The following is a 57,671-nucleotide window of genomic DNA, read 5'->3' on the forward strand; positions in this document are numbered from 1 at the left end:
ATGTGTGCAAATAATCACCGTAATCTTTCGGATATTGTTCTAAGTTAGGTGCGGGCAGACCTTCAAACGAATCGGCAACCCATACAGTACGATCTGTAATATTGTTTGCTTGTAAAAAACCATTCATAAAAATGCATGATCCTCCGCGCCATACACCAGTTTCAATAAAATCGCCTTCTATATTTTCCCTGAATACAGTTTCCATCGCCTCTTGTAATTGATTCATACGTTTTCGACCAACCATACTGTGTGCAGCTCTTGGCCAATCCTTGCCACCTTGACGCTCATTGTTTGAAACGTTAGGATTAACGATTTTTAAATTGTGATTTTCTATATACTGCTTAAGAAATAAAGGAAGTGGAACCGTAACTGGTTCATATGATAGTTCTTTAGATATATGTAACGAAGCAGGTAAGTATGGTTCGTATTCTAACCATATTTCAAATAAAATTGTTTTCTTTAATAACTCAAGATAAAGCCGGACAGCCGATTTATTTTCCATATAAGTGCCTCCTGAAGAATGTCATACAACATTATGACTATGTAGAAAAAAAGGATTTAATGATTGAATTTACCAATGAAAAAGCAGTAAAACCAATATCAGTTTTACTGCTAAGTAAAAGATTAAGCGATTTTCTCAATAATAATAGATGCACTTGTACCAAGAGCTAATGATAGCCCAAGCCCTGTAACGATTACTTCAACTAATGATGGAGTTGTCGTAATTTGCGTAATTGCTTGAACAACGATAGGTGCTCCAACTGAGATTAAAGTAGCCCCAGTACCTGGTACAGATACCCCATTTACTTGGATTGTAAGCCCACCTAATACACTTAGTGCTGCAGTATATACGATAACAGTGATTTTATAGAATCCAGTTTCACTAATTACGAAAGTATCAGGATCTAATTGAGAAATTGCTGTACCAAACTGAGATCCAACAGTATTAAATGGTACAGGAGCATTAAGTCCAAGATCCAAAGAAATTCCAGCGGAGTTAAATGCATACAATCCTGCTGGAAGTCCTAGCCCTGATGGTCCAGTAGGTCCAGTAGGTCCAGTTGGCCCAGTAGGTCCAGTAGGTCCAGTTGGCCCAGTAGGTCCAGTAGGTCCAGTAGCACCAGTGTCACCAGTTGGCCCAGTAGGTCCAGTAGCACCAGTGTCTCCAGTAGGTCCAGTAGGTCCAGTAGGTCCAGTAGCACCAGTGTCACCAGTAGGCCCAGTAGGTCCAGTTGTACCAGTTGTACCAGTTGGCCCAGTAGGTCCAGTAGGTCCAGTCGGCCCGGTTGGTCCAGTCGGCCCGGTTGGTCCAGTCGGCCCAGTTGGTACAGTAGGTCCAGTAGGTCCAGTAGGTCCAGTCGGCCCAGTAGGTCCGGTAGGAAGGGTAAATGGTGGTATTGGTGGTAATGTTGGTCCTACAAGATTAGGGTCAAATGCACTAGCTGATAAAGACTCATCGGGATTCAATCCATCTGAATAATTATTATTTGACATAAATTCACCTCCATAAAGCGTTCATTATATAGTAGATGCAAAACCGGAAGAAAATGACACGGACATTTGAATTATTGAAAAGAAATCTTAAACTGCTTGTGCAAGTTAAAAAAGTGGAAAGTTTATTGTATGTATAACATATGATTGATTTGGAAGAGGGTGATTATGTTGAACAAGCAAGGAATTACAATTAGTTTATGTATGATTGTTCGAGATGAGGAAGATACAATAGATCGATGTTTAGATGCAGTCGGAAAAATTGTTGATGAAATTATTATAGTTGATACAGGTTCCATTGATCGAACGAAAGAAATTGTAGCTCAATATACCTCTAATATATATGACTTTCCATGGATTAATGATTTTGCGGCAGCGAGAAATTTCTCTTTTTCAAAAGCAACGCAAGAGTATATATTGTGGCTAGATGCAGATGACGTATTATTAGAAGATGCTCAAGAAGCATTGAAACTCTTAAAAAGAGAATTAGATCCTAAAATTGATGCTGTTTCGATGCCTTATCATCTTGCATTGGATTCTAGCGGGAAACCTTTATATTGTACAAAAAGAAATCGACTTGTAAAGCGTGAAAAACAATTTCAATGGTTTGGAAAGGTTCATGAGTATTTAGCTATTTCTGGTGAAACTTTTAGTAGTAATGTTGCTATTACACATAAAAAAGAAAAAAAGGTAACAAATCGTAATTTGAAAATTTTTCAAAATGCTGTAGCTGCAGGAGAAGAATTGAGTCCGAGAGATTTATTTTATTACGCAAATGAATCTATGGATAACCAAAAATATGATGATGCAGTTATGCTATATGAAACATTTCTTAATCAAGACGAAGGATGGTATGAAGAAAAAATTTATGCATGTGGTAAGTTAGGAGATTGCTATGCAAAGCTTGGATCATGGGAAAAGGCAATTGAATCTTGCGTGAAGTCGTTTCGATATGATGTTCCTAGAGGAGAGAATTGTACAAGAATAGGATATATATATATGGAACAACAAAAATATAACGAAGCGATATTTTGGTTTAAACTTGCAACGGAAGTACCAATGGCGACGGAGAGTCCATTTCATAGTCCAGCGAGCTACACATGGCTTCCCTATTTACAAATGTGTATTTGTTATAGCAAGTTAGGAGAGCAAGACAAAGCTTATTATTACAACGAATTAGCGGCTGCTTATGTTCCAAATAATGCTGCAATCGAATATAACCGCAAATATTTTCGGAGTGTTTTTGATAAACAATATAAATCGTTATAGGCAGCTTTTTTTAGAAATGGCTCATCGCGATTCTAACTCTAATAGATTGGCTATATAGTAAAGTATCGGCAATGTAACTAGTACTGGTTACATCTATAGATTTTAGATGAGATTTATATTTCAAATTCAATTTGCATAAGGAGTGTGTAAAATGAATTCCCCAAAAAATTCTTTATACGAAGAAAAGTCTGGGCATTATTATAATGCAGTGAATCCGAATTTATTAAAGCATATAAAAAAGGAATGGAAAGAAGTTCTTGATATCGGTTGCTCGAGTGGTGCATTGGGAGCTGCCATAAAAGAAAATGGCACACGTGTATCAGGAATTGAGGCATTTCCAGAGGCGGCAGAACAAGCAAAGGAAAAACTAGATCATGTTGTTTTAGGCGATATAGAAACAATGGATATGCCGTACGAGGAGGAACAATTTGATTGCGTTATATTTGGTGACGTATTAGAGCATTTATTTGATCCTTGGGCTGTAATAGAAAAAGTAAAGCCATATATAAAAGAAAATGGTGTGATTTTAGCAAGTATACCAAACGTTGCTCACATTTCAGTATTAGCGCCGTTACTTGCTGGAAATTGGACGTATACAGAATATGGTTTATTAGATAAAACACATATTCGTTTCTTTACATTTAATGAAATGCTCCGAATGTTTTTAAAAGCAGGATATTCGATTAGTAAAGTAGATCGTGTATATATTGATCATAAAGTGTACGAACCACTTATTGAGGAATTATATGGAATTTGTAAGAAATATCGTCTTGGAAGTGGCTTCATGGCTGAGACGGTCGTATTTCAGTATATTATTGAAGCAGAAAAATCACAGTTATGAGTGCTGCTGAAAAAACAATATTATTTGTTACGTGTATAAATGATCGGAAAATGTATGCACAGTGCGTGCGGCATATATTGAGATTGGCAGTGCCCCCAGGATATATTGTACAATTTATGCCAATTCGGAATGCGAAAAGTATGACGAGCGGATATAATCAAGCGATTTCGCATCCAGCGAAATATAAAGTATATATACACCAAGATGTTTTCATTATGAATGTGGCATTTTTATACGGATTACTTCAATTATTTAACGAACATGAACATCTTGGAATGATTGGAATGATTGGAGCCCAATATGTTCCTCCAAACGGGATATGGAATGAAGGCAAGGGGGTTGTTGGGAAAGTCATTGGTTATATGAATGATTTATTTTATATGGCAACTCAAGAACAGCCGTACCATGAGTCAAAAACATTTATGCCGGTGGAATGTATTGATGGTTTATTGATGGCCACACAATATGATATCCCGTGGCGAGAAGACTTATTTGACGGATTTGACTTTTATGATGTATCTCAATCATTTGAATTTAAAAAAGCAGGATATACAGTCGGTGTACCTGTACAGCGCGATGCTTGGTGTATTCATTATCATTTCGATGTGAATATGACAAACTATGAAAAATATAGAAAAGTATTTGTAGAGAACTATATGTCAGATGTGAATAAGGAAGAATAGAGGGGCTACAAAATGAAAGATCACACAATATTAGTCGTTGTTTGTGTAAATAATGAAAAGCTTTTCGAGCAATGCGAGAGGCAAATAAGAAACATTTTTGTTCCCCCTGGCTATGCTGTGCAAATTTTCCCGATACGAGATGCAAAAAGTATGGCAAGTGCATATAACCGTGCTCTTTCATTTCCAGCAAAGTATAAAGTATATATACATCAAGACACGTACCTTATTAATCGTGATATGTTTTATAATCTTATTTCTCTTTTTAAAGAAAATGAAAAACTTGGTTTAATTGGAGTTGCTGGTGCTCAGTTTTTACCGAGTAACGGGATATGGTGGGAAGGGAAAAATTTAGTGGGGAAAGTGATTGAGTATAGAAGACGGAATTATCAATTATTAAATTTAGATCAAGGGTTTTATGGAAATCAATCTTTTATGTCAGTGCAGGCAATCGATGGTTTACTCATGGCAACACAGTATGATATTCCGTGGCGAGAAGATTTATTTCAAGGATTCCACTTTTATGACGTTTCACAGTCTTTAGAGTTTCAAAAGGCTGGCTATCTAATTGGTATCCCTAATCAAGCAAATTTATGGTGTATTCATTATAACGGAGATGAGTTTGATGCCGATACATACGAGAAGTATCGGAAAGTGTTTGTAGAACAGTATAAAGATATACTATCTCCATCATAAGGGAGAGATGTAGGATGAAAGGGATTATTTTAGCGGGCGGAACTGGATCGAGACTATATCCAATTACGAAAGTCACGAATAAACATTTGCTTCCTGTTGGACGGTATCCAATGATTTATCATGCAGTATATAAGCTAAAACAATGCGGGATTACAGATATTATGATAATTACAGGTAAAGAGCATATGGGAGATGTTGTTAGCTTTTTAGGAAGTGGCCACGAATTTGGCGTGTCTTTTACGTATCGGGTGCAAGATAAAGCGGGCGGGATTGCACAAGCTTTAGGTCTTTGTGAAGATTTCGTCGGAAATGATCGTATGGTAGTTATATTAGGAGATAATATTTTTTCAGATGATATTCATCCGTATGTTGAAGAGTTTACAAAGCAAAAAGAAGGTGCGAAAGTGCTATTGCAATCTGTAGAAGATCCTGAAAGGTTTGGTGTAGCGCATATTCAAAACCGCAAAATAATTGAAATTGAAGAAAAGCCGAAAGAGCCGAAAAGTTCCTATGCAGTTACAGGAATTTATTTGTATGATTCGAAAGTCTTTTCTTATATAAAAGAATTAAAACCTTCCGCAAGGGGAGAGCTTGAAATTACAGATATCAATAATTGGTATTTAAAACGAGGGGTACTTACTTATAATGAAATGAGCGGTTGGTGGACTGATGCAGGAACTCATGCTTCTCTTCAAAGGGCGAATACGTTAGCACGGGATATAAACTTTGGTAAACAGTTTAACGGAGAATAGGTGAGAATATGAAAGTTATAGAAACAAACTTTACCGATGCAAAATTGTTAGAACCGAGGTTATTTGGAGATGAGCGTGGTTTTTTTACAGAGAGTTATAATAAGAAGGTACTAGAAACATTAGGAATTACGTATTCATTTGTACAAGATAACGTATCTTATTCAGCACAGGCAGGAACAATTCGAGGATTGCACTTTCAAAAAAAACCGAAAGCACAAACAAAACTCATTCAAGTTATGCAAGGGGCAATTTACGACGTTATCGTTGATTTGCGAAAAGGTTCTCCAACATTTAGACAGTGGAGAGGATATATTTTAAGTGCGGATAATCATCGGCAATTATTGGTACCAAAAGGATTTGCTCACGGTTTTTGTACGCTTGTCCCGCATACCCTTGTTATGTATAAAGTAGATGAGTATTATAGCGCAGAGCATGACTCTGGATTACTTTGGGAAGATAAAGAATTAGCAATTCCATGGCCGGTAGCAAATCCTATCTTGTCAGATAAGGATCGAATATTACCATTGCTTCAGGAATATGACGATAGCTTTTAAGTAGGAGAGTTGTTTATGAATATATTAGTAACAGGTGGAGCTGGATTTATTGGAAGTAACTTTGTCCATTACATGTTACAAAGCTATGAAACATATAAAATTATAAATTTCGATGCATTAACATATAGCGGAAATTTAAATAACGTAAAGTCTATTCAAGATCATCCGAATTACTTTTTTGTAAAAGGGGAAATTCAAAATGGAGAGCTGCTGGAACATGTTATTAAGGAACGTGACGTGCAAGTAGTTGTAAATTTCGCAGCTGAATCACATGTAGATCGTAGCATTGAAGATCCGATCCCTTTTTATGATACAAACGTAATCGGGACAGTCACTTTATTAGAATTAGTGAAAAAGTATCCGCATATTAAGCTCGTACAAGTATCAACAGATGAAGTATATGGTTCTTTAGGGAAAACAGGAAAGTTTACTGAGGAAACCCCATTAGCTCCAAATAGTCCGTATTCTTCAAGTAAGGCGAGCGCGGACATGATAGCTTTATCTTATTATAAAACATATAAATTACCAGTTATAGTGACGCGTTGTTCCAATAACTATGGGCCGTATCAATATCCCGAAAAATTAATTCCATTAATGGTTACGAATGCGCTGGAAGGAAAAAAACTACCGTTATATGGTGATGGATTAAATGTAAGAGATTGGTTACATGTAAAGGATCATTGCAGTGCAATTGACATCGTTTTGCATAAGGGGCGTTTAGGAGAAGTATATAATATAGGGGGAAATAATGAAAAAACAAATGTAGATGTTGTGGAACAAATTATTACTCTCTTAGGTAAAACAGAAAAAGATATTGAATTTGTTACAGATCGTTTAGGTCATGATCGTCGTTATGCAATTGATGCACACAAAATGAAGAATGAGTTTGATTGGGAACCGCAGTATACGTTTGAACAAGGGCTAAAAGAAACAGTGGAATGGTATGAAAATCATATAGAATGGTGGAAACCACTAAAAGAAAAGTAAGGGGCATGAAAATGAAAGAGCGGGTTATCATAACAGGAGCAAATGGTCAGTTAGGAAAGCAACTACAAGAAGAGTTAAGTCCTGAAGAATATGACATATATCCTTTTGATAGAAAGTTACTAGATGTAACAAACATATCCCGAGTTCAACAAGTGGTACAAGAGATAAGACCACATATAATCATTCATTGTGCAGCTTATACGAAGGTGGACCGTGCTGAGAAAGAACAAGATCTTGCTTATTTAATAAATGCAATAGGAGCTCGAAATGTAGCGGTTGCTTCACAATTAGTAGGGGCTAAGTTAGTTTACATTAGTACCGATTATGTATTTCAGGGCGCCAGACCGGATGGGTACGGTGAATTTCATAATCCAGCGCCGATAAATATATACGGGGCCTCTAAGTATGCGGGGGAGCAGTTCGTCAAAGAGTTACATAATAAATATTTTATCGTTCGTACATCGTGGCTGTATGGTAAATACGGAAGTAATTTTGTAAAAACGATGATGCGATTAGGTAAAGAAAAAGATGAAATAACCGTTGTAGCGGATCAAATTGGCTCTCCTACGTACGTGGCAGATTTAAATATGATGGTTAATAAGCTCATTCACACTTCTTTATACGGTACATATCACGTATCCAATAGAGGATCATGTTCTTGGTTTGAATTTGCACAAAAAATATTTTCTTATGCAAATATGAATGTGAATGTATTACCTGTTTCAACGGAAGAATTTGGATCGGAGGCTGCGAGGCCGAAATATTCTATCTTTCAACATAATATGCTACGATTAAATGGTTTTTTACAAATGCCTTCTTGGGAAGAAGGATTAGAACGTTTTTTTATAGAAAGAAAAAGTCATTAACAAATTTATGTTAATGACTTTTTTGTTTGCCTTTAAGCCGTTTTATGGTACTATAATTATAGTATCAGGTACTAATAACAAGTATAAGTATTTCTGGGAGGATATATCATGGAACTATTACAAGGGAAAACATTTGTTGTTATGGGCGTTGCGAACCAAAGAAGTATTGCATGGGGAATTGCTCGCTCTTTGCATAATGCAGGTGCAAAATTAATATTCACATATGCAGGAGAACGTTTAGAAAGAAATGTTCGTGAATTAGCGGACACATTAGAAGGACAAGAATCACTTGTATTACCTTGTGATGTAACGAATGATGAAGAACTTACAGCTTGCTTTGAAACGATTAAGCAAGAAGTTGGTACAATTCACGGTGTAGCACATTGTATTGCTTTTGCAAATCGTGACGATTTAAAAGGTGAATTTGTAGATACTTCTCGCGATGGGTTTTTACTTGCACAAAATATTAGTGCATTCTCTTTAACAGCTGTAGCAAGAGAAGCGAAGAAAGTAATGACAGAAGGCGGAAATATTTTAACGTTAACATACCTTGGCGGTGAGCGCGTTGTGAAAAATTATAACGTTATGGGTGTTGCGAAAGCTTCATTAGAAGCGAGCGTAAAATATTTAGCAAACGATTTAGGCCAACATGGCATTCGTGTGAATGCTATTTCTGCAGGACCAATTCGTACGTTATCTGCGAAAGGTGTAGGCGATTTCAACTCAATTTTAAGAGAAATCGAGGAGCGCGCACCACTTCGTCGTACTACAACGCCAGAAGAGGTTGGAGATACAGCAGTATTCCTATTCAGTGATTTAGCACGCGGTGTAACAGGAGAAAATATTCACGTTGATTCAGGATATCATATTTTAGGATAAATATTAATTATAGTTTTTAAAGGGCAGTCTCTAAACGTTGAGGCTGTCCTTTTTTATTGTTCTCAGAAAGAACGATTTTTAACGAAAGTTCTTGCCACGTTATGAATATAACTATAATAGTACACGATTTATTTAGCAACGTATGGAAGTGGGAGGGACGAGTGTGAAGAATAAAAATAAAAGTTCAACAGTTGGAAAACCGTTGTTATATATTGCGCAAGTAAATTTAGAACTTGCTGCACCGAAAATAAAACGAATTATATTAACGAATTTTGAAGATGAGGACCGAGAAGTGAAAAGTAATAGAAACGAAAATGTTGTAAGTAGTGCTGTGGAAGAGGTGATAGAACAAGAAGAGCAGCAAATAGAAGAAAAAATAGAAGAAGAGGAACAAGAAGAGCAAGAAGAACAACAGCAAGTGAGAGCCGTCCCGTACAATAAATCATTTAAAGATATGAATAATGAAGAAAAAATTCATTTTTTATTAAATCGTCCTCATTACATTCCGAAAGTAAGATGTAGGATAAGAACGACTACCGTCTCATATATAGGATCGATTATATCGTATCGTAATGGCATTGTATCCATTATGCCACCAAATAGTATGAGAGATGTTCGGTTATCTATAGAAGACATCAAATCGATTGATATGGCCGGCTTTTAAATATGTAAAGGTGGTAGAAAGCTTCTACCACCCCAATAGTTTTTTAGTTTACTTAACTTATTAGATAGTAACGTCGCGTAGGCATTGAATCGCACAGAAGCAGCTTAAATCAACAGTAATGCAAGTAGATGTCGAGATTAATCTTGCATTTGGTACAGCTAAAAACGTACAAATTGGATCGTCACCAGGCGGTACAGGAGAACCGTCACCTAATACTACAGTTAACACACGCAGTACAGCACAGCTATCATCATCTACGCTTTCCACACGGAAAATTGGAGAGCGGCAGCTAGTAAGGCTTGAAGATGGTGCAAATGCTTCAAAAGGTTCACCAGTTTTTGTGTATAAAATAAAAGGGCGTGTATTTGCTACTGATGCAGTATTGTGTGCTCCTAAAAATGGGATTTCACAACCAGATCCACACGTAGTAGTAGAGCAATCTTGTAATTCATTGATGAATTTTACAACGTCAACTACACAATGAGAAGAGCTATGGTGTTTATTTTCGTTACAACTCATTAATGTCACTCCTTATCTTCTTGTTTGTATTTACATTAATAAGATATTGGAGTCGGAGAGATTTGGTCACAATCTCAAGACCTTTTTTTTTAAATAGGCGAAAGAAGATAAGGGAAGGTGGATTCATGCTATTTACAAGCTGGCTTTTATTTTTTATTTTCGCGTTAGCTGCTTTTAGGCTCACTCGTTTAATTGTTTATGATAAAATTACAGCCTTTTTGCGAAGACCGTTTATTGATGAATTAGAGATTACGGAACCGGATGGAAGCGTATCGACTTTTACAAAAGTAAAAGGTAAAGGATTAAGAAAATGGATTGGCGAATTATTAAGTTGTTATTGGTGTACAGGTGTATGGGTCAGTGCTTTTTTATTAGTTTTATATAATTGGATCCCAATCGTTGCGGAGCCATTACTTGCATTATTAGCTATCGCAGGTGCAGCAGCAATTATTGAAACAATTACAGGATATTTTATGGGAGAATAATATATTTTAATAACATCAAGAAAAAGCGGAGTTTAAAAGAATGAGGGAACGGAAATAAGGAGTTGTTCATATAGTGAATAGACAGAATTGACAGTAGAGGAGATGTTTGCTGTGAGCAGTAATCAAAGGCAAAATTCATATGACCTGCAGCAGTGGTATCACATACAGCAACAACACCAAGCGCAACAACAGGCATATCAGGAACAATTGCAACAACAAGGCTTTGTGAAGAAAAAGGGATGTAATTGCGGGAAAAAGAAGAACAAAATAAAACAATATGAAGAATGAAACACTCATGTTACTGTGAGTGTTTTTTATTATAAATATAAAAAAGCGGTATTCCTGTTTTAGAAATACCGCTTTTTACTAGCTAATTTGTGCAACTGTTAATGCTGCCGCACGGACGTCTACAGTTCCAATCAATTCAACTGGTACAATTTGAATTAAGTCACCAGGGTTTAAGTTAATAAGAATAACACCACTAGATACGTCTACTTCACCAGTACCAATAACGTTAGAACGAACCGCTGTACCTGATCCAGGAATAATGTTAGCCGGCGTACCTAATGATAAGAAGAAACGACCAGCTTCTGGTGCCGTAGGAACGTTATCAAGACTAATTGTTAATGTATAACTAATTTGATAAATACCAGCTCGTAGAATTCGAATACCATCTCCGACACTTACTGTATCATTTATTACAGGAACAGTAATATTTGGGTTTGGACTTACGCTAGGTAATAGTAATGGTGTAAATAGTGAAGCGAACTGAGGTGCAGAAGCGTTGAAAGCAAAACCGAAGGCAGGTAGTGTACTAGCTGGTTTCGCTTCGCAATCAATCTTAGTAAATTCGCAATCAGAAGAGAACATGTTTTTCACTCCTTTATCTGTTTCTACTTTCAGTTAATGAAAAGGACAGGTTCTATGTTCTAGACAAGTTCCCAATTTTATAAAAAATACATAATAATACCTTTTAAGCATGGATTGGGTGGCAGAATTTTCTGCCACCCAATCCATGCTTAAATCGTTATTTAGTTTTAAATCGTAACATCACGTAAGCATTGAATAGCACAGAAGCAACTTAAATCAACCGTAAGACAAGCAGGGGTTGATACTAGCCTTGCATTTGGTACATTTAAAAACGTACAAATTGGATCGTCACCAGGTGGTACAGAGGAGCCATCACCTAATACTACAGCTAATGCACGTAACACAGCACAATCATCATCATCGATGCTTTCAACGCGGAAAATTGGAGTTCTACAGCTAACAAGGCTTCCTGATGGTGCAAATGCTTCAAAAGGTTCTCCAGCCTTTGTGTATAAAATAAAAGGACGTGTATTCGCTACTGATGCAGTGTTATGTGCTCCTAAAAATGGAACTTCGCAACCAGATCCACATGTAGTGGTTGCGCATTCTTGTAATTCATGTATAAAACGAACAACATTAGATACACAGTTGAAATCAAAATCATGGTGATGATTATCTTCGTTGCAATTGCAGCTCATTATGTTCACTCCTTATCGTGAGTTCTGACATACACTATTACAATATGAACGGGATATGGTTGATATTACGTTAATTCTTATGATAAAAGCAGGTAATTTGAATAGGAGGGGGAGTACGAGAAAAGACATCCTTATTTAGTGGATGTCTTTTCTTGTAGTATATAAAAAACGAGATATGTCTAATTTCTTTCCTCTGAAAAATTGCGGAGAAGAAATGTAAAGTTCTTCTTTCGCACGTGTAATTGCGACATAGAGTAATCGTCGTTCTTCCTCTAGTGCTTCAGAAGTTTCCGTTACACGGTCATTTGCGTCTTTTAAAGAAGAAGTATGCGGCAAAATACCATCGCTCGCTCCAAGTAAAAAGACGCATGGAAACTCAAGGCCTTTTGCATTATGAATGGACATAAGCGAAACGGCATCTTTTTGAGGCATTGTTTTTAATGCTTCCATTTCTTTTTGACCTTGAATCGCCTCTTCAATAAATTGTAAGTAAGCTGGAATATCGGTGAAACGAGTTGCAGACTCCATTAATTCTTCTAACATTTCTTCTTGGATGTCTTTATGCATCGTAAAGGAAGAACGATCGTTACTTTGTAAGTACTCTAAATATTTTCCTTTACCATGAATAATTTCTTTTAATGCTTTTTTCGGTTCTAATTCTTTTATAAATTTAATAAAATCAATGCGCTCATTTACCTTTTTTACTTGAAAAGGTTTCAAACTCGGATTTAATAATAAGAAATGAAGAAGAGAAGGGAAACGACCTTCACCATATTTCCATTGCTCACGTTCAATAAAGGAAATGCACTCATCTCGGCCGATATACATAGTTGGTAATATGTTAGAAAGAGATTCTAGGCGAAACGGTTCAATCACGAGTCGTAAATGATCTAATACAGGTCTAATTAAAGAGTGCTCGTAAAAGGATTGACTCGCACCGTGTTTAATAAACGGGATTTTATGAATTGTAAGCTGATCAAGTAACGAACGGCTTACAGAATGTGTGCGATAAAGTAAACAAAAATCTTTATAGTTTCGTTCGCCACTATCTACTTTTTCTTGAATGAGCTGTAAAATTTGATTTGCTTCATCAAGAGTTGTAGCTGGTCGTGCGTAAAATGGTTGTACACCTTCTTCACGAACAGAATATAGCTCTTTATCAAAACGCTCTTGATTTAGTTTGATAACTTCATTTCCAAGTCCAACGATAAATGGATTGGATCGATAATTCGTATTAAGCGCGATAATCGTTGTATTATCAAATTCCTTTGGGAAAGATAAAATAATTTGATGACTTGCTCCTCGCCAGCCATAGATCGCTTGATCATCATCACCTGCGATAAATAAATTATTTCTTGGCGTGGCTAACAATTTTACAATTTCATATTGTGCATAAGATGTATCTTGGAACTCATCTACTTCAATATAGTGAAAACGTTGCTGTAATTGAGTAAGTAAGGGAGCGTTATTTTCTAACATATAATATGTTTCTAATAAGATGTCATCGAAATCGATATAATTATATCGTTGTTTTACCTCTTCAAAACGTTCGTATACTTCTTTAAACTCTTGTTCAACTGGTGTTTTCGCTTTTACATCTTTCGGACGATTTAAGTTGTTTTTTTCAAGGGAAATCATAGCGAGCATCGTTTCCGCATCATAACCGTCTTTTAAACGTAATTCTTTTAAAATTTTCTTTATCATAATTTGTTTATGTTTTTCATTTGCTAAAATTTGCTGATTATATCCTTGGCTACGAAGCAATTTTAAAAAGACAGAGTGGAATGTACCAGCAACAACATAGCTACTTGCGGCACGATTCATACCTGGTAAATTTGCTACACGACTTCGGATTTCTTCAGCCGCTTTTTGTGTAAATGTAAGCAATAAAATATTCCGTGGATGAACTTGTTTTACATTTACTAAATAACCAACGCGGGTTGTTAAAACAGATGTTTTTCCGCTTCCGGCACCAGCCAATGTAAGAACAGGACCTTCTGTCGTTCGCACAGCTTCTAATTGTTTTTCGTTTAGAAAAACATTTTGCTGTTCGAGAGCGCGGAAATACGCCGCATCTGCATCTTCTTCCATAATTAAATGGGTAGATGTTTTCGGAATATGATATGTGGCACGCGGAATATCAGCGTGTGTTAACGATTTTTGTGAAAATTTTTCTTGTGTCATATATTCACCTTCAAAACTATAGCATCAACATTTAACTTTAGCGGAAGAAAAAGAAAATAGCAATGTAAAAAACAGGAGGGGCTACCTCCTGTTTTCAAATTACAATTCTTTTATCATAACGATGTGAGGAATATTTGCTTCCATAAATACATCAGAACTCGTTACGTATCCAAGTTTTTTATAGAAATCTTCAGCATGTGTTTGGGCATGAAGTTTCAATTTTGGTAGCGAGTTTTTTTTTGCATATGCTTCAAGTGCATCCATTACAATTTTTCCAATGCCTTTTTTACGATGGGAAGCTAGTACGCAAATGCGTTCCATTTTTCCTATTCCATCAATGGTGCGAAAACGACCAGCACCAACTGGAACATCATTATCATATATAACAACGTGTGTTGATGTTTCTTCAAACTCATCATACTCTTCTTCAGCAGAAACGCGTTGTTCATTCACGAATACTTGCTTACGTACAGAGAATGCATCTCTTAGTTGTTCGTCTGTTTGTACGATCTGTGCGTGCAAATTAGTTGTTCCCCTTTCCAAGGTGGAATGTTTCGTGTACAGTCCATGTTCCGTTTTCTAATTGATATAGAAGATGGAAGCGATCAATTGGTTGTTCATAATAGAAATCTTTCATACGTAATCGACCTAATACATCAGCATGCTCTGCATCTGATAAACCTTGTCCGATTGTTAAATGAGGTACGAAAGCGTATTCGCGTTCTTGCGTGAATAATCCGCTATGCATTTCTTCATTTAAGAAAGTAAGTTCAGGTGTTTTTTCTACTTTAAAATAAAGAACATTATTAACAGGTGCGAATGAACCAACTTTTCCGACATGAAGGGTGAAAGGGTTCGTTTTATTTGCGATTGTATGTAGCTCGTTTACAATCGATTCTAATTGTTCATCTTGCGTCTCAAAGGGTGTTTTCAATGTAATATGTGGCGGAACTAATGCGTAGTGCGGATCATAACGCTTACGCAATCCGTTCGCTTTATCTTGAATCATTTTAGATGGAAAAATTACAATGCCTAATTTCATGTTCCAATTCCTCCCTTTGTAAGTCTAGTTAGATTTTGAGAAAAATAAATCTCTTTATCTATTATATCAAATTATTCTGAACACTGCTCTCTATTATTTCATTGATAGAATATGAGAGAAGGCTTTCGGTAAGTCAGCCTGCCAATACTTCCACGTGTGATTACCTTCAAACTCTTCGTAATGCGTGATGAAATTTCTATCTGTAAGAAGAGTATTAAGCTCACGGTTCGGTTCTACGAAATCAGATACTTGTCCATCAGTGCGCTTTACAGCTGTTTCTTCTGTACCAATGACGTGATAAAGTTCTAAAGCCTGTGGATCTTTGAATTCTTTTGCTAAGTTCATTACTGTTTCGTCAACAAATGGTGATTGCATAACGACTTTACCGAATGTATGCGGATACATAAGTGCAGTCATAAAGGAAACTGTACCGCCAAGAGAATCTCCAATTAAAACGCGACCTTTACCCATTTGATACGTTGGATAATTTTCATCGATATATGGAGCAAGCTCGTGAGCAAGGAAACGAATATAAGCAGCATTCTTTACATCGCTTGGGAAATATTTTTCCTTACGATCGTGTACGTTTTTATATGGAATACCGACAATAATTGTGCGGTCAATTTCTTCAGTTTCACGAAGGCTTTCAATTACACGGTGTGCTTTACCGAGCTGAAAATAATCTCTACCATCTTGTGCAATTACAACTGTATGTTTGTGCAGTGGCGTGTAATTTACTGGTAAGTAAACTAAAAGCGTAACATCTTCTTGAAGTGATGCGCTATAAAATGAAATTTCCTCAATTCTCCCTATTGTTTGATTCATGTAGATCCCCCTAAATAAAAGTTTACTGTAATGATTGTAAGGGCGACGCTTATAGTGAAAATGAAAGAACGATTCACTAATAGGTGCCTTAATTTCTATTTTACCATAATGGTACGAAGAATCTAAAAAATTAGTATTTAAGTTAGGAAAGAAAACGGATATAATGAAGTGGGATTTTTGACAGGTGAGAGGGGAGACAGAATTTGAAACAAGAAAGATCAATTGCACTACCGTTAGCCATTTCCATTATAGCTATTTCATTCGCAGCAGTTTTTGTAAAGATGTCCTCAGCACCATCTTCCATCTTAAGTATGTATCGTTTATGGATTATTGTACTTATTATGCTGCCTATCGTTTGGAAGAAGCGGGAAGAGTTCCAGAAGATTCAAATAAAAGATTGGGGATTTTTAATTGGATCTGGATTCTTTTTAGCGCTACATTTTCTTTTATGGTTTGAGTCTTTAAAGCATACAACAGTTGCTAGCTCGACAATTATTTTAGCACTTCAACCGATCGTGTCTTTAGTTGGAGGTTTTTTTCTATTTAAAGAAAGAACAACCTACTCAGCCATTGCAACGATGGGTATCGCTATATTAGGTGTAATGTGTATTGGTTGGGGAGATTTAGGTTTAAGTAAACAAGCAATTTATGGAGATATATTATCCTTTTTAAGTGTAATAGCGGTTGTCGGTTATTTATTTATCGGGCAAACGACAGTAAAGAAAGTCTCACACTGGATTTATAGCTTTACAGTTTTTGCATTCGCAGGTATTTTTATGGGGATTTATAATATCGTGCTGCAAGTACCTTTTACAGGTTATACGAAGTGGGACTGGACTATTTTTCTTTTACTTGCGATTGTACCGACAGTGTCACATGTCATTAATAATTGGTTATTAAACTACGTAAATGCAACAACAATTTCAATGAGTATTTTAGGAGAACCAGTTGGGGCGTCTATACTAGCGTTCTTCTTACTTGGAGAAAAATTAAACGCAATGCAAATTATCGGCAGCATGCTCGTATTGTTTGGTGTATCTGTTTTCTTACTGCAGCAACAAAAAAGAACAGCAAAAAATGTGGTGAACGAGCCAGTGTATACACAGGAATTATAATGTTAGCGGAGAAAAGAGAAGTTAGGATACTTCTCTTTTTGTTTTGTAGAAATTTAGGTGAAGAAGGGGGGAGTGTAGTGGAATTTCCATCAAAAAAAGACGCATGGTTATATTCAATTTTTTTCATTATTTTAGGCGCCTGTTTTGCTCCGATATTTGCAGGGAGAGAATATTTTCTTTTGTTTTTTACAATTCCATTGGCAATAGTATTTATTTGGAGTTGGTTTTCAACAAAATATATCGTCGGGGAAGAAACAATTACTATTAGATCAGGTCTCGTAAAAAATGTATATTTATACGAGATATAAAACAAATTTTAAATACGAAAAACCCAATAGCAGCTCACGCATTATCATTCGATCGACTTGAAATTGTTTACGGCGTACATAAAACAGAGATTATTTTTCTTAAAGATAAAGAACAATTCATCAATCTCGTAAAAAGTAAAAATCCCCACATTGTAATAAAGTAAAAGAGTGGCTTCGTAGCCACTCTTTTACTTTGGGTTTGTCATATAAGGTTGTACATGAATGACGCATAGGTCACGAAATTTTCCTTCAGCAGTTGTAACAATTACGACTGCTCTTCCTGCACTTTTTCCAGTAATCGTTACCGTATCTCCTTTTGGATATATGGTAATGATGTCAGAATTCATATTTGTCCAAATAAGTTCTTTATTTGCTGCTTGCATTGGCAAAACGGAAGCTGATAAATCCGCACTTTGTCCAGTTTTTATTTTCAACTTATTTTTTTGCATATGAATACCGATAACGGAAATAACAGAAGGAGCGATTGAAATTTTGGGTGGATTAGGTTGAATGTTTAAACGAGAAGCAGAAGTATTTGTAATAGGTGAAAATTTTCTTATATGTTGTTGCTGGAAAGCTGCTAACATGTTGGAGTCCCCTTTCTGTATAAGTGCTAATACTAATACTATAAAGGAGTAGTGTTATGTTAAATTTAACGAAACATAAAGAATTTGTTAAATTTGAGAAGAAGATTGTCGAACTGTAAAAAAATCTCTGCTGTTACGATAACAGCAGAGATTTCTTTTTTATAGACTATCACTATGTTGTTTTTCGAAATTCTCAAATTGCTCTTCAACTTCTTTTGAAGGTTGTGTTAGTAAACTAACGATTACGATTGCTAGTAAACTAATTGTGAAACCAGGAATCATTTCATATAAGAAGTTTGTTAAGAATTTAAATTGAGTCCATATTATAACAGTAGCGGCACCAGAAATCATACCAGCAAGTGCGCCCCATTTCGTCATGCGTTTCCAATATAGACTTAATAAAATAGCTGGTCCAAATGAAGAACCAAATCCAGCCCAAGCGTATCCAACAAGAGCTAAAATCGTATCATTTTGTTTAAACGCTAATGCGCACCCAACTAATGCGATACCAAGAACAGCCATACGACCGACAAATACAAGCTCTTTATCAGAAGCAGAGCGTTTAAAGAAGGTACGATATAAGTCTTCTGTTACAGCACTTGAAGTAACGAGAAGTTGAGATGAAATTGTACTCATAATTGCAGCTAAAATCGCAGCTAATAAAAATCCAGTAATAAGTGGATGGAATAAAATTTTTCCAAGCTCAAGGAAAATTGTCTCTGGGTTAGATAATGTCAACTCTTGTTGTGAATAGTAGGCAATACCGATAAGACCAGTAAACATAGCTCCGACAACAGAGAAAATCATCCAGCTCATACCAATTCTTCGTGCGCTTTTCAGTTCTTTTACAGAAGAAATTGCCATAAAGCGTACGATAATATGAGGTTGTCCAACATAACCAAGGCCCCATGCGAATAAAGAAATCATTCCTAAAGTGGAGGCACCTTTAAAAATATCTAAACGTGTTGGATCTACAGAGCGAATTGTATCAAATGCAGGTCCAAGTCCGTTTGCATTCATAATTGTTACGATAGGAACAAGAATAAGAGCAACTACCATAATGATTCCTTGCACGAAGTCTGTCCAACTTACTGCTAAGAAACCACCAAATAATGTGTAAGCTACAACGACGCTTGCTACAATGAATAATCCAATATGATAGTTCATACCAAATGAATTTTCAAATAATACAGCGCCTGAAACTAACCCTGAAGCTACATAGAAAGTAAAGAAAATCATAATAACAAGTCCGGATACTAAGCGTAGCATGTGAGATTTGTCGTGGAAACGGTGTTCCAAAAATTCTGGGATAGTAATAGAGTTGTTTGCAATTTCAGAGTAGGTACGTAAGCGAGGAGCGACATATAGCCAGTTTGCGTATGCGCCTAGTGTTAGGCCAATTGCAATCCAACTACTACTTAATCCAACGCTAAACATTGCACCGGGTAATCCCATTAAAAGCCAGCCACTCATATCGGATGCTCCAGCACTTAATGCTGTTACTGCGGGGCCTAGTGTACGACCGCCAAGCATATAATCTGTTAAGTTGGATGTTCGTTTGTAGGCGAAATAGCCGATTACTAACATCCCGAGCATGTAAATAGAGATAGAAGTTAAAGTTAACATCTGCGTACTCATGTAGTTCCCCTTCCTTTTGTCATGTCTTTTGATGCATTTTGCATATTTATCCCGCATTAACGGGCGGTAAAACTCCCACAAGTTAAAATTGACTGGGCAAGGAAGTTAGGTGGGAGATCAACTGCCCGTAAATGCCCGATTGGTGAAGGCTAATAATCAATCGGGGATGAACAAAACCCCCACTGATTAAAGTTTCACTTTATAATCTATCATGATTATTCAGAAAAATCCATGCGCAAATACGAATTTTCTGAAATTTAAGCGTTTTTTGACAGCTCTTTACTTTTGGGATATATGACTTTCTAGCAAAAAACCTTAATTTTAATAGAGTATTTATTATATTTACATAAAAACACGTTGTTTTGTCAATATAATATTGAAAGAAGGGAAAAATATTTTTTTCGAAAAAAGTATTGACTTGTGAAAAAAATTAAGTCTATAATGAGTGCAACTTAAAAAAATGCAAGCGTTGATGAAGAAGAGTACACATGATGAACATGTCAGAGAGCTGATGGTTGGTGCGAATCAGTATGGGATTGATGTGGAATGGGCTTCGGAGCTTCCAAACCGAAACGAAAGAAGTAGGCTTTGGCGACATGATCTCATCGATACAAGAGACACGTATTGTTTTTGATACGGTAAAGTGCGTTACATTCGTAACGAATTAAGGTGGCACCACGGGAGTACCCGTCCTTTCTATAGGATGAGTACTCCTTTTTTGTGTACAAAAAATTAAATATGTTAAATCGTTTAAGTAAGAAGAGTACGTATATTGGAGACGTTTTAGAGAGTCGGGGACAGGTGGGAGCCCGGTACGGTGCCATATACGGAATGGGCTTACGAGAGGTATGCTGAACAATTTTATTCAGTAGGCAACCCGGGTTCCGCCGTTACAAGGATAAGGTATGTATTTTTGTACCTGAATAAAGCGGGATGCTTTTGCGTCCAACATGAGGTGGTACCACGGTAAATTTATCGTCCTCTACATATTTCGATATGTAGGGGACTTTTTTATTTTTCAGAGTGAGGTGAAAGGCATGATGACAAAAGAGGAATTTATGAAGCAAAAAGAACAAGGAAAAACATTTTTAGTAATCGCTGAAGAAGAAGGAGATAGCATTACGCCAATTTCTTTATATAGACGTATGACAGGGAAGAAGAAGTTTTTATTAGAGAGCTCACAGCTTCATCAAGATAAAGGGCGCTATTCTTACTTAGGTTGTAATCCGTATGGAGAAGTGAAAAGCATTGGTATGGAAGTCGAACGAACGACACATGGGCAAACAGAAAAGTTGCAAGGTAACGTACTGCAAGTGTTAGAAGGGGTAATTGCATCATCGCAAGTAGAGAGCCCATTCCCATTTTGCGGAGGAGCAGTTGGTTATATAGGGTATGACGTCATTCGGCAGTATGAAAACATTGGAGCAGATTTACACGATCCATTAAATATTCCAGAAGTACACCTTTTACTATATCGTGAGTTTATCGTTTACGATCATTTACGCCAAAAGTTGTCGTTTGTATATGTATGCGGGCAAGATGATTCAGCAGATTATGAAGAAGTATACGAAAGGTTGCAAGTATACAAAGAAGAAGTGCTAAAAGGAGAAGAAGCGGAAGTAAAGGAAATACAATCAACATTATCATTCACTTCTTCTATAACGGAAAAAGAGTTTTGCATGATGGTAGAAACGGCGAAAGAGCATATACGAGCAGGGGACATATTCCAAGTCGTACTATCTCAGCGTTTGCAAAGCGAGTGTAAAGGTGATCCTTTCGCTTTATACCGCAAGCTTCGCATTGCGAATCCATCACCATATATGTTTTATATCGATTTTCAAGATTATGTTGTACTCGGTTCTTCACCAGAAAGCTTGTTATCAGTTAGAGACGATAAAGTGATGACAAATCCAATTGCGGGTACGAGACCGAGAGGGAAAACAAAGCAGGAAGATGCGGAAATTGAAAAAGAACTGTTAGAAAACGAGAAAGAACGAGCAGAGCATATGATGCTTGTGGATCTTGGACGAAACGATATTGGCAGAGTGAGTGAAATTGGATCTGTGACGATAGATAAATATATGAAAGTAGAAAAATATTCTCACGTCATGCACATTGTATCTGAAGTTTACGGAACATTGCGAAAACGAATGAGCGGATTTGACGCATTAGCGTATTGTTTACCAGCGGGGACGGTTTCGGGAGCTCCGAAAATTAGAGCGATGGAAATTATCAATACGTTAGAGCATGAAAAAAGAAATGTATATGCCGGAGCTGTTGGATATATTTCATTCTCAGGAAATCTTGATATGGCGCTCGCCATTCGAACGATGGTTGTAAAAGATGAAAAAGCATATGTTCAGGCAGGAGCAGGTATCGTCTACGATTCAGATCCGGTAGCTGAATATGAAGAAACGTTAAATAAAGCGAGGGCGCTTTTGGAGGTAATGAAATGATTGTACTCATCGATAATTACGATTCGTTCACATATAACTTGTACCAACTATTAGGCGAATACGAAGAAGAAATTGTAGTCGTAAGAAATGATCAAATAACGATAGAACAGTTAGAAGAGATGAATCCAAAAGGAATTGTGCTTTCACCAGGACCAGGAAAACCAGAAGATGCTGGTATTTGTATCGAAGTTATTCGTCATTTCTATAAGAACGTTCCCATATTAGGGATTTGTCTCGGCCATCAGGCAATTATATCGGCATTTGGAGGAGAAATTGTAAGAGCGGAGCACATTAAACACGGAAAAACATCGCGTGTGAAACATAACGGAACGTCAATCTTTTCGTACGTGACGCAGCCACTAACAGCGATGCGCTACCATTCACTTGTTGCAGAGCAAACGAGTTTACCACAATGTTTTGATGTGTTAGCAACTGCTATGGATGATGGAGAAATAATGGCGGTTCGTCATAATTATTATCCGCTTTTCGGGTTACAGTTTCATCCAGAATCAATCGCAACAGAAGAAGGCGGAAAGTTAATACGTGCTTTTTTAGGAGAAGTAAAAGAGGAGGAGAGAGTATGAATACCTATCTTCGTAAATTAGTGGAGGGACAACATTTAACAGAAGAAGAAATGTATGAAGCGGGACTTCTTTTATTAAGTGACAACATATTGGAAAGTGAAGTAGCAGCTTTCTTAGTATTACTGAAAGCGAAAGGTGAAACAGCAGAAGAAATATATGGCCTCGTTCGTGCTCTTCGTGAAAAAGCATTGCCGTTTTCAAACCATATAGAAGGCGCGATGGACAATTGCGGAACAGGTGGTGACGGTGCCCAAACGTTCAATGTAAGTACAACATCGGCATTCGTACTAGCAGGAGCAGGTGTAAAGGTGGCAAAGCATGGTAATCGTGCTGTTTCTAGTAAAACAGGAAGTGCGGATTTATTAGAAGAACTCGGTGTAAATATTAGCAGTACGCCAAGCGAAATTGATTATTTACTAGAGCGTGTCGGTATCGCTTTCTTATTCGCACCAGCGATGCACCCAGCATTAAGACGCATTATGAAAATAAGAAAAGAGTTAAACGTGCCGACGATCTTTAATTTAATTGGTCCTTTAACAAATCCAGTGAATTTAGAAACACAATTTGTCGGTATTTATAAACGAGATATGTTATTACCAGTTGCACAAGTATTACAAAAGTTAGGCCGGAAACAAGCGCTTGTCGTAAATGGAAGTGGTTTTTTAGATGAAGCGTCATTACAAGGGGAAAATCATGTAGTCCTTTTAAAAGATAATGAAATAGTAGAAATGAGTATCGATCCAGAAAAGTATGGTTTTTCAAGAGTGAAAAATGAAGAAATTAGAGGCGGGAATTCAAAAGAAAATGCAAAGATTACGCTCGGCGTATTAAATGGAGAAAAGAGTGTTTACCGCGATACCGTTTTATTAAATGCGGGGCTCGCTCTTTTCGCAAACGGAAAAGCGGAAACGATTGAAGAGGGAATTAAACTAGCGACACATAGCATTGACTCTGGAAAAGCATTAGCCAAACTAAACTTATTAATTACAGCAAGCAACGAAAAATTAGAAAGGGTGAATTAAGGTGGGGACGATTTTAGACAAAATTGTAGAGCAGAAGAAAAAAGAAGTTGCGGAGCTATATGAAACATATACACCAGGTAATGCAAAAAGAAAAACATACTCACTCGTAAAAGCTTTAGAGCAATTTACTGTCATTGCAGAAGTAAAGCGAGCATCACCATCAAAAGGAGATATTAATGTACACGTTGATGTACGAAAACAAGTGAAAACTTATGAAGAATGCGGTGCAGGAGCAGTTTCGGTTTTAACAGACAGTCAATTTTTTAAAGGATCGTTTCCCGATTTACAAACTGCAAGAGCAGAAAGTAACATTCCGCTTTTATGCAAAGATTTTATAATCGATAAAATCCAAATTGATAGGGCGTATGAAGCTGGTGCAGATCTTATTTTATTAATCGTAGCGGCGTTAACGAAAGAAAAGTTAAAAGAGCTTTATAGCTACGTACTAGAAAAAGGATTAGAAGCGATCGTTGAGGTTCATGATGAACAGGAATTAGAAATTGCAATCCAATTAAATCCGCACGTTATCGGTATTAACAACCGTAATTTAAAAACATTCGAAGTCGATTTAAGCCAAACAGAAAAACTTGGAAAACGATTAAACGAGGAGAAATTACTTTGGATTAGTGAAAGCGGGATTCATTCAAAAGAAGATATTATTCGTGTCAAACGAGCTGGAGCGAAAGGTGTATTAGTTGGAGAAGCACTCATGACATCATCTTCTATTCGTACCTTTTTTGAAGATTGTAAGGTGAACATATGAAAGTGAAAATTTGCGGCATCACTGATGTTGAAACGGCAAAACGTGCTTGTGAATACGGAGCTGATGCACTCGGATTTGTTTTTGCAGAAAGTAAGCGGAAAATCACTCCAAGGCTAGCGAAAGAAATCATTCAGGAGATTCCAGCAAACGTATTAAAAATCGGTGTTTTCGTAAATGAATCAGTAGAAGAGATCCAGAAAATTGCAGATGAATGCGGGTTAACGCATGTGCAACTACATGGGGATGAAGATAATCATCAAATTAGAAGATTGAATATTCCGTCTATAAAAGCGCTAGGAGTAACTTCAGAGGCTGATATGGAAAACGCTCAAACATATGAAACGGATTATATATTGTTTGATAGCCCGAAAGAAAAGTTTCACGGAGGAAATGGAAAGAAATTTTCATGGGCACTACTTGAGCATATGCCAAAAGAGTTGCGAGAGAAAACGATATTAGCTGGTGGATTAAACGCTCTTAATATAGAAGAAGCGATTGGAACTATTCAGCCGTATATGGTCGATGTAAGTAGCGGAGTGGAGACAGAAGGAAAGAAAGATTTAAAGAAAATAAAACAATTTATTAAAAAAGCGAAGGAGTGTTCCAAATGAACTACGCATATCCAGATGAAAAAGGCCACTACGGTATATACGGAGGACGATACGTTCCAGAAACGTTAATGCAATCTGTATTAGAACTAGAAGAAGCATATAAAGTAGCGATGCAAGATGAAGTGTTTCAAAAGGAATTAAATCATTATTTAACAACGTACGTCGGAAGAGAAACACCGCTTTATTTCGCTGAAAATATGACGAAGTATTGCGGCGGTGCAAAGATTTATTTAAAACGTGAAGATTTGAACCATACAGGAGCTCATAAAATTAACAATACAATCGGTCAGGCACTTCTTGCAGTACGAATGGGCAAGAAAAAAGTTGTCGCTGAAACAGGGGCTGGACAACACGGAGTTGCAACAGCTACTGTATGTGCCCTACTTGGATTAGAATGTGTCATCTTTATGGGGGAAGAAGATGTGAGACGTCAAAAATTAAATGTGTTTCGAATGGAATTACTCGGAGCGAAAGTAGAAAGTGTAGCGGCAGGTAGCGGAACATTAAAAGATGCGGTGAATGAGGCGCTTCGTTACTGGGTTTCACATGTGCATGATACGCACTACATTATGGGATCTGTTCTCGGGCCACATCCATTCCCGCAAATTGTCCGTGATTTCCAAAGTGTAATTGGGAAAGAAACGAAAAAACAATATGAGGCGTTAGAAGGAAAGTTACCAGAAGCAGTCGTTGCTTGTATTGGCGGTGGTAGTAATGCGATGGGCATGTTTTATCCGTTCGTACACGATGAAGAAGTCGCTCTTTACGGCGTAGAAGCAGCAGGGAAAGGCGTTCATACAGAACAGCACGCAGCGACTTTAACGAAAGGAAGCGTTGGTGTTTTACACGGATCGATGATGTACCTTCTGCAAAATGAAGAAGGACAAATTCAAGAAGCACACTCTATTTCAGCAGGACTTGATTACCCAGGTGTTGGGCCAGAACATAGTTTACTAAAAGATATTGGACGCGTTTCGTACCATTCCATTACAGACGATGAAGCGTTAGAAGCATTTCAATTATTAACGAAAAAAGAAGGGATTATCCCAGCGTTAGAAAGTTCACATGCTGTCGCGTACGCTTTAAAACTAGCTCCGAAAATGAAGCAAGACGAAGGACTTGTCATTTGTTTATCTGGCCGCGGCGATAAAGATGTAGAGAGTATAAAACGTTATATGGAAGAGGTGTAAAAAATGGGAGTAGAAAAAATTAAAGCAGTATTTGAAAATGGTAAGAAAGCATTTATTCCGTACGTAATGGGCGGAGATGGTGGACTTGAAAAGTTAAAAGAAAGAATTCGTTTTCTAGACGAAGCAGGAGCAAGCATCGTTGAAATTGGTATTCCGTTTTCAGATCCAGTCGCAGATGGTCCAACGATTCAAAGAGCAGGGAAACGAGCGCTAGATAGCGGCGTAACAGTAAAAGGCATTTTTCAAGCGTTAGCAGAAGTAAGGAAAGAAGTGCAAATTCCATTTGTACTCATGACATATGTAAATCCAGTACTCGCATTCGGAAAAGAACAATTCATTGAGAGAAGCTTAGAGGCAGGTGTGGACGGTATTATCGTTCCAGACTTACCGTATGAAGAACAAAATATTATTGCCCCGTTACTTCGAGAGGCAAACATTGCGCTCATTCCACTCGTTACCGTAACGAGTCCTATTGAAAGAATTGAAAAAATTACGAGTGAATCAGAAGGATTCGTTTACGCAGTTACAGTAGCAGGTGTAACGGGAGTGCGTCAAAACTTTAAAGAGGAAATTCATAGTTACTTAGAAAAAGTAAAATCACATACTCATTTACCGGTAGTGGCAGGGTTCGGTATTTCAACAAAGGGACATGTAGAAGAAATGATTACAATATGTGACGGAGTTGTCGTTGGAAGTAAAGTTATTGAGCTGTTAGAAAATGAAAAACGAGAAGAAATATGTGAATTAATACAGGCAACAAAACAAAAAGAAGAGGCGTAAGTCTCTTCTTTTTGTTTTGCGTAATAAATGTTAAAATATACAGAAAATACATATAATTTAGAGGGTGAGAAAGCATGCTAAGACGTAAACTACTATATCTTCTTTTAACTGTACCACTGTACGCTTGGCTTATTAGCATGACGAAAATAGAGTTGATGGCTCTATTTGTAGGGTATGTATTCATCTTTTCCAACTTAAATCGGATTCAAGAGCAATCTATTTTAGAAGTATGTACATTTTCAATTAGTATAGAACTATTTAGTATCGTTTCGATTGTATTATTAAATGAATTATTTCAATGGATTTATTCATTTTCATTAATGAAACTTGGGAATATTGTACTGCAAGCGATATGTGCTTACATTGTGTTTGTTGTGTTAGGAAAAATAATTGGACAGCAGACGGTTTTTGAGGATAATAGAAAATGGGAGTGAATCAAAAAGGAGCCAAACGGCTTCTTTTTGATTCTGTTGTAAAAACAATTGAAAAATATCACATCTGTTATATAATAGTTAAAAATTGTATTTTTAACGAAATGAGATGATAACATGGCCATGTTGTTGGCACTTATCCCAATTATGATGATTTTCATTTGTTTATTTTTATTTAAACAAACGTCATTAAGGTCCTCATTAATTTCTTATGCGGTGTCTGTTGGAATCGTTTTATTCTCTCCAACGTTTCAATTAAGGATAAGTGAAACTGTGCATGCAACGATTAAAGGTTGGTTAATTTGTTTTATTGTCGGGTACGTTTTATTTTTCGGTATTTTTTTATTTCACCTCATGAACAAAATGGGGTACATCGATCAAGTAGCTCGTTTTCTAGAAGAAGTTACTCATGATCGCTTATTACAAATGCTTCTTATGTGCTTTGGTATTTGTCCACTAATTGAATCAGTAAGTGGATTCGGTATTGGTTTTATGGTTGCAGCTCCTATTTTTCTTTCTCTCGGTTATAAACCGTTTCAAGCTGTGCTACTTTCGTTTATCGGTCTACTTGCAAGTTCATGGGGCGCAATGGCAACTGGTACGATTATCGGTTCGCAGCTTATTAATATGCCACTCACAACTCTTGGTACAAATACAGCATTATTAAGCATACCGATTTTCGCATACTTTATCATCCTTTCTTTATACGTTGTCGGTGGCTTTCAGGCAGTTATAGAAAAGTGGAAGGAAGGGATAGGATTCTTTCTATTATTTTCTCTCGGAATCTATCTTTCTAACGCATACGTAAGTGTTGAACTAGCAGGTATATTAAGTTCTATCGTTACCATTGCATTTGGCTTTCTTATCATTAAACTAAAAGGGAAAAATGAGCAAACCTTTATAACAGAACATGCTGCGGCAACGGAGAGAGAAGTATCCATTATAAAAATTATTAGCCCTTATATCTTCTTAACAGTTTGTATTTTACTTTCTCGCCTCGTTCCACCATTACATGATTTGTTCAGATCTTATGCAGTCCTTGATTTAAAATCATATTCTTACAAATTAGAAATGCTATATTCACCAGGTTTTTGGCTCGGCATGACTTGTTTATTTACAATTATTTTCTTCCGCATTCCATCTCATATTATGAAACAATCACTCTTGCAAACGATAAAACAATGGATTCCTTTTGCGATTACGACGACGATGTTTATCGCCATTTCAGAACTAATGGGTGCATCTGGTATGCATTCATTACTCGCAAAAACAGCTGGTGAAACATTTGGCACCTTTTTCGTTTTCGTTGCTCCGTTCATCGGTGGTATCGGTGGTTTCTTAACAGGTAGTAACGCAGGATCAAATGCGATGTTTATAAAACTACAAATGCAAACAGCACAAAACGTAGCACTCCCGTGGCAATACGTCACAACACTTCAAAACACCGCATCGTCAGTGGCGACAATCGCTTGTCCATCACGCATTACACTAGGTGCTTATTTATGTAATATCCCGTATCGTGAAAATGAACTATTAAAGAAGACGACGTTAATGATTTTTGGTGCGGTGTTGCTTGTAGTAGTGGAAGTTTTCTTTTTGTATATATTGAGAAATTAAAAATCCGCCTAATATAGGAGGGTTTTCTGTATAGTTGGATAATATTTTAAATAGGAAAAGCTTCTACTAAATGAATAGGAGATGAAATGTATGCCCCTAAAAAACTACGGTGTGTTAAAAGGTACAGTTATACAATCAAAGATTGGAAAAGGGAAAACACCTCATTATCAAGTTCATTTACAAGGCGAAGCAGGAGTAGATTATCGTATTGCAATTAACGTGAAATCGCAAAGTTATCCGTCGGAAGTTTTATATTTTGCGAGTAACAATATTAGGTCAGAGGCGATTCATATTTTACCGACATTACCATTCGGTTTTACAGAAATAAAAAACAATGAACCGAAAGTAGCTTTAGATTATGTAAGAGGAAATCTATTTGACTCAAATCAAATGATCCCTTTACCACCTGAAAAAGCAGGAGCTGATAATGATTTAAATGAAAAAATTGAGCGGTATATAAAGCGAGCGATAGAAGAAAGTGCGATTATTTACGCGTTCGGTGAAAGATGGGGGCCAGAAGAAAATACACCCGATTCTTACTTTCATTTTGAACCAGGAAACGGTATACATGATATTCATATGAATCAAGGAAATGTAGAAAAATGGCAAGGTGATGATGGTATATGGCAAGACGGAGGAATACTCATTCATTTTGAAAAGGAAGAAGAATGGATCGGTATCTTTCTTGCATTCCAGTCGCAGTCATGGTGTACGGATGAAGAAGGGCATGCTCGTGTTCCGGTTGAGAATTGTAATTATAAGAAAAATAATTGATGAAAAGAGCTCGTTCGACATGAACGAGCTCTTTTCGTTTCGAAAAAGAAGTAAATGGACAAATCACACGTTACTTCTATGACGGTGACAGCATTAATCCGTTATACGAGACAGATGGTAGTGGAAACGTACTTCGTCAATATGTATACTCAATGGCCGGCGTTCGTCTAGCAATGAAAGCACAAGGACAAACGTTATTCTATCACTACAACCCAAGTGGTGACGTAGTAGCGATGACAGACCCAAATGGACAAGTTGTCGTAAACTATGAATATGATGCATGGGGGAACGTATTAAAGAGTGACGCAAAAGGTATCGCAGCAGAGAATCCATTTGGATACGCGGGATACATGTATGATAAAGAAATTGTTATGTATGGTGATCGCTATTGAAGGCATAGAAACTGTTCATGAATTATTAATAGTGGTATTTTTCATAATGATTGAAAATGATAACTTATAAAAGGTTTTTGATAGGATCAGAATTCATGGTCACTATACTCTTTATAAGTCCTTTCTAATCCTTTGTCACATGTATGATTTATTAAGTGATTTTTACACATTGTGTAGTATTTGCATATGGTTACTTTTAATATAAGGGATATAGGGGTAGTCTGTAAATGATTTACGAGGAATTGTAGGAATATTTTCGTAATTACAAATGAAAGTGTTTCTACAAGTAAAATCTATCTTGTTTTTTTTATTCTTATCCTTTAATTTATGTAAGGGGATTGAACGGATGTTCTGTTTTTAATGGATAATAAAAAAGAATGGTAAGATAGTTTTGGAGTTTACTATATTATTCTAGACTTGTCTGTTTTCCACCCTGAAAGTCACAATTTTATGGATGCAGGAGGCTACATATATATGGGTACGAGGCAGAAAATTTTGATGCAAGCGATGATGCTTGTAGTCATGGTTATGATGAGTGTGGTGTTTAGTAAAGAAGTTGGTGCAGAATCAGAAAACAAGAGTGATTGGATCGATAGTGTTCATGTAACGCCAAGTGAGGTTTCTTTTGGTAATGAAATGAAAGTGAAAGTTACCGTCAAGGTTAATAATCCAAATGGCATAGGTTCTGATATAAGCATCAAGTATATCCTTCCTTATTTAGATGAAGAGGAAGAAGAAGTTTATGAGTATGTCAATTTAAAATATAATTCGGAAACAGATTTGTATGAAGGTGTATTAAATACTTATTTTGATTTTGAGCAGGTTGGAACTTGGGAGATTGATATGATCCATTCAGGAGTTTTGGGCTTAATAGCATATAACTCTAACGTTCATGAGCCACGAGATAGCTCAGAGAGAGAAAGCATGGAAGAACTGAGCAGCGGTAACATTACGTTATTGGAGCCAGTAGTTGGTTGGAATTATTTCAAGGAATATGGAGAAACACAAGGACACTGGTATTATTTTGATGAGAAAAAATTGGAATTTGTGACAGGTTGGTTTAAGGAAAATGGAAAACAATACTACTTGAATGACAACGGAATGATGGTAACAGGTTGGGTACTAGTAGATGGCAAGTGGTATTACTTGAAAGAAAACGGATCTATGGTGACAGGTTGGACGTTAGTAAATGGTGAGTGGTATTACTTAAGTGCAGATGGAGCAATGAAAACAGGTTGGACGCTAGTAGATGGCAAGTGGTATTACCTGAAAGAAAGTGGCTCCATGATGAAAGGATGGGCGTTAGTAAACGGTCATTGGTATTACTTAAATGCAGAAGGCTCCATGGCGACAGATTGGATATTAGTAAATAATACATGGTACTATCTAAACGCTAGTGGTTCTATGGTGACCGGTTGGTTACAAAAAGATCGAAATTGGTATTACTTACACTCTAATGGTGCAATGGCAGTAGGAAAACATTTCATTGATGGTAAATGGTATGGTTTTAAAGAAAACGGTGAAATGATGTCTGACTGGAAGAATGGAAAAACAGGATGGAGAATAGAAAACGGTAAACTGTATTATTTAAACCAGAAAGGTGTAAAAGTAACTGGGTGGCTACAAGATAGTGGAAAATGGTACTACTTTAATACAAAAGGTGAAGCGGTAATAGGTTCGGTGTTCAATAATGGTAAGGGCTATTATTTGCAAAATGATGCTTCGATGGCAATAGGGTGGATTTCTCTTGAGGGTGAAAAGTATTATTTTGATGAAAATGGAGTAAGGGCAGCAGGTTGGAAAGAGATAGATGGTAAGTGGTATTCTTTCTTCCCACCTACTGGAAAAATGAGCAAAAATACGTGGGTTGATAGCAAATACTGGGTAGATGCAAACGGTGTATGGACAAAGACAAGATAACTGAATAGTAGATAAAAAATACAAACCTCATTAAAAAGGTTTGTATTTTTTATGAGGAATTTTATAAATTCCCCCTAAAAACTCAATATCAATTATTTGAATATTATACTATTAAATACCTACAATGTTATAGTTGTTTTTTTCCTCTTCCTTGTTACAATAGTAGTTAGATAACTATTAAACTAAAAAATTAATAAAAGGAGTACTAGGAAGAAATGTTTAAAAAAGCTGCAGCAATTGTCTTAACATCTAGTATAATTTCTATTCCTATAACAGGTTTAGCTGAAACTGTAACAACTTCTAATACAGCAACTGTAAATGTAAATGCTGTAAAACAATCTGGATGGGTCCAACAAAATGGGAAATGGTATTACTTCAATCCAGATGGCACTATAAAAAAAGGCTGGCTTCTTGATAATAATAAATGGTATTACTTAAATTCAAGCGGCATTATGCAAACTGGCTGGCTGTTTGATCAAGGGGTTTGGTATTATTTAAACGCTAGTGGAGCAATGCAAACTGGCTGGCTATTAGATCAAGGAGTTTGGTATTATTTAAACGCTAGCGGAGCAATGCAAACGGGTTGGCTATTAAATCAAGGAGTTTGGTATTATTTAAATTCTAATGGTTCTATGCAAACTGGCTGGCTTCTTGATAATAATAAGTGGTATTACTTAAATTCAAGTGGCGGAATGAAAATTGGTTGGCTACAAGATGGAAACAACCGTTATTACCTCCAAAATGATGGATCAATGAAAATCGGATGGCTGCAAGTGAATAATACGTGGTATTATTTAAACGCTAGTGGAGCAATGCAAACGGGTTGGCTTTCAAATGGCGGCGCTTGGTACTATTTGAATGCTAACGGTACGATGAAAACGGGTTGGTCATTTATGGATGGAAGTTGGTACTATTTACAAAATAATGGTGCAATGAAGACGGACTGGCTACAAGATGGCGATACATGGTATTATTTGCAATCCAACGGTATGATGCAAACTGGAACTGCTTCAATCAATGGAACGACGTACCATTTCGACAAGAGCGGTGCTTGGATTCCTGAAAATAACATCACTGCTACCACATATTTAGATCTTGATTTAACGTACGCTTCAAATGTGACTGGTGCAGAAATTGATGCTAATATTAAAAAATATCATCCAGACAGCCCATTAATTGGACATGGGAATGACTTTGTTGAAGCTCAAGCTAAACATGGTGTCAATGCTCTTTATTTAGCTGCACACGCTATTTTAGAATCGGGATATGGTAAATCTGAAATTGCATATCGTAAACATAACCTATTCGGGTTACGTGCTTACGATGCTGATCCATTTAAGTATGCGAAATATTTACCAACTTTCGGTGATAGTATTTCTTATAACGCAAACTACGTAAGAGAAAAGTACTTAGAAAAAAACGGATCATACTTTAACGGACCAACATTAAAAGGCATGAATGTCATGTATTCAACAGATCAAGAGTGGTCTGCTAAAATCGTAAAAATAATGGAACGTATTAAACCTTTCCAGAAAAAAGATTATGTATATGCGAAAAAATTACCTAAAAATCCAAACTCTTTAAATGTCGACGCCCTATCAAGTGATATTCCATATAAAACATACTCACAAGGAACGACAAAAACTGTTAAACTAGCTACTTCCTATTACGTTGTACCATATCCATTTGATGGTACAATTAAAAGTCAGTCAGTTACGAAAAATGATCAAGGCACACTAGCAACGGGTACACCTGTATTTATTTATCGTGAAGATCCAAACGGATGGATTGAATTCTCACTCACAATGAATGGAAATAAATATTGGGTATTAAAAGCTGGATTAAATATGTAAATAAAACACCCCTTTTAGAAAAAGCTAAAAGGGGTGTTTTATATGTTTTAAATTATTAATAGGTTTGATGAGGTTAAAGTTGCTGTGCGCAAATATATGCACTTGTATAACTATCAAAGATTTCAAAAAAAATTAAATAACCTGAGTCCATATAAATATAGAACTCAGGTTGCTTAGTTGCGCTTTTTTAATACGGGGGCATTTCACAATGAACGCCCTCCTCTTATTTTATAAAACCCAAAACTAACAAGTGTAGAAATACAAGAGAACAGCAGTGCCACACTAGAAAATGCAATGAGATACATATTATATTTCATTACTTTCCCAATGAGTTGGTTACTGTCGTACTGAAAAAGTTCTGCTATTATATTAAATAAAAACAATACGATAAACATGACGATGACACCGTCAATGGATCCTTTAATGTCTGGTTTACTTAAAGCGATATGTGCAGAAATACAAATAGCGATAAATAAAAATAACCAAAAGGAAGGGTTCAATAAATTGTTTATTGTAAATAAGCTTTTCAATAATACGAACGTCGACAAGAGCATGTTTTGAACCATTTCTAAAGTAATAGAAGTAGATGCAATCGTCTTTTCGAGAGTTGTATTAAATAAAAAATATGACTCTGGTACGAAATAGCGCATGAAAAGGATTAATGCAGTAATACCAGAAATAATAGGGCCAATTCCAATGAAGAAATTCCCAATTCGTTGATATACACTTTTTTGATTGTATTGATGTTGTACGTAACCTAACGCACCTTGGCTCGTATCTGTTGGGAAGAACTGCGTTGCTACAATTTTATGACGAAATAGTACGCACATAATGGCATGTCCAAGTTCATGAATAGGAACACCAATCCACGCAGTCAAAAGAAATCCTTTTCTTCCGAAAGCCCTCGACCAATACATTCGTGTGAGAGATTCTAAATAACCTAATAGAAATCCGATTACAATGATGACTCCAATTAAAGAAAATAACTGGATCACGCTTGTAAGGAGTATTTGAAAAATTGAGTTTACAAATTCCATTGCCTTTCATCCAATCTGTTTAAAGTTTCACTTTAGTTGCTCTGTTTCATAATAGCATTATTTTTCTAGATTACTAGTCTATATATTTTCTTTCAAAAGCAGGATTTCATAATCTGTTTCTTGTAGTCATGTTTTATGTCCAAAGTCATATATTGAATTTGTAACATCCTATAAGATATATGCTTAAGGAGGGATGAGAGCGTGAAATGTCCAGCATGTCATACAGAAAATGCAGTAGAAGCAAAGTTTTGCGGGAATTGTGGACATTCGTTAACCGAAGAAGTAGTAGCAAGTGGTGTCCAAGAAGAAAATCAGCAATCATCGCATGCAGAGCAAGCGAAGGAAACTCGTCCAAATGAAACGGTAGAGCAAGCAAAGCGGTTTACGAGTGGCTATTTTCGGTTTTTTAAACAGGCATTTCAAGCACCGACAGCGATTATGCAAAGTGGCAATGTCGAAGTGCGAAATGGAATTGTCAGTCTTGTTCTTATTTGTTTTTTAGGAGCATGTATTTTTTATAGAATGATGAGTGCTGGTGCAGCTGTTACGAGAACGCTAGTGCCAGAAGTATATACTCCTACATTTTTTGGAGAATCTGTAACGGTATTTTTCTTTTTATTAATTTTAACTTTGTTTGTTGGATTCATTATTTTTATAAGTGGTAAGATGATGAAATCCTCTTTTTCGTTTCTTGAAGTATTCGGCATATGGGGAACGATAGCAACGCCGGTTATTGCTATATTAGTTCTTACTTTTCTTTTTAGTTTCTTATTAATCTTTTTCTTACCGATATTATTATCGTTAGCTACAACTTATATAGGGATTAGTATAATTGTAGCCATATTAAAATTAGATAATGGCGGATTAGATCTTGTTTACACACTTCTTATCGCAAATGTTTTCATTGGAATCGTAACATTTATTGTACTTTGGTCTTACATTAGCACTGTAATTCAAGCCTTTACACAGGGATTAACTGGCTTCTAATGCAAAGGTGGTTGAACGGATGAATGTATGTACAAAGTGTGGAACGCAGTTTGTAGATGGTGTGCAATTTTGTCAAAACTGCGGTACAAAGAGAGAAATTCCAGTGGTGAAGAAGAAAATGGGGAGCGGTACAAAAATTGGCATTACACTTTTAGCACTACTTGTTATAGCGATTGTTGGATTGTATTTGTATGGATCATCGTATTATGCGCAGGTGGCACAAGTAGACCGGATGATTACGATTTTACAAGAGAGAGACGGAGAAAAATTAGCTGAGATTATTACGACAGATGACCCATCGGTTATTGTAACGAGAGAGAGTTTCAAGCCTCTATTTTCATATATAAAAGAAAATCCGTCTTACGTGAATGAATTGAAACAATATTTAAAGCAAGGTGAAAAGCAAGGGGACGGAATTGAAAGAGCGGATTTTTCTTTAACGAAAGACGGGAAACATTACTTTATATTTGATCGGTATAAATTGAAGGCAAGGACGTATTATGCGACTTTGCTTTCAAATGAAAAAGGTGCATCTTTAAAAATGAACGGAAAAGAAATCGATAAGACAGAAGACAAAAATTTTCAGAAGCAATATGGACCGTTTCTTCCAGGAGCTCAAGTGTTTCAAGTGGAATATAAAAATGACTATGTAAAACTATCACGCGAGGAAAAAGTTGTACTTATGAAACAAAGTCAAAATAATGTAACGATAGATTTAACGTTGCAAGGGCAATATATTACAGTTCAAACGAACGCGCCTGGTGCGACATTATATGTGAATCAAAAGCCAGTTACCGCATTGACCGGAGAAGAAATTACGTGGGGTCCCGTAGCAACTGATGGAAGTGCGACGATTTATTTAGAACGCAATGGAGACAGCGGAAGGGAAACGACAAAAGTAGAAACGGTAACAGCACTTTCGGCTTATAACCTTCCATTCGAAAAGAAAAGCGTAGAAAAAACAGTCGTTTACAATGTTACTCCGCCACCTACGACTGGGTATGTATATAATGGTTTTATCTTCCCTGATAGTGATATTCGAAAATTAACGAATGCAGATTTAACGTATGTAACGAAAGAACAGTTGAAAATTGCTAGAAACGAAATATACGCAAGACATGGAAATATATTTCAAACGAAAGATATGCAAGCGTATTTTTCAAAACAGTCTTGGTACAGAGAAAATCCGTATTTTACAGGAAAGCTAACGGATATTGAAGCTTATAATGTTGAATTGATTAAATCAAGAGAATAGCGTTCGTGAAAAAGGTACAGTGTGTATTACTGTACCTTTTCTATGATTATTTAGCTGGACCAGGATCTCTTGAGAAAAAGATGTGAAAGAGAAATGTGACTTTACTTGCTTTTCCTGATGTACTAGCCTGTACGGCGGATAAAGAACTAGGTGATAAAGCTACTTCAGAATAGGGTGCTACGACTGTTTTGAGATTATGATCTGAATCTCCTGATGTAGTAACCGTTATTGTATCTGCAGATAAGTTAATAACTTTAATAGTACCACTTGGAAATATGGATTTACCAGCATGTGATGCTGAAGCGAAGCGAGTGCCTTTCCAAATATCTTGTGCGTAGGTATCGTTGTCAGATAACCAAGCACGAGCGCTGTATATGGTTGCGTTAATGGAAAATTCTTGGTCAAGTGGCGTGGCGGCTTTCGGTTCTTGCGGTTCATCTGGAGTTTGAGCGAGAAGGCCAGGGCACATGTATGTTTCACCTACTTTCAATAGTTACTGTTATAGCATATTAACCATGTTGGTTATAAGACACGACAGTTACCTATTCAGGCATAGGTTTGTGCACTAAATTTGTAGATGAAATATTATTTCTTTACAATGGGAATAGGTGTTATTTCTATAAAATATGGAAATTGTAAAGAGTAGGTAAAAAAGAAGGAGTGGTAAAGTGAACTATGTCATTATTGGCGGAGATGCAGCTGGGATGAGTGCAGCTATGCAAATTGTAAGAAACGATGAAACTGCAAACGTTGTGACGTTAGAAAAAGGTGAAATCTATTCATACGCTCAGTGCGGATTACCGTATGTTATTAGTGGTGCTATTGCTTCGACGGAAAAATTAATTGCGCGTAACGTGAAGACGTTTCGTGATAAGTACGGAATTGATGCGAAAGTGCGACATGAAGTAGCGAAAGTAGATACGGAAAAGAAAATTGTGTACGCAAAGCATACGGAGACGAAAGATGTTTTTGAATTTACGTATGACCGTTTATTAATTGCGACGGGAGTGCGTCCTGTTATGCCAGAATGGGAAGGACGAGAGTTACAAGGCATTCATCTTTTAAAAACAATTCCAGATGCTGAGCGTATATTAAAAACGTTAGAAACGAACAAAGTTGAAGACGTAACAATTATTGGCGGCGGTGCGATTGGACTGGAGATGGCAGAAACATTCGTTGAACTCGGTAAAAAAGTGAGGATGATTGAGCGAAATGATCATATCGGTACGATTTATGATGCAGATATGGCGGAATATATACATAAAGAAGCGGATAAACATCATATTGAAATTGTAACGAATGAAAATGTAAAAGCGTTTAGAGGAAAAGAGCGAGTAGAGGAGATTGAAACGGATAAAGGTACGTATAAAGCAGATCTTGTTTTAGTATCTGTCGGAGTAAAGCCAAATACTGATTTTCTTGAAGGAACCAATATACGTACAAATCATAAAGGGGCAATTGAAGTAAATGCATATATGCAAACGAATGTGCAAGACGTATATGCTGCTGGTGATTGCGCGACACATTATCACGTTATAAAAGAAATTCATGATCATATTCCAATTGGAACGACTGCCAATAAACAAGGACGACTTGCTGGACTCAATATGGTTGATAAACGAAGATCATTTAAAGGTACGTTAGGTACAGGCATTATTAAATTTATGGATTTGACACTCGCGAGAACAGGCTTAAATGAAAAAGAAGCGAAAGGGCTCAATATCCCGTATAAAACAGTTAAAGTAGATTCAACAAATATGGCGGGCTATTATCCAAATGCGAAACCACTTTACTTAAAATTGCTATATCGCTCCGATACGAAGCAATTGTTGGGTGGACAAGTAATTGGGGAAGAAGGTGTAGATAAGCGTATTGATGTGATTGCAATGGCGCTTTTCAATAAAATGAGCATTCACGATTTAGAAGACGTCGACTTAAGTTACGCACCACCATATAACAGCGTTTGGGATCCAATTCAGCAAGCAGCAAGGAGAGCGGAGTAGCACTTTTAAAGTGCTACTTTTTTTGTAAAGGGAAGTAATCTTTTTTATTGAATAATAAAGAGGGGGAAATAGTTACATATAGAAAAGGGGATTTTTAAAAATGGTTGTAGCACTTCAAAGAATTCAAGAATCAGAAAAAGAAATATTACGTAATTTGTACGCATTATACCTTCACGACCTTTCTAAGTTCACTATGAATATAACTATCGGAGCGGATGGGTTTTTTGAATACGAAGATTTGCACATGTTTTGGAAAAATGACGGAATCACTCCGTATTTTATAAAGGTTGATCATAGTATTGTAGGATTTTTATTACTATTAGAACGTCCATTTTTGAAGAAAGAAAACGATTTTTGTATGAATGACATTTTCATATTGAATCAATATAGGGGAAAAGGAATCGGTAAACAAGTTATTGAAAATTTACTAGAAGAGAAACGAGGACAGTATTTCGTTATCGAACTTCTAAAAAATGTACCGGCAGTTTCGTTTTGGAAGAAAGTATATAGAGAGTTAAACATTGAATTTGATGAACGAAAACAAATAATTGATGATGAAGAATGCCTCGTTCAAACGTTTAAAATATAATGAAATAAGTGTTCCTCGTATATTACTTTGAAATTTAGCTTTATCCCGCTATTTGTGGGAGTCGGGTTGCTCGTAAACGCCCGATTGGTGAGGGCTGATAATCAGTGGGGGATGAACAGCCCTCCTACTGATTAAAGTTTCACTTTATTTTGAATATAAGGTTCACCCTTGAAAACAAAGTACGTATCGCTTATATTGTCATATAGTATTTGTTTTTTAACAAAGCAATGAACGAACCAGGGGGCGCAGTATGGCAATTAACATGAAAACAATCGAGGAATGGATTGCGGAATCAAACGCAAGACAGGAAGAAGATTTTGGACACGTTGTTGAAGAGATGAAAGAAGTATGTGTCGGACTTGATAATGCGACATTAATTTATACGAAAAATGTATTTTGCTTCGGTAAGAAAGTAGAAGTATTGTTCTTCTTCCAAGACCATGTCGTTATCGGTGAAGAGAAAGAAGAATATATTGAAGTTGAAAAATTAAAGTATAGTGATATTACAAATAGTAACTTAAAAACAAATGATAGAAATACAACGTTAGAGTTACAGTTTTCTAATGGGAAATCTATCAATTTAGATAGTTTAAATGATAACTATGGTACGAAAAATTGGTTATTTGCAAGACAAATTAAGAGTATCTTTAAAGTAATCTAGTAAAAAGCACGCCGGTGGACGGCGTGCTTTTAATTATGCAAAGACCCTTTTAACCAATTCCGCGCTCGATACGCCCCAACAGGAATTTGAATAAGTGATGTTTCATTTCCACCATCAATCCCGTACAATTGATCACAAGAATTTGTATCAAAACTTAGTAACGGATGACCACCCATCCCCATAGCAGTCGCAGCGAAAACGAGTTTATGAACGAGTATACCAGCTTCCATTTGGTGAATGCGATATCCTCTATAGCCTAATGCACGTGTGTAGTAATCTTTCTTTCCAACTACATGTAAGCAAAGTGGTACTTGAAAAAGGTTTACGTTATCCATCGTCATACTAGACTGAAGGGGGTAACGAAGGTCTCCATACCGAATTGGGTGTATGGAATGTGTTTTACTGTTATAAGCATAAGCTCCGTTTTCAATAGTTTTTACGTTATAAAAACATCCATATAAGGAGACGCGTGCATTTTCATTTATATACTTGCCATCAAGGTCGTTGTAATAGGGGAAGGAGAGACTCGCTTCTTGTAGTAAAGTAGCGAGCTCAGCTGCATCCCATTTCGTTAAAGTAAAGTCATCGTTAGGGGAGTACCGTTCTTTACAAAGTTGTAAGAAATCATACGATAAACGCTCTACTTTCGGTAGCTGTACAGTGTGCGCATGATGTTGATAGTACTCTTCATGAGCTAGTGTTTGGAAGTGTTCTGTCGATTCAATCATAGATGCTTCATTTATTTTTGTTATCATCGGATATCCTTCCACATGTTTGGAACGAACGAAATGCTCATGTGCTAAAGGTGGAATTTGCTGCAATAAGTCATGAGAAGTAACGGTTTTATTTTTACGATAATCATCGTGGAACCAATCTATATTCGGTTCTGTACTTAAAGGAATAACAGCATACACACTTTCTTCTCCTTCGGTCAGTCCGAGTAAATGATTGATTGCACGGTCTAGAAATTGAAAGTATATGCCATTTGTGTAACCGAATTGTTTCGCACATTCGAGTAATTGACCGATGAGAACGCCGCTATCTAATCCTTGCAGACGATACGAAAAGTTATTGTATTTAAAAAAGTTTTTCCAAAACATAGTGGATACAAATGCAGCACCAAAGCAAGACTGTATGTTACAGCGATTGCCGAGTGCGTCTGTAAGATAAGAATCGAAATTTCCTTCGCGAAGTAAGATAAGTCGGTGATGCGCAACGTCATAATGGTAAATGCCGTCTGGATAATGATCCAATTTTAAATATATATACAATTCATTCGGGTATAAAGCACCACCTGAAGGGATAGACCTCCGGAATAAATTTCTTTCGCTATTGAGCTGACATAATTGGGTTATACCAAATGAATACAAAAGGTAAGCACCAATCTCATCCAAAGTAGGTGTAGTAGAAGAGTTCGGCAAAGATATTGGGATTTCTGAAGAGAGAGGGATGACAGGTACATTTCGATATAACTTATAAGGAAGCGGTGCGTCTTCCCAGTTCACCTCATGATTCGGCATAATTTCATCAATAGTGAAATGGAGATGATGTAAAAAAGTATCTAGCTGCATGAAATCCCCCCTTTACTATGGAAATGGATGAGGATGTGGATTTAATTGTTCGTTTGTTAAAGGCTCAGCCCTATATCCAAGTGTCATCGGTACAGTGTACACTCTATCCAGTCCGGTAACACGAGTGAGATGGTGACCGAACGTCATCGGTAGCATGCCTGGGATCATGACTTTTACACAATGTAATCCGTTCTGCTCTATAAGGGGGACGGTTTGATCTACAACGATTACTTCGAGCCCAGATTGATGCAAACGATTTAAAAGTTGATGAAGATCAGATGTCAAATCCATATCAAACGATTGTAATGCATTCATTTCTTGGAACGATTGCACCGGAGCATCGTCACGTAAAAGGAAATGAAGACGTTCTTCCGTTTCTTTTAATCCGTACAGCATACTATGGTCTTCCATTTTATTAACGAGATAAGGATCTTGTAAGCATTTTTCGTAGTACTCTCTTTTTTGCTCGAGCTCATCATCTGCTATTAGTAACATGCCTGCTATTTCGTGAATTGCACTTTTTATAGCTCGAATAGGATCTAAATGAGAGCCCCCTGCACAAACAACGTTCATTCCATTTGCACGCGTATTTTTCGCAATTACCCATAAACTCGGGATGCCGTGTTCCATCGTCGCGTTAAAAACGTGTAATTCATACCCGGTAATCGTGCGTAACCGCTGAATCATTAATTGTAATTCCGTATCGTTTGCTGAGCTAAGATCAAGGCGGGACAGAGGTAATTCAGCATACCAAGTGAGCAAGAAGGCATCACGCTCTACAATTTCTAAAATGCCGTGAAAAATTGCTTCTTCTAAACTACCACCAATTGCACAACCATTGGATGTTTCATATACGAAAGCATCCCGATGACCGAGGCTATAATAAGCGATTGATTCTGGAACTAAAAGTGGCTTGTTTTGTGATAAAGAATAGCCCCATACCCAGTTTTGTTCATAGTCAGGATCAAACGGCTTAAACGGAAAACTATCACGATTATAATGTTCATTTGCATGTACACCGAGTGTGAGGGGATTCAGTGCATGATCCTCTAAATCATGAAAACTACCATGCACATTTGTCTTTTTTCCTCGAGGTGACATACCACAATATCGTTCTAAACCTTCTAAAATAGCAGTTGCTTCACTCAGTGCAAATGAATGGGTTCGACCTGCAACACCTTCATTCCCAAACATTAACGGCATGTTTATAATGACGTCAGCGAATGGTAATAAAGAATGCTGCATTTTTCCATTCAACATACCAACCCGGTAATCTAAATAGTCTCTCGTTAAAAATGTATTTAGTTCATGAATAGAACGACAGCGATACGTTTCAGCACTTGTTTTTAAGCTCGGTTGTAAAGAAATCTGTGCCGCATCCGCAGTATCAGCAGGTAAATTACTACATATAGGACAGAGAGGATCTGGAAGAAAAGAATGCCGCGTACATTGCAGTGTTTGTAAGTTTAGTAAAATGAGTTCATTTTCTAAAGAAGAATGTCCGTGAGCTAATATTTTCTCCGTTTCAGCATGAATGAGCTGGCACATTTGCAGAATGCCATTTTGGGTGGCGCGTACATCACGCCTCGTTACGTGCTCTGATTTCAATGCATATTTCCGCTGTAATTCCCACATTTCTTGTTGATCAAATCCGGCGATAAAGCGTCGTCCATCGGCACAATGGGTGCATCCCGTTGCAAGAGGATGAATATAAGGTCCGATAACACCTTCACCAAATGAAGTAAACGCACGTAGCCACGGAATATGATTGGAACGAAAAACAAGCTCAGCATCATGATGAATAGTAGAAGGAGAGCCGTCATGTAATACGAGAGCGAGGTTGATATTTTCAGGGAGTTCATCTGTAATTGTATGCTGGCGAATGATGGAATATTGTTTGCGTAATTGATCATGTACATAGTCTGCAAGTAGGCCATCTCCTATAAGCAATATATGTTGAGTCATAGACCGTCCTCCTTTGCAATTAATACCCCGTACACTCCATCTAAATTTTCTTTCAAAAATGATTCAATCGCTAAATCAAACACGAATGGATAAAAATTATGTTCTCCTAAATGCTGCAAGGCAAGCTGTAAAGATTGCACATCTGGAATCTCTTCGTCCGCTTGTATTTCTATTCGAAAAGAATCAGTGTCATATAAAATAATAGATGATTCAGACAAAACAGTAGCTCTGTATGGAGTTTCTTCATTTTGAATGTGAAGAAGAGATAGTTGTAGTGCGTTACGTAACGCTAACGTCATATTAATACTGGATGCGCCATACCATCTATCATTTACACCGACCCAAACGACTGGAAAACTAAGGATCTCTTCACTCATTGCTATTTTAGGTGCTTCATGAATTGTAGAGAGAGCATCGTAATAAAACTTACAATGTGTATCATGAATTTCAGCTAGGTCGATCGTTGTAATTTCTTCTAGCATATGTGATTGCCGCTCATATAGTTTATTGTTTAAATGTTGTTGTAGTGCCCGGTATACACCTTCTGTCATCGTTTCCCCAGCACCAATACCGATATCGTTATGTTCAGGAATAAGGCGATGAATGATTTCAGCTACATATGTTTCAATTCCTGTTAAACCAGCTTCACGGCGAGCTTCATTATGAGTCAAACCAGCGCAAGTCATAAGAGGCAGGAGGGAAGCGGGACCATCGGATAGTGGTGTAGCTACTTGAATATTGCATTGTGATAGCGGTAGTTGATATGAATTTTGTTCATCCCACACATGGAATATACCAGCTTCTTTAGAAGTTAATGAGTCGAAAAAACGGAACAATTCAGTTGAAGTATGTTGGTTGGACCGCTGCGCAAGTTTTTCGGTAAGATTTTCTATTGTATCAATTGTAAAACTTTCATCAGTTGCGAGAGGATGTTTTATAAAAGGATGCCATGTCCCTTCGAGTGTTTCACAGTTTAATAAAAAGAATTGTGGCTCTTTTTCTCGATATGAATCATCAGCGACGTGTTTAAATAATTCAAAAACAATTATATTTGCTAACATTGCGCCAGTAATTGGTGAAAAAGGAGCTGATGCATTTTCATTTTGCAAAGTAGTTTCATGTAGCCGATGCCAAGCTGATTCCCAGCATTCTTCACGATCAGCTGTTACGACAGGACCAGCCAAACCGAATGTTGATAAACAAATGGCGGGTATGAAGTTCTTTCCTACTTCCTTGCAAATCGTGTGAACTGTTCTTAAGCCTTCAATGTCTCCATTTTGAGAAACGTATAAAATCCAGTCAAAGGGTTCGAACACTTCATGCAAGGGGCGGTCAATTGTAGTATCTATTTCTTGAACAAGTACATTGTCATCAACTTCATATGCACGTTCTACTAGTTCATGAATTCGGTCGTAATTTGTTTCCATATAATCTGTGACAAGGTAATGAAATGTGGGTAATCCGGATTCTAGTAAAGAAGAAACTAAGGAAGTAAGCATATCCCCAGAACCAAGTATAAGGACATTTGTTGCGCGGTACGTCTCAAATTTTAAAGCACCTGAATGAGAATCAGCTTCTAGAAATTCAATTTGCGAAGCATACCTATCGAGTAATGCACTGTTTAATTCATGAGGTGCATCTTGACTTACATCACGAACAAAACCATTTTCATATAAAATCTCTCCAATTTCAAATACACGATGTTGATAGGGGAGAGGGAGACCATCGGTTATTTCTGCTAAAGAATGATCACCATTAAACATAGGCATTAATTTTTCAATCCAGTTATAAATTCCATCACCGTCCATGCGGAATGAACTGGCGTTATTTCGAAAATAGACACCCCCGTTTGAGTCGGGGAGGAAGAAAGTATCCTTATTTGCTTTAAGCTTTGCATGAGCTGGAAGGTTATTCATTTTAATCCTCCTTACGTTTTAAGCATACATTATTAGCTTATGTCATGAAATTTGTCCCGTATGAACGCAATAAAAAAAGGCTGTAGAATGATTTATTCTACAGCCTCTAATAGACTATTAGTCTATCAACCTTCTAATAATAATGATTTTGGATCTTCAAGCATATCTTTAACAGCAACAAGGAAGCTAACTGCTTCTTTACCATCAACAATACGGTGATCGTAAGATAGTGCAAGGTACATCATTGGACGGTTTTCCATACGTTCTGCATCAATTGCAACTGGTCTTACTTGGATTTTGTGCATTCCTAAAATACCTACTTGTGGGCTGTTTAGGATTGGTGTTGACATTAGAGAACCGAATACACCACCGTTTGTAATTGTAAATGTACCACCTTGTAGCTCTTTTAATGAAAGTTTATTATCACGTGCTTTCATACCTAAATTACGAATTTCGCTTTCGATTTCAGCGAAGTTTAATTGGTTAGCATCGCGTACAACTGGAACAACTAATCCATCTGGAGCTGCTACTGCAATACCGATATCATAGAATTTTTTAATGATAAGCTCGTCGCCTTGAATTTCAGCATTTAATAATGGGAATTGTTTTAATGCTGCAACAACTGCTTTTGTGAAGAATGACATAAAGCCAAGACGTACATCATGTTTTTTCTCGAAAGCATCTTTACGCTCTTTACGTAATTCCATGATTGCACTCATATCAACTTCGTTAAATGTTGTTAACATTGCAGATGTTTGTTGTACTTCTACAAGACGTTTTGCAATTGTTTGACGGCGGCGGGACATTTTCACACGCTCAACTGGTTTTTCAAATTCCGTTTTTGCAACTGGAGCAGGAGCTGGACTTTTTGGAGCAGCTGGTGCTTCTTTTGGTGCAGCAGCATGAGCTTGTACATCATGTGGTCTCACACGTCCAAGTGGATCTGTGCTACGTACGTCGTTTAAGTCGATTCCTAATTCACGAGCCATTTTTCTAGCAGCTGGTGATGCGATAGGACGGTTCGTATTTGGTAAACCTTGTAGAGCCGTAGCTTGTTCAGCAGTTGGAGCAGCAGCTTTCGGTGCTTCAGCTGTTTCTTGTTTTGGTTGCTCAGCCACTGGTGCAGGTGTGCTTACTGCCACTGGTGCGCCATTTGCATCTAAAATTGCGATAGTTGCGCCAACTTCAACTGTATCCCCAGGCTCGCCTAGTAACTTTGATACAATACCTGAATCTTCTGCAATGATTTCTACATTGACTTTATCAGTTTCAAGCTCAACAACGCTGCCACCTTTCTCAACTTTGTCACCTACGTTGATAAGCCATTGTGAAATAGTTCCTTCTGTAATAGATTCTGCAAGCTCAGGTACTTTAATTTCGATCATTTTAAATGTCCTCCCCTTATTTGCCTAACGGTGTGTTTTGTCTTCTTTAATCTTCGGTAATCTCCATTTGTTAGCTCGACTTGGGCAGAATATCTGCCCAAGTCGAGCTGGGAAAAATTCATTGTTACTTTTAGTTGCTATAAACTTCAATTTCTTGTTTATCTTGACGGAAGTTATACTTCACATCTAAAGCGTGCGCCACAATTAGTTCTTGCTCAGCTTTGTGAGCGAACGGATCGCCACCAGATGGGCTAGAACGATCTGGGCGTCCAATGTAACCTGTTTTCACTGTATCTCCAGCTAGTTCGAACAGAATTGGAGCCATGTAATGCCATGCACCCATATTACGAGGTTCTTCTTGAACCCAAATAATTTCTTCTAAGTTTTTAAAGCGTTTCATAATAGATTGAACTTTTTCAGCAGGGAATGGATACAACTGTTCAATGCGAACGACATGAACTTCATCTAAGTTGTATTCATGTTTACCAGACTCGATTTCCGCTGCTAAGTCAATCGCCATTTTACCTGTACTTAAAACAAGACGTTTAACTTTATTTGGTTTCATGCCAAGGTTTTCTTGTTCTAAAGCAGGTTGGAAACGTCCTTCGCTTAACTGACTAGCAGTTGAAAGCGTAAGTGGGTGACGTAATAAACTCTTCGGCGTCATAAGTACTAAAGGTCGAACAGCTTCTGTTCCTAAAATAGATGCTTGACGACGCAAGATATGGAAGTACTGTGCTGCGCTCGTTAAGTTTGCAACTGTCCAGTTGTTTTCAGCAGCTAACTGTAAGAAACGCTCTGGACGTGCACTAGAATGCTCTGGTCCTTGACCTTCATAACCGTGTGGTAATAGAAGAACTAAACCAGATTTTTGACCCCATTTTGCTCTTCCAGCTGAAACGTATTGATCAAATAATGCTTGCGCAGTATTTGAGAAGTCACCATATTGCGCTTCCCACATAACAAGAGTTTCTGGAGCAAATACGTTATAACCATACTCGTAACCAACAACAGCAGCTTCTGATAACGGACTGTTATGAACAGAGAATGAAGCGTTAATGTTTGGTAAGCGATGTAATGGTGAATATGTTTCATTTGTATCAGTATCGTGTAATACGATGTGACGATGCGCGAATGTACCACGCTGTGAATCTTGACCAGTTAAACGAATTGGCGTACCTTCTTGTAAAATAGAAGCGAATGCTAATGACTCAGCAAGTGCCCATTCAATTTTACCGTTCTCTTCAAGAGCATCTTTACGGCGTTCAAGAATTTTCTTCACCTTCGGATATACGTTAAAGCCTTCTGGCCAAGATAATAGACCTTCATTCATTGCACGAAGTGAGTCAAGTTCAACACCAGTATCAATTGGCTGAATGCCTTTTGCAACAACATCTGGTACTTTAACGTGAATTGTTGCATCGCTCGTATCAGCTGGTGGTACTTGTGCATAATCAGATTTTAATTGTTCTTGTATAAATTGAGTAATTGTTTCAACCTCATCTGCATTTAGAACACCAGCAGCTTGTAATTGATCTGCATAAATTGCTCTTACAGTTGGGTGATTTTTAATTTTTTTGTACACTTGTGGTTGCGTAACTGCTGGGTCATCCATTTCGTTATGACCGTAGCGACGGTAACCAATTAAATCGATTAAGAAGTCTTTTTTGAACAACGTACGATATTGAATCGCCAGGTTAGCAGCAGCAAGACAAGCTTCTGGATCATCAGCGTTCACGTGAACAATCGGAATATCAAAACCTTTTGCAAGGTCGCTTGAATATTTCGTAGAACGAGAATCATAGCTATCAGTCGTAAAACCAACTGCATTGTTTGCGATAACATGAATTGTTCCGCCCGTTTGATACGCGTTCAATCTGCTTAAGTTTAGTGTCTCAGATACAATACCTTGACCAGGGAATGCAGCGTCACCATGAACTAAAACTACGAATGATTTAGAAGTATCTTGTTCTGGAAGACCAGACTTTTTACGATTTTCTTGAGCCGCACGTGCGAAACCTTCCACAACAGGATTAACGAACTCAAGGTGACTCGGGTTATTTGCTAATGTAACGCGAGTGCTAACTTCTTCATTCCCAACGACTTGTTCTCTACCTAAATGGTATTTCACGTCGCCAGTCCAGCCAGCATTTGCCACTGCGCCTTCTATTTTTGCATGTTTGAATTCAGCAAACATGTGAGTATATGGTTTTTCTAATACGTGAGCAAGTACGCTTAGACGACCGCGGTGAGCCATACCAATCATGACATCTTCAACGCCGCCCTTAGCACCTTCTAGCACAATTTCATCTAGAACTGGTACAAGCATATCAACGCCCTCGATAGAGAAACGCTTTTGCCCAACGAATGTTTTATGCAAGAATTGCTCGAAACCTTCAACAGCTGTTAAACGTTTTAAAAGAGCAGTTCGTTTTTTATTTGATAATGGTTGACGCAATGAATTTGATTCCACCATTTGATGCAACCACGCGCGTTCTTCACTATCTTGTATATGTGAGAATTCATAAGCTAAAGATTTTGTATAAACGTCTTTTAATCTATGAATTACATCAAGTGCAGTGTGAATACCCTCTGGTGCATCTTGCCATACTGTTTTAGCTGGAATCGCTTTCAAGTCAGTATCGCTCAATTCGTTCATTGCTTTCTCAAGAAGAGATTGTCCGTTTGCAGCAGCTTCCATCGGGTTGATGTGAGCCAACGTATGCCCGAAAGAACGAATCTGTTCAACAAGTTGAACGACTTTAAGAATTTTTTCAATGTTACCTGTGTTTTGAGGAGAAAAATGTGTTGCTGTGTTGTCCCCTGTTACGACATCATCTTGAAACGAAGGAGCTCCAAAAATTTCAAAAAGCTCTTGTAATTCCGGATCAACAGAACCTGCTCCAGTTACGTAAAGATCATACTGTTCAATAACATAACCAAGGTTCGGACCATGGAACTTGGCCCAAGGGTTTGTCGTTGTATTCTTCCTCGTCATTTGTTTAAACCTCCCAATGCATATAATCCTTTTCCTATACAAAAGGTGCATTTTGCTCTTTTTCAATAATTGATAAACTAATAATTAATGTAAATGTTGTCTTTACTCTTATGTTATTACAATAATTTACATAATACCAAACACTATTACTTATCTGTTTTGTAAAAAAACATTCACAATAACTTATCACCCAAGTTAATCTTTCATGTTATAAAGTAATTTTACAGAAAAATGGAGTGGATATATTTGGTATACCTACACTAACAACTATAATTGTTGCATTTACATATAGGTATAATAGTTAGAATGTTTCGATAAAATAAAGTTCGAATTATGTATATTGAAATAATAAGCGCTTTCATTGATATTATACAACAATATAACGGAATATAGTATAAAAAATAAAAAATTATGAATTTAGAGTAAACTTTATTTCGGTAGTGTTAAATATTGAAAGGAAAACGAAGGATTTCTACAAAAAAAGTGGCTAAACATAAAAAATGCTTCATAAACCGTTAGTTTCTATTAATATGCCGAAAAATACCGTAAAACAAATAACGCATTTCATCCAATAAAGCGGCAAATGAAATATTTTAAAAGGATAAAACAAATATGGAGATATTAAATTTTTATAAAAATGGAGAAGGGATATAGTAACGGATATATACATTGTTCCATGTTGCATTACAAAATAGACGTGCTGAAATTGAAAAAGTTTCTTCTATAATAAAATGAAATTTTAATCAGTGTAGGGTTTGTCCATCCACCACTGATTATTAGCCTTCACCAATTGGGCAGTTATTTCCCACCTAAATTCCTCGCATTCACTGAATTTTGAGGTGGGAGTCTTACTGCCTGCTAATGCGGGATAAATAGCGTGAAACAAACTGAAATATATGTAAAGGAAACTTGACGTAAAGTTTGCTTTACATATATACTCGGTATAAGGGAGGAGGGAGAAATTTCCTTGGAAAATAAAATGGTCGAATACCGAAAAAAATTTGGACTATCTCAAGAAAAATTGGCTGAGAAACTTGGCGTTTCCAGACAAACCATCATTTCAATTGAAAAAGGAAAATACGATCCATCACTTCCGTTAGCATTTGAAATAGCGAAAACATTTCAGACAACGATAGAACATGTATTTATTTATGAAGGAAAAGAAGGGGAGGAGTAAAGATGAACTATTCACAAAAGTACTTTTTAATCATGGGAATTATTTTTTTTATTATGAGTGGAACTATGGTATTAGCGGGTATAATGACGCATTCAGCACCACCGACTCCAACTTATACAGTTCTCGCAATGATGATTATGTGTTTCTGCCTAAGCTACTTACATCCACAATTTAAAGAAAAAGACGAGCGGATGAAATTAATTCGTTATAAAGGCATGTTCTTCAGCTTTTTTGCGTTAACAGCATATTACCTTCTTTTCTCTATCGGCTTAAACTTAAACGTTATTACACTATCTGCAGTTGAACTACTGAACATACTTATGGCACTCACAATGAGTACCGTCTTTATCTCGTTTGTTGTTTTGGCAAAAAGATATTAAGATGGAAGAGAGAAAGGAAGATTAACATATGCAAATGATGTATGCTTTTGGTATGGGGATCGTTTTATTTTTAGCGGTGTTCCTATTCATTCGTAAAGACGTTCAAGGCGGGACGTTAACGAAACGAGGATTTTATAAAATGATTGGCTGTTTAGTTGTTATGTTTATAGCGATCATCGTAATGATTGTATTAATTACTCAATCATTATAAATTTTAAAAATGAAACCTTACTTTTTGTAAGGTTTTTCTTTTTGTATAAAAACCTAAAAATTACCACAAAAACCATTTACTACATGGAAGCTATATTGTATAATCCAATAAAATAATAGAAAAGGAGAATAGTATATGAATAAAAAAGCTATCTTCTTTTTATTAACAAGTCTACTACTTGTAGCTAGTATTACTTATATAATATGTAACAAACGAGAACAAGTACCACCTATATTAGTATGGGAGGACCAAGAATACTACGTTACGGATGAACCTGCTCAAGCAGAAGAAGTCGGGCAAAGGCTCGGAGAAGTGAAAAAGAAAATTGAAGCAAGTAAAGCACCTACTAAAAATAGTGAATCTAATACATTACAAGAAAAAACAGAAGTATTCACAATGATTGAAGAAAAAAAAGATGATCAATCGCCTTTAATCATAAAGGAACCTTATGGTGATGAATATAGAATAGTAAGGCCGATGTTAAAGCAAGTACTATAATAGAAAAGGAGACTCATATGCAGACAATAGCTTCATATCCGTGGTCGTTAAGAAAAATATTTGTCTTTTTTCTTTGCTTTATTCTGCCTCCTATCGGTTTCATTTATATTTTGATGAATAGAGAAGCACTACAAAAGAGAGATTTCATTTTATATGTATTATTTGCTGCTATTAATATATCGCTTTGGTTATCATTGATGATTTTTGATAGGAGTATGTGGATGGTAGCGGGGCATGATGTACTTAGCGTAATTGTTATTATTGTTTCGAATATGAATAAGGGATAACCCAGCAATTTTAAAGTTGCTGGGTTTTATTTTGATATTTATAATGAAGTAAAAAATCTTTAATAGAGAGTAGTGGCGTTATGAGATGGAAAGCAGGAACGTTTGAAAAAATAGAAACAAACCATGTATCTATTGAACAAATTATAAATACATATAAGAAACAAAACTTAAATGGTGGAGCGGTTATAAGCTGTTTTAAAGTACATAACGAAAACTTTTTCAAAGAAATACCACATGGAGAAGATGGACACGAGCACTTTTTCAGAAGAATCTTCAACTCTTTAGATATAATCAATAACTTAGAAGAATTAAAAATACATACATCAGATAAATATAAGTTTCGTTTTAAAGAGCATCAGGCAGTCATGCTTGATGGTAGCATTGCCGCTCAAATTTTGTGGGGCGGAGCGTATGAAGCATTTCAAGAACGGCCGGTTGCTGCGAAACAATTAGCGATTAATGTATGCCAATATATGTTCCAAGATCGATACGAAGATATTAAAGTGTTTGAAAGTGACCACCCTTGGACAGATTGGTTTTACGATGTTGCATGGGATGCTACTTGGATGGTATTAGATAGTAAGGAGCATAAAATGTGGTTAATTTGTGCTACGGATACGGATTAAAAGATGAAGAGTCTTGTAGAAATGCTACAAGGCTCTTTATCTTTTGGGAAAGAATACAAAATAAATCGTATAAATGTTATGCTAAAAAATGTTTGTAATGTAAGTTTTATACTGTTGTATAGTGATGGCTTACTAGAAAAGAAAAGGTAAGGTAAGAGGAGAATGAACGTGAAAAAGGTAAAGAAATTATTGCTACTAATGATGGTAATAGGGTTAACAGTTGGTGTTCTAGCAGGATGTGCAAACCCGAAAGATACTGCTGAAGAATTTTTAACAGCAATACAAAAAGGGGATGTAGAGAAGGCTCGTACATTCGTTGAAAGTGACAAGGAATTTAATAAACTAAATGAAAAAACAGATGATGCTGAAGCAAAAGAAATGCTAAGCGCAATCACGAAAAACTTTAAATTTGAAAAACTAGAAGAAGTATCAAAAACAGATGATAAAGCAGAAGTGAAAGTGAAAATTACATCTGCCGATCTATCTGTTGCCGTAACGAAAGCAATGGGAGAAGTTATGCCAATGGCCTTCGCTAGTGCCTTTAGCGAAGATAAAGAGCAATCTGAAAAAGCAATCGAAAAAACAATGACATCAGCTATCATTAAACACTTATCAGATAAAGATGCAATAATGGCAACACGTGAAGTGACACTAAACTTAAAGAAAAATAAAGATGGTGACTACAAAGTCGTTGCTGACGATAACTTGAAAGAAGTATTGTTTGCGAATGCTAAGGCTTTGGAGAAGATGTTTGGTGGGAAGTGATTGACTTACATAAAAAAAGAGACACCATATCACGTAGTAGGGTGATATGGTGTCTCTTTTTTTATGAACCTGGAGAGGTTTGAACTCACGATATCCATTCTAAAAATTTTTATAAATATATAACATAAAGCTAGTTGTAACAGGGGAGATACTGTATTCTATGTTTTCTTAGGCAGATCCTGTAATGTAGAAAAGTAAAATTTTTGGACCAGATTTTAATTAGTTTTCTTTCAGTTTTAATGAGGAAGTGTACGAAGATGTTGTGACTATGCCTGCTGAATTGTGAAGTTAAATAAGACAACAATTTATTAGAGGAAGATTAGTTAGTTTAATTATAATATTTAGGTGTTTAACAGGGTTACTAATTAATTTCAGTTCTCCCATGAAAAATTAAAGAAAAAGTATTGATGAACAAATTCGTGTTTTCAGTGAATGTGAGGACTTCTCTAAATAAAGGTGGTCAACACTATGTAAATAATTAGGAGTGCTAAAATATGCAAAATTGCATATTAATTATTTTAAATCTTATGCTAACCTTATAATGCGAAATATAACATTTGTTGGTAATGATTCATTTTTGAAGCATAAAAAATGAGATATTACAGTGAATTGTGTGCCATCGTCCTATATTATAAACGATAATAACGAAAGCTATTTGAAGTCCTTTGAGGGAAATAAGTTATTAAAGAAGATACCATATAGAAGATTTGTCGGAATTTCAGATGTTACAAATGTCATCTTATTTTTAATGTCTGATAAAAGTGATGCCATTAGAGGGCAAAATATTGTGGTTGACTATGGATATACAATTGTATAAATAAATCATCTTGGGAATTAAGGTTGTGGAGAATGAGTTTACTAATTAAAGATTTAACAAAGAAATTTGACGAGCATGTTGCAGTGAATAATTTGAATATCGAGATACCGAAAGGTGAAATATTTGGATTCTTGGGCGGGAATGGAGCAGGTAAAACGACTACATTTCGAATGATACTTGGACTTTTATCGAAATCAAGCGGAACCATTTCATGGAATGGTAAACCTATAAATTATGATGTTACAGATAAGATTGGGTATTTACCAGAAGAACGTGGTCTTTATGCGAAAATGACTGTCAAAGAACAAGTTAACTTTTTTGCAAAATTAAAGAATATGAAAAGTAAAGATGCAGAAAAAGAACTGCACTATTGGCTGGAGCGTTTTAATATAACTGAGTATCTGAACAAAAAGGTAGGAGAACTTTCAAAAGGGAATCAGCAAAAAATTCAGCTGATAACAGCGATTATACATAAGCCTGAACTCTTAATTTTAGATGAACCATTTAGTGGTTTAGATCCAGTAAATGTTGAAATGTTAAAAGAAGCTGTTCTTGATATGCAAAAACAAGGGTCTTCGATTCTTTTTAGTTCACATCGTATGGAACATGTGGAAGAATTATGCCAACACATTTGTATCATGCACAAAGGAGTACCTGTTGTTCAAGGAGACATTGCCAAAATTAAAAGTGACTTTGGTAAAAAGAATGTTGTAATCGTTGGCGATCATGACTTTGACCATTTGAAAGAAATAAAAGGTGTAGAAAGTATGAAGAAACGTAAGAATGCAGTTACTCTTAAAATTTCATATGAAGAAGTTTCGCATGTTTTATTTAAAGAGATAACGAAATTAGGGTATGTTAAAAAGTTCGCAGTAGAAGAACCTACATTAAATGACATCTTTATTGAGAAAGTAGGTGCACAGCATGAATAGTTTCTGGACGATTTTTTTACAAAACTATAAATCTAAGGTAAAAGCTAAATCATATATTGCTATTACAATCATAATTTCTATGTTAATTATAGGAATGATGAATTTTGACAAGATTTATGACTATTTTGCAGGTAACGAGGAAGAGCAAGTTGTCATTGTTACAGAAAAAGAAGAATTATATACAACTATTCATCAAGTGTTTAAAAACGTAGATAGTAAATTACATGTTAAATATAGTATGGATAAACAAAAAGCAGAATCGGGCGTTAAACATGGTGATTATACATATGCAATTGTTGTAGAGGAATTGGGTAATAAACAACTAAAGGCTACGTATATAACTGAGACAGATGTAAATCAGCAAGATGTTAGCAAGGTCCAAACGATTTTATCTCAAATACAATCTTCTAATTTCGCTCAGCAATTGAATCTATCGCAAGATGAATTAAAGGTGTTAACGACGCCAGTAGAAATTCATACCAAAACTGTTTCAGATAAGGTTAAAGATGGAGAACATACAGAGGGTGTAGGAATTTTAATTAATACCTTTATCATGCTAAATTATTTAATGATATTATTGTATGCTGCACAATTAGCTACCGATGTTGCAACAGAAAAATCTTCTCGTGTAATGGAGTTAGTTGTTTCAAGTATTTCGCCTACAAAACATTTATATGCGAAGCTATTCTCAACATTATTGGCAGGTATTACACAAATGATAATTTGGGGCTTGGTCGCAACTGTTGGGTATAAAATAGCAATTAATGAATCGAAAAATGATATTTTAAATAGTATTGATTTAAATTCTGTTGCTCCTACTCTAGTGGTGTATGGGATTCTATTCTTCACATTAGGATTCTTATTATATGGCTCATTATCTTGTCTACTCGGCTCTATTATTAGTCGTATAGAGGAATCTTCTCAAGCTGTTATGCCACTGATGTTTATGTTAATTGCTGCTTTGTATATCGCACTTTATGGAATGTCAAATCCAAGCAGCACGGTTGTTACCATTACTAGTTATATACCTTTCTTTACTCCTATTGTTATGCTCGTACGAATTGGATTCCTCAATATCCCAGTATGGGAGATTGCTCTTACATTAGCGATTCTATTAGCAACAATATGTATGATGATTGGTTTAACGAGCCGTGTTTACCGAGGTGGTGTATTATTATATGGTAAAGGTGCATTTAGTAATATAAAAAAGGCAATTAAGTTAGGGAAGAAATAAGATTAGCCCATTCATTTTTGGGACTTATATTTACAAAGAACTACATGGTTAATCTATGTAGTTCTTTATTGTTGTAAAATGTATATAAATAAAT

At 36.5% G+C, this 57,671-nt stretch carries 59 protein-coding genes, 2 pseudogenes and 2 other annotated features (1 of these 63 only partly in view); of the genes and pseudogenes, 43 read left to right on the forward strand and 18 right to left on the reverse strand.

All coding sequences use genetic code 11. From position 1 onward, the window contains the following. Together JDS81_RS14705 and JDS81_RS14710 are read right to left on the reverse strand one after the other, a co-directional pair. Positions 1–502, reverse strand: partial view of a TylF/MycF family methyltransferase gene (locus JDS81_RS14705; RefSeq protein WP_097953221.1) — the 5' portion only. 344 nt of this gene lie to the left of the window's left edge; the window shows 502 of its 846 coding nt (coding positions 1–502); the start codon lies at positions 500–502; its stop codon lies off the left edge, out of view. A gap of 122 nt (positions 503–624) precedes the next feature. After that, positions 625–1,494 carry a BclA C-terminal domain-containing protein gene (locus JDS81_RS14710; RefSeq protein ID WP_199688518.1) on the reverse strand — a complete coding sequence of 290 codons (870 nt, stop codon included), beginning with the start codon at positions 1,492–1,494 and terminating at the stop codon, positions 625–627. Positions 1,495–1,659: 165 nt separating this feature from the next. On the opposite strand from JDS81_RS14710, the gene JDS81_RS14715 reads away from it, so the two are divergent. From JDS81_RS14715 to JDS81_RS14760, 10 genes are all read left to right on the forward strand, one after another. After that, positions 1,660–2,760 carry a glycosyltransferase gene (locus tag JDS81_RS14715; protein ID WP_097953222.1) on the forward strand — a complete coding sequence of 367 codons (1,101 nt, stop codon included), beginning with the start codon at positions 1,660–1,662 and terminating at the stop codon, positions 2,758–2,760. A 151-nt stretch (positions 2,761–2,911) separates the two neighbouring features. Beyond that, the gene (locus JDS81_RS14720) at positions 2,912–3,601 is read left to right on the forward strand and encodes a class I SAM-dependent methyltransferase (RefSeq protein WP_001087862.1); all 690 of its coding nucleotides are present in this window, start codon (positions 2,912–2,914) and stop codon (positions 3,599–3,601) included. Continuing rightward, positions 3,598–4,284: a glycosyltransferase family protein gene (locus JDS81_RS14725; protein ID WP_097953223.1), complete on the forward strand. Its 687-nt coding sequence runs from the start codon at positions 3,598–3,600 to the stop codon at positions 4,282–4,284. Before JDS81_RS14720 ends, JDS81_RS14725 begins: the two co-directional genes overlap by 4 nt. A 12-nt stretch (positions 4,285–4,296) precedes the next feature. After that, positions 4,297–4,977 carry a glycosyltransferase family protein gene (locus tag JDS81_RS14730; RefSeq protein ID WP_000651532.1) on the forward strand — a complete coding sequence of 227 codons (681 nt, stop codon included), beginning with the start codon at positions 4,297–4,299 and terminating at the stop codon, positions 4,975–4,977. 14 nt (positions 4,978–4,991) lie between these two features. Beyond that, positions 4,992–5,729 (forward strand): sugar phosphate nucleotidyltransferase, encoded by a 738-nt coding sequence (locus tag JDS81_RS14735; RefSeq protein WP_000676182.1) that lies wholly within the window; start codon positions 4,992–4,994, stop codon positions 5,727–5,729. An 8-nt stretch (positions 5,730–5,737) separates the two neighbouring features. Continuing rightward, complete coding sequence (gene rfbC, locus JDS81_RS14740; protein ID WP_000864168.1) at positions 5,738–6,283, forward strand: dTDP-4-dehydrorhamnose 3,5-epimerase; 546 nt, start codon at positions 5,738–5,740, stop codon at positions 6,281–6,283. 15 nt (positions 6,284–6,298) lie between these two features. Beyond that, a complete protein-coding gene (gene rfbB, locus JDS81_RS14745; protein ID WP_097953224.1) occupies positions 6,299–7,270 on the forward strand; it encodes a dTDP-glucose 4,6-dehydratase in 972 nt (323 codons plus the stop codon). An 11-nt stretch (positions 7,271–7,281) separates the two neighbouring features. Then, positions 7,282–8,136: a dTDP-4-dehydrorhamnose reductase gene (gene rfbD, locus JDS81_RS14750; protein WP_097953225.1), complete on the forward strand. Its 855-nt coding sequence runs from the start codon at positions 7,282–7,284 to the stop codon at positions 8,134–8,136. A gap of 108 nt (positions 8,137–8,244) precedes the next feature. Then, positions 8,245–9,015, forward strand: a complete 771-nt coding sequence (fabI, locus tag JDS81_RS14755) for an enoyl-ACP reductase FabI (protein ID WP_000421885.1) — start codon at positions 8,245–8,247, stop codon at positions 9,013–9,015. Between the two features lie 142 nt (positions 9,016–9,157). Beyond that, positions 9,158–9,679, forward strand: a complete 522-nt coding sequence (locus JDS81_RS14760) for a spore coat CotO family protein (protein ID WP_097953226.1) — start codon at positions 9,158–9,160, stop codon at positions 9,677–9,679. Positions 9,680–9,739: 60 nt separating this feature from the next. Here JDS81_RS14760 and exsY read toward each other — a convergent pair whose 3' ends face one another. Beyond that, positions 9,740–10,198, reverse strand: coding sequence for an exosporium assembly protein ExsY (exsY, locus tag JDS81_RS14765; RefSeq protein ID WP_001277750.1), 459 nt, complete (start codon positions 10,196–10,198; stop codon positions 9,740–9,742). A gap of 125 nt (positions 10,199–10,323) precedes the next feature. On the opposite strand from exsY, the gene JDS81_RS14770 reads away from it, so the two are divergent. Both JDS81_RS14770 and JDS81_RS14775 read left to right on the forward strand, forming a co-directional pair. Beyond that, positions 10,324–10,683, forward strand: a complete 360-nt coding sequence (locus JDS81_RS14770) for a DUF1360 domain-containing protein (RefSeq protein WP_000899662.1) — start codon at positions 10,324–10,326, stop codon at positions 10,681–10,683. Between the two features lie 102 nt (positions 10,684–10,785). After that, entirely contained in the window at positions 10,786–10,971 is a 186-nt protein-coding gene (locus tag JDS81_RS14775; protein ID WP_033657318.1) for a hypothetical protein, read from the forward strand. A 78-nt stretch (positions 10,972–11,049) separates the two neighbouring features. Here JDS81_RS14775 and exsF read toward each other — a convergent pair whose 3' ends face one another. The 6 genes from exsF to JDS81_RS14805 form a co-directional block, all read right to left on the reverse strand. Next, on the reverse strand, positions 11,050–11,553 hold the full coding sequence (gene exsF, locus JDS81_RS14780) for an exosporium protein ExsF (RefSeq protein WP_000492940.1): 504 nt from the start codon (positions 11,551–11,553) through the stop codon (positions 11,050–11,052). 167 nt (positions 11,554–11,720) lie between these two features. Continuing rightward, on the reverse strand, positions 11,721–12,191 hold the full coding sequence (gene cotY / locus JDS81_RS14785; RefSeq protein WP_001277720.1) for a spore coat protein CotY: 471 nt from the start codon (positions 12,189–12,191) through the stop codon (positions 11,721–11,723). A gap of 135 nt (positions 12,192–12,326) precedes the next feature. After that, positions 12,327–14,375, reverse strand: coding sequence for an ATP-dependent helicase (locus JDS81_RS14790; RefSeq protein ID WP_097953227.1), 2,049 nt, complete (start codon positions 14,373–14,375; stop codon positions 12,327–12,329). Between the two features lie 99 nt (positions 14,376–14,474). Further along, positions 14,475–14,897: a GNAT family N-acetyltransferase gene (locus tag JDS81_RS14795; RefSeq protein WP_000543300.1), complete on the reverse strand. Its 423-nt coding sequence runs from the start codon at positions 14,895–14,897 to the stop codon at positions 14,475–14,477. Position 14,898: 1 nt separating this feature from the next. Next, positions 14,899–15,417 (reverse strand): YjcG family protein, encoded by a 519-nt coding sequence (locus JDS81_RS14800; protein ID WP_000765873.1) that lies wholly within the window; start codon positions 15,415–15,417, stop codon positions 14,899–14,901. Between the two features lie 93 nt (positions 15,418–15,510). Next, positions 15,511–16,242, reverse strand: a complete 732-nt coding sequence (locus JDS81_RS14805; RefSeq protein WP_001076855.1) for an alpha/beta hydrolase — start codon at positions 16,240–16,242, stop codon at positions 15,511–15,513. Positions 16,243–16,445: 203 nt separating this feature from the next. On the opposite strand from JDS81_RS14805, the gene JDS81_RS14810 reads away from it, so the two are divergent. Next, positions 16,446–17,357 (forward strand): DMT family transporter, encoded by a 912-nt coding sequence (locus JDS81_RS14810; protein WP_000808238.1) that lies wholly within the window; start codon positions 16,446–16,448, stop codon positions 17,355–17,357. Between the two features lie 77 nt (positions 17,358–17,434). After that, positions 17,435–17,829 (forward strand): annotated as a pseudogene (locus JDS81_RS14815) (PH domain-containing protein). A gap of 24 nt (positions 17,830–17,853) precedes the next feature. On the opposite strand, the gene JDS81_RS14820 reads toward JDS81_RS14815, so the two are convergent. Together JDS81_RS14820 and putP are read right to left on the reverse strand one after the other, a co-directional pair. Further along, on the reverse strand, positions 17,854–18,252 hold the full coding sequence (locus JDS81_RS14820; protein ID WP_000878713.1) for an Ig-like domain-containing protein: 399 nt from the start codon (positions 18,250–18,252) through the stop codon (positions 17,854–17,856). A gap of 159 nt (positions 18,253–18,411) precedes the next feature. Then, a complete protein-coding gene (putP, locus tag JDS81_RS14825; RefSeq protein ID WP_000107200.1) occupies positions 18,412–19,890 on the reverse strand; it encodes a sodium/proline symporter PutP in 1,479 nt (492 codons plus the stop codon). Positions 19,891–20,350: 460 nt separating this feature from the next. After that, positions 20,351–20,588: a binding site (T-box leader), on the forward strand. 42 nt (positions 20,589–20,630) lie between these two features. Beyond that, positions 20,631–20,876, forward strand: a binding site (T-box leader). Between the two features lie 51 nt (positions 20,877–20,927). Here putP and trpE point away from each other — a divergent pair. From trpE to JDS81_RS31070, 14 genes and pseudogenes are all read left to right on the forward strand, one after another. Beyond that, positions 20,928–22,346: an anthranilate synthase component I gene (trpE, locus tag JDS81_RS14830; protein ID WP_002109560.1), complete on the forward strand. Its 1,419-nt coding sequence runs from the start codon at positions 20,928–20,930 to the stop codon at positions 22,344–22,346. Then, on the forward strand, positions 22,343–22,930 hold the full coding sequence (locus JDS81_RS14835; protein WP_097953228.1) for an aminodeoxychorismate/anthranilate synthase component II: 588 nt from the start codon (positions 22,343–22,345) through the stop codon (positions 22,928–22,930). The genes trpE and JDS81_RS14835 overlap by 4 nt, the downstream gene beginning before the upstream one ends. Next, positions 22,927–23,952 carry an anthranilate phosphoribosyltransferase gene (gene trpD / locus JDS81_RS14840; RefSeq protein ID WP_097953229.1) on the forward strand — a complete coding sequence of 342 codons (1,026 nt, stop codon included), beginning with the start codon at positions 22,927–22,929 and terminating at the stop codon, positions 23,950–23,952. The genes JDS81_RS14835 and trpD overlap by 4 nt, the downstream gene beginning before the upstream one ends. A 1-nt stretch (position 23,953) precedes the next feature. Next, entirely contained in the window at positions 23,954–24,715 is a 762-nt protein-coding gene (trpC, locus tag JDS81_RS14845; RefSeq protein ID WP_097953230.1) for an indole-3-glycerol phosphate synthase TrpC, read from the forward strand. Then, positions 24,712–25,326 carry a phosphoribosylanthranilate isomerase gene (locus JDS81_RS14850; protein ID WP_097953231.1) on the forward strand — a complete coding sequence of 205 codons (615 nt, stop codon included), beginning with the start codon at positions 24,712–24,714 and terminating at the stop codon, positions 25,324–25,326. The genes trpC and JDS81_RS14850 overlap by 4 nt, the downstream gene beginning before the upstream one ends. Next, the gene (trpB, locus tag JDS81_RS14855) at positions 25,323–26,516 is read left to right on the forward strand and encodes a tryptophan synthase subunit beta (RefSeq protein WP_097953232.1); all 1,194 of its coding nucleotides are present in this window, start codon (positions 25,323–25,325) and stop codon (positions 26,514–26,516) included. Before JDS81_RS14850 ends, trpB begins: the two co-directional genes overlap by 4 nt. A 3-nt stretch (positions 26,517–26,519) precedes the next feature. Beyond that, a complete protein-coding gene (gene trpA, locus JDS81_RS14860; RefSeq protein WP_097953233.1) occupies positions 26,520–27,296 on the forward strand; it encodes a tryptophan synthase subunit alpha in 777 nt (258 codons plus the stop codon). A 74-nt stretch (positions 27,297–27,370) separates the two neighbouring features. Continuing rightward, positions 27,371–27,730 (forward strand): DUF4029 domain-containing protein, encoded by a 360-nt coding sequence (locus JDS81_RS14865; protein WP_097953234.1) that lies wholly within the window; start codon positions 27,371–27,373, stop codon positions 27,728–27,730. 114 nt (positions 27,731–27,844) lie between these two features. Next, complete coding sequence (locus tag JDS81_RS14870; protein ID WP_097953235.1) at positions 27,845–29,344, forward strand: L-lactate permease; 1,500 nt, start codon at positions 27,845–27,847, stop codon at positions 29,342–29,344. Between the two features lie 90 nt (positions 29,345–29,434). Continuing rightward, complete coding sequence (locus tag JDS81_RS14875) at positions 29,435–30,118, forward strand: DUF2278 family protein (RefSeq protein ID WP_001128598.1); 684 nt, start codon at positions 29,435–29,437, stop codon at positions 30,116–30,118. A gap of 35 nt (positions 30,119–30,153) precedes the next feature. Next, a pseudogene (locus tag JDS81_RS14880) lies at positions 30,154–30,495 on the forward strand (RHS repeat-associated core domain-containing protein); the annotation flags it as partial. Between the two features lie 489 nt (positions 30,496–30,984). Then, entirely contained in the window at positions 30,985–32,430 is a 1,446-nt protein-coding gene (locus JDS81_RS14885) for a hypothetical protein (RefSeq protein WP_000537249.1), read from the forward strand. A 215-nt stretch (positions 32,431–32,645) separates the two neighbouring features. Then, complete coding sequence (locus JDS81_RS14890) at positions 32,646–34,283, forward strand: glucosaminidase domain-containing protein (protein WP_097953236.1); 1,638 nt, start codon at positions 32,646–32,648, stop codon at positions 34,281–34,283. 54 nt (positions 34,284–34,337) lie between these two features. Beyond that, on the forward strand, positions 34,338–34,460 hold the full coding sequence (locus JDS81_RS31070) for an IS3 family transposase (RefSeq protein WP_225989269.1): 123 nt from the start codon (positions 34,338–34,340) through the stop codon (positions 34,458–34,460). Between the two features lie 26 nt (positions 34,461–34,486). Here the strand turns inward: JDS81_RS31070 and JDS81_RS14900 are convergent, their stop codons facing one another. Further along, entirely contained in the window at positions 34,487–35,320 is an 834-nt protein-coding gene (locus JDS81_RS14900; protein WP_000397501.1) for a hypothetical protein, read from the reverse strand. A gap of 201 nt (positions 35,321–35,521) precedes the next feature. Here JDS81_RS14900 and JDS81_RS14905 point away from each other — a divergent pair, with 201 nt between their 5' ends. Together JDS81_RS14905 and JDS81_RS14910 are read left to right on the forward strand one after the other, a co-directional pair. After that, on the forward strand, positions 35,522–36,307 hold the full coding sequence (locus tag JDS81_RS14905) for a zinc ribbon domain-containing protein (protein ID WP_000650065.1): 786 nt from the start codon (positions 35,522–35,524) through the stop codon (positions 36,305–36,307). A 19-nt stretch (positions 36,308–36,326) separates the two neighbouring features. Then, entirely contained in the window at positions 36,327–37,562 is a 1,236-nt protein-coding gene (locus tag JDS81_RS14910; RefSeq protein ID WP_097953237.1) for a TcaA 3rd/4th domain-containing protein, read from the forward strand. Between the two features lie 46 nt (positions 37,563–37,608). Here JDS81_RS14910 and JDS81_RS14915 read toward each other — a convergent pair whose 3' ends face one another. Then, positions 37,609–38,031: a hypothetical protein gene (locus tag JDS81_RS14915; protein ID WP_000336278.1), complete on the reverse strand. Its 423-nt coding sequence runs from the start codon at positions 38,029–38,031 to the stop codon at positions 37,609–37,611. Between the two features lie 199 nt (positions 38,032–38,230). Here JDS81_RS14915 and JDS81_RS14920 point away from each other — a divergent pair, with 199 nt between their 5' ends. From JDS81_RS14920 to JDS81_RS14930, 3 genes are all read left to right on the forward strand, one after another. Then, positions 38,231–39,565 (forward strand): FAD-dependent oxidoreductase, encoded by a 1,335-nt coding sequence (locus tag JDS81_RS14920; RefSeq protein ID WP_097953238.1) that lies wholly within the window; start codon positions 38,231–38,233, stop codon positions 39,563–39,565. 100 nt (positions 39,566–39,665) lie between these two features. Beyond that, a complete protein-coding gene (locus JDS81_RS14925) occupies positions 39,666–40,154 on the forward strand; it encodes a GNAT family N-acetyltransferase (protein WP_097953239.1) in 489 nt (162 codons plus the stop codon). Between the two features lie 250 nt (positions 40,155–40,404). Then, complete coding sequence (locus JDS81_RS14930; protein WP_000996794.1) at positions 40,405–40,815, forward strand: DUF3908 family protein; 411 nt, start codon at positions 40,405–40,407, stop codon at positions 40,813–40,815. Positions 40,816–40,844: 29 nt separating this feature from the next. On the opposite strand, the gene JDS81_RS14935 is transcribed toward JDS81_RS14930, so the two are convergent. The 5 genes from JDS81_RS14935 to odhA form a co-directional block, all read right to left on the reverse strand. Further along, positions 40,845–42,386, reverse strand: coding sequence for a SagB family peptide dehydrogenase (locus JDS81_RS14935; protein WP_097953240.1), 1,542 nt, complete (start codon positions 42,384–42,386; stop codon positions 40,845–40,847). A 15-nt stretch (positions 42,387–42,401) separates the two neighbouring features. Beyond that, positions 42,402–44,351 (reverse strand): TOMM precursor leader peptide-binding protein, encoded by a 1,950-nt coding sequence (locus JDS81_RS14940; protein ID WP_070172880.1) that lies wholly within the window; start codon positions 44,349–44,351, stop codon positions 42,402–42,404. Next, positions 44,348–46,267 carry a putative thiazole-containing bacteriocin maturation protein gene (locus JDS81_RS14945; protein ID WP_097953241.1) on the reverse strand — a complete coding sequence of 640 codons (1,920 nt, stop codon included), beginning with the start codon at positions 46,265–46,267 and terminating at the stop codon, positions 44,348–44,350. The genes JDS81_RS14940 and JDS81_RS14945 overlap by 4 nt, the downstream gene beginning before the upstream one ends. Positions 46,268–46,392: 125 nt before the next feature. Beyond that, positions 46,393–47,652 (reverse strand): 2-oxoglutarate dehydrogenase complex dihydrolipoyllysine-residue succinyltransferase, encoded by a 1,260-nt coding sequence (odhB, locus tag JDS81_RS14950; RefSeq protein WP_000569924.1) that lies wholly within the window; start codon positions 47,650–47,652, stop codon positions 46,393–46,395. A 130-nt stretch (positions 47,653–47,782) separates the two neighbouring features. Further along, positions 47,783–50,650 carry a 2-oxoglutarate dehydrogenase E1 component gene (odhA, locus tag JDS81_RS14955; RefSeq protein WP_097953242.1) on the reverse strand — a complete coding sequence of 956 codons (2,868 nt, stop codon included), beginning with the start codon at positions 50,648–50,650 and terminating at the stop codon, positions 47,783–47,785. 967 nt (positions 50,651–51,617) lie between these two features. Between odhA and JDS81_RS14960 the strand changes: the two genes are divergently transcribed. The 10 genes from JDS81_RS14960 (at position 51,618) to JDS81_RS15005 (ending at position 57,577) form a co-directional block, all read left to right on the forward strand. Next, positions 51,618–51,827 carry a helix-turn-helix transcriptional regulator gene (locus JDS81_RS14960; protein ID WP_000428510.1) on the forward strand — a complete coding sequence of 70 codons (210 nt, stop codon included), beginning with the start codon at positions 51,618–51,620 and terminating at the stop codon, positions 51,825–51,827. A 2-nt stretch (positions 51,828–51,829) separates the two neighbouring features. Beyond that, positions 51,830–52,207 carry a permease gene (locus JDS81_RS14965; RefSeq protein WP_097953243.1) on the forward strand — a complete coding sequence of 126 codons (378 nt, stop codon included), beginning with the start codon at positions 51,830–51,832 and terminating at the stop codon, positions 52,205–52,207. Between the two features lie 28 nt (positions 52,208–52,235). Then, a complete protein-coding gene (locus JDS81_RS14970) occupies positions 52,236–52,418 on the forward strand; it encodes a DUF3976 domain-containing protein (RefSeq protein WP_001178305.1) in 183 nt (60 codons plus the stop codon). Between the two features lie 135 nt (positions 52,419–52,553). Further along, the gene (locus JDS81_RS14975; protein ID WP_097953244.1) at positions 52,554–52,916 is read left to right on the forward strand and encodes a hypothetical protein; all 363 of its coding nucleotides are present in this window, start codon (positions 52,554–52,556) and stop codon (positions 52,914–52,916) included. A gap of 17 nt (positions 52,917–52,933) precedes the next feature. Continuing rightward, positions 52,934–53,203 (forward strand): hypothetical protein, encoded by a 270-nt coding sequence (locus JDS81_RS14980; RefSeq protein WP_001193096.1) that lies wholly within the window; start codon positions 52,934–52,936, stop codon positions 53,201–53,203. Between the two features lie 80 nt (positions 53,204–53,283). Continuing rightward, positions 53,284–53,829 (forward strand): hypothetical protein, encoded by a 546-nt coding sequence (locus tag JDS81_RS14985; protein ID WP_097953245.1) that lies wholly within the window; start codon positions 53,284–53,286, stop codon positions 53,827–53,829. A gap of 168 nt (positions 53,830–53,997) precedes the next feature. Continuing rightward, the gene (locus JDS81_RS14990) at positions 53,998–54,594 is read left to right on the forward strand and encodes a DUF4878 domain-containing protein (RefSeq protein WP_142316308.1); all 597 of its coding nucleotides are present in this window, start codon (positions 53,998–54,000) and stop codon (positions 54,592–54,594) included. Between the two features lie 604 nt (positions 54,595–55,198). Next, positions 55,199–55,411, forward strand: coding sequence for an SDR family oxidoreductase (locus tag JDS81_RS14995; RefSeq protein WP_255258382.1), 213 nt, complete (start codon positions 55,199–55,201; stop codon positions 55,409–55,411). 32 nt (positions 55,412–55,443) lie between these two features. Then, positions 55,444–56,343: an ABC transporter ATP-binding protein gene (locus tag JDS81_RS15000; RefSeq protein WP_000054717.1), complete on the forward strand. Its 900-nt coding sequence runs from the start codon at positions 55,444–55,446 to the stop codon at positions 56,341–56,343. Beyond that, positions 56,336–57,577, forward strand: a complete 1,242-nt coding sequence (locus JDS81_RS15005; RefSeq protein WP_001084158.1) for an ABC transporter permease — start codon at positions 56,336–56,338, stop codon at positions 57,575–57,577. Before JDS81_RS15000 ends, JDS81_RS15005 begins: the two co-directional genes overlap by 8 nt. Positions 57,578–57,671: the final 94 nt, after the last annotated feature.

This window comes from Bacillus cereus group sp. N31 (assembly GCF_016483245.1).
Taxonomy (GTDB): Bacteria; Bacillota; Bacilli; order Bacillales; family Bacillaceae_G; genus Bacillus_A; species Bacillus_A toyonensis.

Bases quoted from the DNA above. Each gene is read 5' to 3' on its own strand.
- JDS81_RS14710 (WP_199688518.1), bottom strand. From the start codon at position 1,494: ATGTCAAATAATAATTATTCAGATGGATTGAATCCCGATGAGTCTTTA.
- JDS81_RS14715 (WP_097953222.1), top strand. From the start codon at position 1,660: ATGTTGAACAAGCAAGGAATTACAATTAGTTTATGTATGATTGTTCGA.
- JDS81_RS14720 (WP_001087862.1), top strand. From the start codon at position 2,912: ATGAATTCCCCAAAAAATTCTTTATACGAAGAAAAGTCTGGGCATTAT.
- JDS81_RS14725 (WP_097953223.1), top strand. From the start codon at position 3,598: ATGAGTGCTGCTGAAAAAACAATATTATTTGTTACGTGTATAAATGAT.
- JDS81_RS14730 (WP_000651532.1), top strand. From the start codon at position 4,297: ATGAAAGATCACACAATATTAGTCGTTGTTTGTGTAAATAATGAAAAG.
- JDS81_RS14735 (WP_000676182.1), top strand. From the start codon at position 4,992: ATGAAAGGGATTATTTTAGCGGGCGGAACTGGATCGAGACTATATCCA.
- rfbC (WP_000864168.1), top strand. From the start codon at position 5,738: ATGAAAGTTATAGAAACAAACTTTACCGATGCAAAATTGTTAGAACCG.
- rfbB (WP_097953224.1), top strand. From the start codon at position 6,299: ATGAATATATTAGTAACAGGTGGAGCTGGATTTATTGGAAGTAACTTT.
- rfbD (WP_097953225.1), top strand. From the start codon at position 7,282: ATGAAAGAGCGGGTTATCATAACAGGAGCAAATGGTCAGTTAGGAAAG.
- fabI (WP_000421885.1), top strand. From the start codon at position 8,245: ATGGAACTATTACAAGGGAAAACATTTGTTGTTATGGGCGTTGCGAAC.
- JDS81_RS14760 (WP_097953226.1), top strand. From the start codon at position 9,158: ATGGAAGTGGGAGGGACGAGTGTGAAGAATAAAAATAAAAGTTCAACA.
- exsY (WP_001277750.1), bottom strand. From the start codon at position 10,198: ATGAGTTGTAACGAAAATAAACACCATAGCTCTTCTCATTGTGTAGTT.
- JDS81_RS14770 (WP_000899662.1), top strand. From the start codon at position 10,324: ATGCTATTTACAAGCTGGCTTTTATTTTTTATTTTCGCGTTAGCTGCT.
- JDS81_RS14775 (WP_033657318.1), top strand. From the start codon at position 10,786: ATGTTTGCTGTGAGCAGTAATCAAAGGCAAAATTCATATGACCTGCAG.
- exsF (WP_000492940.1), bottom strand. From the start codon at position 11,553: ATGTTCTCTTCTGATTGCGAATTTACTAAGATTGATTGCGAAGCGAAA.
- cotY (WP_001277720.1), bottom strand. From the start codon at position 12,191: ATGAGCTGCAATTGCAACGAAGATAATCATCACCATGATTTTGATTTC.
- JDS81_RS14790 (WP_097953227.1), bottom strand. From the start codon at position 14,375: ATGACACAAGAAAAATTTTCACAAAAATCGTTAACACACGCTGATATT.
- JDS81_RS14800 (WP_000765873.1), bottom strand. From the start codon at position 15,417: ATGAAATTAGGCATTGTAATTTTTCCATCTAAAATGATTCAAGATAAA.
- JDS81_RS14805 (WP_001076855.1), bottom strand. From the start codon at position 16,242: ATGAATCAAACAATAGGGAGAATTGAGGAAATTTCATTTTATAGCGCA.
- JDS81_RS14820 (WP_000878713.1), bottom strand. From the start codon at position 18,252: ATGTTAGCAGCTTTCCAGCAACAACATATAAGAAAATTTTCACCTATT.
- putP (WP_000107200.1), bottom strand. From the start codon at position 19,890: ATGAGTACGCAGATGTTAACTTTAACTTCTATCTCTATTTACATGCTC.
- trpE (WP_002109560.1), top strand. From the start codon at position 20,928: ATGATGACAAAAGAGGAATTTATGAAGCAAAAAGAACAAGGAAAAACA.
- JDS81_RS14835 (WP_097953228.1), top strand. From the start codon at position 22,343: ATGATTGTACTCATCGATAATTACGATTCGTTCACATATAACTTGTAC.
- trpD (WP_097953229.1), top strand. From the start codon at position 22,927: ATGAATACCTATCTTCGTAAATTAGTGGAGGGACAACATTTAACAGAA.
- JDS81_RS14850 (WP_097953231.1), top strand. From the start codon at position 24,712: ATGAAAGTGAAAATTTGCGGCATCACTGATGTTGAAACGGCAAAACGT.
- trpB (WP_097953232.1), top strand. From the start codon at position 25,323: ATGAACTACGCATATCCAGATGAAAAAGGCCACTACGGTATATACGGA.
- trpA (WP_097953233.1), top strand. From the start codon at position 26,520: ATGGGAGTAGAAAAAATTAAAGCAGTATTTGAAAATGGTAAGAAAGCA.
- JDS81_RS14865 (WP_097953234.1), top strand. From the start codon at position 27,371: ATGCTAAGACGTAAACTACTATATCTTCTTTTAACTGTACCACTGTAC.
- JDS81_RS14870 (WP_097953235.1), top strand. From the start codon at position 27,845: ATGGCCATGTTGTTGGCACTTATCCCAATTATGATGATTTTCATTTGT.
- JDS81_RS14875 (WP_001128598.1), top strand. From the start codon at position 29,435: ATGCCCCTAAAAAACTACGGTGTGTTAAAAGGTACAGTTATACAATCA.
- JDS81_RS14885 (WP_000537249.1), top strand. From the start codon at position 30,985: ATGGGTACGAGGCAGAAAATTTTGATGCAAGCGATGATGCTTGTAGTC.
- JDS81_RS14890 (WP_097953236.1), top strand. From the start codon at position 32,646: ATGTTTAAAAAAGCTGCAGCAATTGTCTTAACATCTAGTATAATTTCT.
- JDS81_RS14900 (WP_000397501.1), bottom strand. From the start codon at position 35,320: ATGGAATTTGTAAACTCAATTTTTCAAATACTCCTTACAAGCGTGATC.
- JDS81_RS14910 (WP_097953237.1), top strand. From the start codon at position 36,327: ATGAATGTATGTACAAAGTGTGGAACGCAGTTTGTAGATGGTGTGCAA.
- JDS81_RS14915 (WP_000336278.1), bottom strand. From the start codon at position 38,031: ATGTGCCCTGGCCTTCTCGCTCAAACTCCAGATGAACCGCAAGAACCG.
- JDS81_RS14925 (WP_097953239.1), top strand. From the start codon at position 39,666: ATGGTTGTAGCACTTCAAAGAATTCAAGAATCAGAAAAAGAAATATTA.
- JDS81_RS14930 (WP_000996794.1), top strand. From the start codon at position 40,405: ATGGCAATTAACATGAAAACAATCGAGGAATGGATTGCGGAATCAAAC.
- JDS81_RS14935 (WP_097953240.1), bottom strand. From the start codon at position 42,386: ATGCAGCTAGATACTTTTTTACATCATCTCCATTTCACTATTGATGAA.
- JDS81_RS14940 (WP_070172880.1), bottom strand. From the start codon at position 44,351: ATGACTCAACATATATTGCTTATAGGAGATGGCCTACTTGCAGACTAT.
- JDS81_RS14945 (WP_097953241.1), bottom strand. From the start codon at position 46,267: ATGAATAACCTTCCAGCTCATGCAAAGCTTAAAGCAAATAAGGATACT.
- odhB (WP_000569924.1), bottom strand. From the start codon at position 47,652: ATGATCGAAATTAAAGTACCTGAGCTTGCAGAATCTATTACAGAAGGA.
- odhA (WP_097953242.1), bottom strand. From the start codon at position 50,650: ATGACGAGGAAGAATACAACGACAAACCCTTGGGCCAAGTTCCATGGT.
- JDS81_RS14965 (WP_097953243.1), top strand. From the start codon at position 51,830: ATGAACTATTCACAAAAGTACTTTTTAATCATGGGAATTATTTTTTTT.
- JDS81_RS14970 (WP_001178305.1), top strand. From the start codon at position 52,236: ATGCAAATGATGTATGCTTTTGGTATGGGGATCGTTTTATTTTTAGCG.
- JDS81_RS14975 (WP_097953244.1), top strand. From the start codon at position 52,554: ATGAATAAAAAAGCTATCTTCTTTTTATTAACAAGTCTACTACTTGTA.
- JDS81_RS14980 (WP_001193096.1), top strand. From the start codon at position 52,934: ATGCAGACAATAGCTTCATATCCGTGGTCGTTAAGAAAAATATTTGTC.
- JDS81_RS14985 (WP_097953245.1), top strand. From the start codon at position 53,284: ATGAGATGGAAAGCAGGAACGTTTGAAAAAATAGAAACAAACCATGTA.
- JDS81_RS15000 (WP_000054717.1), top strand. From the start codon at position 55,444: ATGAGTTTACTAATTAAAGATTTAACAAAGAAATTTGACGAGCATGTT.
- JDS81_RS15005 (WP_001084158.1), top strand. From the start codon at position 56,336: ATGAATAGTTTCTGGACGATTTTTTTACAAAACTATAAATCTAAGGTA.